Origin of the sequence: Sphingobium sp. R-21 (genome assembly GCF_049913335.1) — a bacterium.
Taxonomy (GTDB): domain Bacteria; phylum Pseudomonadota; class Alphaproteobacteria; order Sphingomonadales; family Sphingomonadaceae; genus Sphingobium.
This window is the reverse complement of record NZ_CP184374.1, coordinates 2,656,654-2,712,828: the sequence shown is the minus strand read 5'-3', so window position 1 is coordinate 2,712,828 and position 56,175 is coordinate 2,656,654. Positions and strand designations below refer to the sequence as shown.

Genomic DNA, 56,175 nt, shown 5'->3' with positions numbered 1-56,175 from the left:
AGGATTTCACCCTTGAAGATCCAGACCTTGATGCCGCAAACGCCATAAGCGGTGTGCGCTTCGGCTTCGGCATAGTCGACGTTCGCGCGCAGCGTGTGCAGCGGAACGCGGCCTTCGCGATACCATTCCACGCGGGCGATCTCCGCGCCGCCCAGACGGCCGCCGCAGGTGATCTTGATGCCTTCAGCGCCCAGGCGCAGGGCCGACTGCACCGCGCGCTTCATCGCACGGCGGAACGCCACGCGGCGCTCCAGCTGGTCGGCAATGCCCTGCGCAACAAGCTTGGAGTCGATTTCCGGCTTGCGGATCTCGACGATGTTCAGGCTGACGTCCGAAGAGGTCAGGCTGCCCAGCTTCTTGCGCAGCTTTTCGATGTCCGCGCCCTTCTTGCCGATGATGACACCGGGACGGGCAGCGTAGATCGATACGCGGCACAGCTTGGCGGGACGCTCGATCACGACCTTGGAGATCGCAGCCTGCGGCAGGTTCTTCATGATGTACTGGCGGATCTTCAGATCCTCCAGCAGCAGGCGGCCATAGTCGGCGCCTTCGGCGAACCAGCGGCTGTCCCAGGTACGGTTGATCTGCAGGCGCAGACCGATCGGATTGCTCTTGTGACCCATGTCTCTTACGCCTCCGCTTCTTCAGCTGCTTCGCGAACGACGATGCGCACGCGGCTGAAGGGCTTCAGGATCCGGGTCGACTTGCCGCGGCCGCGAGCGTGGAAGCGCTTCATGGTGAAGCTCTTGCCCACCGATGCTTCCGCGACGACCAAGCTGTCGACGTCCAGATTGTGGTTGTTTTCCGCATTGGCGATGGCCGAAGCCAGCACCTTGCGCACGTCGACCGCCATCGCCTTCTTCGAGAAGGCGAGGATGTTCAACGCATCCTCGACCTTCCGGCCGCGGATGAGCGTGGCGACCAGGTTCAGCTTCTGGGCCGAACCACGGATCTGCGTGCCAACGGCCAGCGCCTCATTCTCGGCGACGCGACGGGGAGCCTTTTCCTTGCTCATTAGCGCTTGCCCTTCTTGTCGGCAGCGTGGCCGGGGAAGTAGCGGGTCGGGGCGAATTCGCCCAGCTTGTGACCCACCATGTCCTCGTTCACCGAAACCGGCACATGCTTGCGGCCGTTATAGACGTTGAACGTCAGGCCGACGAACTGCGGCAGGATGGTGGAGCGGCGCGACCAGGTCTTGATCGGACCCGAACGGCCACCGGCGTCCTGCGCCACTTCCGCCTTCTTCAGAAGGCTGAGGTCCACGAACGGACCTTTCCAGACGGAACGAGCCATCTCGCTTACCTCTTCTTCTTCGCGTGGCGGCTACGGATGATGAACTTGTCCGTCGCCTTGTTGTGGCGGGTGCGCGCACCCTTGGTCGGCTTGCCCCAGGGCGTGACCGGATGACGGCCGCCCGAGGTCCGGCCTTCACCACCGCCATGCGGGTGATCGACCGGGTTCTTCGCCACACCGCGCGTCAGCGGGCGCTTGCCCAGCCAGCGGTTGCGGCCGGCCTTGGCGAGGTTGGTGTTGGCATTGTCCGGGTTCGACACGGCACCGACGGTGCCCATGCAATCCGAACGGATGTAGCGCTGCTCGCCCGAGGACAGGCGAACCATCACCATGCCACGATCGCGACCGACCAGCTGGGCGTAGGTGCCCGCCGAACGGCAGAGCTGACCGCCCTTGCCGGGCTTCATCTCGATATTGTGGATGATGGTGCCGACCGGCATCTGGCCCAGTTCCATCGCATTGCCCGGCTTCACGTCGGTCTTCTTGCCGGCGATGACCTTGTCACCGGGCGCCAGACGCTGCGGCGCCAGGATATAGGCCTGGGTACCGTCGGGATAGTTGACCAGTGCGATGAAGGCGGTGCGGTTGGGGTCATATTCCAGACGCTCGACCGTGCCTTCCACGTCCCAGAGGCGACGCTTGAAGTCGATGATGCGGTAACGCTGCTTATGCCCGCCGGCGATGCCGCGCGAGGTCACATGACCCTTGTTGTTGCGGCCACCGGTCTTGCGCTTGCCTTCGGTCAGCGCCTTGACGGGCTTACCCTTGTGCAGGCCGCTGCGGTCGACGAGGATCAGGCCGCGCTGGGCCGGGCTCGTCGGGTTGTAGCTCTTAAGCGCCATGGTCAGCGCACTCCTTCGGTGATGTCGATCGACTGGCCGTCAGCCAGACGAACGATCGCCTTCTTCACATCCGAACGGGTGTAGGGCTTGCCCTTCCACTTCTTCGTCTTGCCCTTGGCGACCAGCGTGTTGACGCTCTTGACGGTCACGCCCCAGAGCGCTTCGACGGCGGCCTTGATCTCCGGCTTGGTCGCGTCATTGGCGACCTCGAAGACCACGGCGTTGTTTTCGGAGAGAAGGGTCGACTTCTCGGTGATGACCGGGGCGACGACGACGTCATAATGACGGTTGTCGACCTTCGTGGCTTCTTTCTTAGCCATTGAAACGCGCCTCCAGCTTTTCGACCGCGGCGCGCGTCAGCACCAGCGAATCCGCCCTAAGGATGTCGTAGACATTGGCGCCGACGGCCGGCAGCAGGTCCACGCCGACGATGTTCGCCGAAGCCTTCGCGAAGCTGACGTTCACCGCGTCGCCGTCGATGAACAGCGCCTTGTTGAGGTTCAGCTTGGCGAGGTGCGCGACCAGAGCCTTGGTCTTGCCTTCCGCCACGTCGAGATTGTCGAGAACGATCAGCGAGCCGTTCTTCGCCTTCGTCGACAGGGCCATTTTCAGGCCGAGCGCACGAACCTTCTTGTTGAGGTCGTGGCCGAAGGTGCGGGCACGGGCACCGTGCGCCTTACCACCGCCGATGAACACGGGCGCCTTGCGATCGCCGTGACGGGCCGTGCCGCCGCCCTTCTGGCGACCGAACTTCTTGCCGGTGCGGGCGACATCCGAACGCTCGCGGGTAGCGCGAGCTGGCGCACGACGCTTTTCGAGCTGCCAGAGGACGACGCGGTGCAGAATGTCGGTGCGGGGCTCGACGCCGAACACGGCATCGTTGAGCTCCAGATCTCCGGCAGCCTGCGCGTCGAGGGTCTGTACATTGACCTTCATGATTAGCCCTCCTGGCCTTCGGTCGCTTCGGGAGCGGCCGCTGCTTCAGCGGGCGTCTCAGCCGGAGCGTTGTTGCTGTTGGCGGCAGCCTTGAGGCTCGCCGGATAAGGCGCGTCGGCGGGGCGCTTCACCTTGACGGCGTCGCTGACGGTCAGCCAGGTGCCCTTGGCGCCCGGAACCGAACCCTTGACGAACAGCAGGCCGCGCTCGACGTCGGTGCGGACGATCTCGAGGTTCTGCTGCGTGCGCTCGCGGTCACCCATGTGGCCCGCCATCTTCTTGTTCTTGAAGACGCGACCCGGATCCTGACGGTTACCGGTCGAACCATGGGCACGGTGGCTGATCGACACGCCGTGGGTAGCGCGCATACCGCCGAAGCCCCAGCGCTTCATGGCGCCGGCGAAACCCTTACCCTGGGTGTGACCGGCGACGTCGACCAGTTGGCCGGCAATGAAATGATCGGCCGCGATCTCGGCGCCGACATCGAGGAGCGCGTCCTCGGCGACACGGAATTCGACCAAGCGCGCCTTGGGCTCCACTTCCGCCTTGGCGAAGTGGCCGCGCTGCGGCTTGGCGACATTCTTGACCTTCGCGACGCCCGCGCCGAGCTGAACCGCGACATAACCGTCGCGATCGACTTCCTTGCGGGCCACGACCTGGTTGCCCTCAAGGGCCAGAACCGTAACCGGAATATGACGTCCGTCCTCCTGGAACAGACGGGTCATCCCGACCTTCTTAGCGATCACGCCTGTGCGCATCACTGATTACTCCCATAGAGGCCCGCCTTAGCAGCGGGCGTATCCAACGAAAAAACCGCTCAGGATCTCTCCCTCGCGGCCCAACCCAATAGCATGATCACCCCGTCCGGGTTGGATGCCGACCCCTGCTCGGGGAAGGCGACGGGGGACCAGGACCACGAGCCATTCCGGTTCACCGGAGAGGCCGTGCGGTATCCCTTGTGTCCTTTGAGCTTCCGGCAAGCCGGAATGCCCGATACCCTGCCCTCATAATCGAGAGCAGGGACTTGCCAGCTTACGCCAGCTTGATTTCGACGTTCACGCCGGCAGCCAGATCCAGCTTCATCAGCGCGTCGACCGTCTGGGGCGTCGGCTGCACAATGTCAAGCATGCGCTTGTAGGTGCGGACTTCGAACTGCTCGCGCGACTTCTTGTCGATGTGCGGGCCACGGTTGACCGTGAACTTTTCGATGCGCGTCGGAAGGGGAATCGGACCGCGAATGAGGGCGCCGGTGCGGCGGGCGGTGTCGGCGATGTCGCCGGTCGCCTGATCGAGCACGCGATGATCGAACGCCTTGAGGCGAATGCGGATGTTGCTGTCCATTGTTCCTGTACCGATGCGAAAGAGCCAAAAACCCGGAGCATTTTCAAAAATCAGCCGGAGCAGCCGATGATTTATGAAAATGCGCCAACCAAAAAATATCCGCCCCGTTTCTTGCCCTTCTAGCTCTATCGAGCCGGAGAAAGGCGATCCGGGGCGGTAAAAAACTCAGCGGCGCGAATCAGGCGATTCGCGCCGCTGCGGTCCTATATTACTTCGAGATCGTGCCGACAACCCCTGCGCCGACGGTCCGGCCGCCTTCGCGGATCGCGAAGCGCAGACCCTGGTCCATGGCGATCGGAGCGATCAGCTTGACGCCGAGCTTCACATTGTCGCCAGGCATGACCATCTCGGTACCCTCGGGGAGGATCACTTCGCCGGTCACGTCGGTGGTGCGGAAGTAGAACTGCGGACGATAGTTCGCGAAGAACGGCGTGTGACGGCCGCCTTCTTCCTTCGACAGGACGTAGACTTCTGCGTCGAACTCGGTGTGCGGGGTGATCGTGCCGGGCTTGGCCAGAACCTGGCCGCGCTCGACTTCTTCACGACCCACACCACGGATCAGCGCACCGATGTTGTCGCCCGCACGACCTTCGTCGAGCAGCTTGCGGAACATTTCGACGCCGGTGACGGTGGTCTTGCGGGTGTCCTTGATGCCGACGATCTCGACTTCTTCACCAACCTTGACGATACCGGTTTCGACACGGCCGGTCACGACGGTGCCGCGGCCCGAGATCGAGAACACGTCTTCGATCGGCATCAGGAAGGGCTTGTCGATCGGACGCTCCGGCTGCGGGATGAAGGTGTCGACCGCTTCCATCAGCTTCAGAACGGCGTTCTTGCCGATTTCGTCGTTCGAACCGTCCAGAGCCTTGACGGCCGAGCCGGGGATGACGGGGATGTTATCGCCGTCGAAGTCGTAGGACGACAGCAGCTCGCGGATTTCCAGCTCGACCAGCTCGAGGATTTCGGCGTCGTCGACGAGGTCAACCTTGTTCATGAACACGACGAGCTGCGGCACGCCGACCTGGCGGGCGAGCAGGATGTGCTCGCGGGTCTGCGGCATCGGGCCGTCGGTGGCCGAAACGACGAGGATCGCGCCGTCCATCTGGGCCGCACCGGTGATCATGTTCTTGACGTAGTCGGCGTGACCCGGGCAGTCGACGTGCGCGTAGTGACGGGCTTCGGTCTCATATTCGACGTGGGCGGTCGAGATGGTGATGCCGCGCTCGCGCTCTTCGGGAGCCTTGTCGATGTTGGCATAGTCGACGAAGGTCGCGCCGCCGGTTTCGGCAAGCACCTTGGTGATCGCCGCGGTCAGCGAGGTCTTGCCATGGTCGACGTGACCGATGGTGCCGATGTTGCAGTGCGGCTTGTTCCGCTCAAACTTAGCCTTAGCCATTTTATCCTACCTTCTAATCAAATCAGCTTTGGTCTGACCGCTCGGCCGCGCCTCGCGAAGGCGCGTCCATAGCAGCAAATTTACAGAATGCCAGCCCAAAACCGAGCCACTTGCGCGGCCCGGCCAGGGAAACTCATCAGGCCATCTTCGCCTTGACCTCGTCCGCCACATTCTGCGGCACTTCATCATAGTGCGAGAAGATCATCGAGTAGTTCGCGCGCCCCTGGGTGAAGGAACGCAACGAATTCACATAGCCAAACATGTTGGCCAGCGGCACCATGGCCTCGACCACCTGCGCGTTGCCGCGCGTGTCGGTGCCCTGGATCTGACCGCGACGGCTGTTCATGTCGCCAATGACGTCGCCCAGATATTCCTCCGGGGTGACGACCTCGACCTTCATGACCGGCTCAAGCAGGGTGATGCCCGACTTCTGCGCCGCTTCGCGCATCGCGGCGCGACCGGTGATTTCGAACGCCAGCGCCGACGAGTCGACGTCGTGATAGGCGCCGTCGTAGAGCAGGATTTCGAAGTCGATGATCGGGAAGCCGATGAGCGAACCGGTGGCCGCCGTCTCGCGCATGCCCTTTTCGATCGCGGGGATATATTCCTTGGGAATGTTACCGCCCTTGATCTCATCCTTGAAGATGATGCCCGCGCCACGTTCGCCCGGGGTCAGCTTGACCTTGATGCGACCGAACTGGCCGGTGCCGCCCGACTGCTTCTTGTGGGTGTAGTCGATATCGACCGGTTTCTTGAGATATTCGCGGTAAGCAACCTGCGGCGCACCGACATTCGCCTCGACCTTGAACTCGCGCTTCATGCGGTCGACCAGGATTTCGAGGTGAAGTTCGCCCATGCCCTTGATGATGGTCTGGCCCGATTCGTGATCGGTCGTGACACGGAAGGACGGATCCTCGGCGGCCAGACGATTGAGCGCGACGCCCATCTTTTCCTGGTCGGCCTTGGTCTTGGGCTCGACCGACAGCTCGATCACCGGCTCGGGGAATTCCATCCGCTCCAGGATGATCGGCTGGCGTTCGGCGCACAGCGTATCACCGGTGGTCGTTTCCTTCATGCCGGCCAGAGCGACGATGTCGCCGGCATAAGCCGCTTCGACGTCTTCACGGCTGTTGGCATGCATCAGCAGCATGCGGCCGATCTTTTCCTTCTTGTCCTTGACCGAGTTCAGATAGGTACCCTTGGTCAGGGTGCCCGAATAGACGCGCAGGAAGGTCAGCGAACCGACGAACGGATCGTTCATGATCTTGAACGCCAGGCCCGCGAAGGGCGCGTCGTCCGCCGTCTTGCGGCTGTCGGGCTCCTCGGTGTCGGGGTTGATACCCTGCACGTCGGGGATGTCGAGCGGCGAGGGCAGATAGTCGACGACCGCGTCGAGCAGCGGCTGCACGCCCTTGTTCTTGAATGCCGAGCCGCACAGGACCGGCGTGAACGCCTGGCCCAGCGTGCCCTTGCGGATCAGCTTCTTGAGCGTGGCGGTGTCAGGCAGGTTGCCTTCCAGATAGGCTTCCATCGCGTCGTCGTCCTGCTCGACGGCGAGTTCGATCAGCTTTTCGCGATATTCGGCGGCCTTGTCGGCGAGATCGGCCGGAATTTCCTCATAGGAGAATTCAGCGCCGAGATTCTCGTCCTTCCAGATGATCGCGCGGTTCTCGACCAGGTCGACCAGGCCCTTGAAGTCCGATTCCGTGCCGATGGGCAGATAGAGGACGGCCGGGGTCGCGCCGAGACGGTCGATGATCGTCTGCACGCAATAATAGAAATCGGCGCCGGTGCGGTCGAGCTTGTTGATGAAGCACATCCGCGGCACCTTGTACTTGTCCGCCTGGCGCCACACGGTTTCCGACTGCGGCTCAACGCCCGCGACACCGTCGAACGCGGCGACCGCGCCGTCGAGCACACGCAGCGAACGCTCGACTTCGATGGTGAAGTCGACGTGGCCGGGGGTGTCGATGATGTTCAGGCGGTGGTCGTTCCAGAAACAGGTCGTCGCAGCCGACGTGATGGTGATGCCACGCTCCTGCTCCTGCTCCATCCAGTCCATGGTAGCGGCGCCGTCATGGACTTCGCCGATCTTGTAGGACTTGCCGGTATAGTAAAGGATACGCTCCGTCGTGGTGGTCTTGCCGGCGTCGATATGCGCCATGATACCGAAATTGCGATAGCGTTCGAGCGGATGGCTGCGGGCCATGATGCTTCTCCGTTGCCGGTGCGCCGGCGGTTGGGGATTCGTTAAATCTGCGCGTGGCCCCTAAACCAATCCGTCCGCCATGGGTAGCCACCCGTGGCGAACGGACCGATTTTTTGAAACCATGAGAGGAAGCGAGCGATATGGGTGCCCGCTTCGCCTTTTTCCAGCGCCGGATTACCAGCGATAGTGCGAGAAGGCGCGGTTCGCTTCCGCCATGCGGTGCGTGTCTTCGCGCTTCTTGACGGCATTGCCGCGATTGTTGGCGGCATCCAGCAGCTCGCCCGACAGACGGGCAGCCATGGTGGTTTCGCTGCGGTTGCGCGAAGCCGTGATCAGCCAGCGGATCGCCAGCGCCTGGGCGCGCTCGGGGCGCACTTCGACGGGAACCTGGTAGGTCGCACCGCCGACGCGGCGGCTGCGGACTTCGATGCCGGGCTTCACATTGTTCAGCGCATCGTGGAACATCGCGATCGGATCCTTCTTTGACTTCGTCTCGACAGTGTCGAGAGCGCCGTACACGATGGATTCGGCGACGGCCTTCTTGCCGTCCTGCATGATGCTGTTCATGAACTTCGACAGCACGACATCACCGAACTTGGGATCCGGCAGGATGACGCGCTTTTCGGGGCGACGACGACGTGACATATTACTGGTCTCCCCTTACTTCGGACGCTTGGCGCCGTACTTCGAACGGCTCTGCTTGCGGTCCTTGACGCCCTGGGTATCCAGAACGCCGCGCAGCACGTGATAGCGCACACCGGGAAGGTCGCGCACGCGGCCGCCACGGATCAGCACAACGCTGTGCTCCTGAAGGTTGTGGCCTTCACCCGGAATATAGGTGATGACTTCGCGCTGGTTGACCAGGCGCACCTTCGCCACCTTACGGAGAGCCGAGTTCGGCTTCTTCGGGGTCGTCGTGTAAACACGGGTGCAAACGCCGCGCTTCTGCGGGTTCGCTTCCATGGCAGGGACCTTCGACTTGGTCTTCTGCAGCTCGCGGCCCTTGCGGACCAGCTGGTTGATTGTTGGCATGAAGCCCTTCACCTTTTTCAGTTACTTTACCGCATGCATTTCCCGCGTTCCTTGCGGTCTGGAAAGCAATCGCCTCCAAACAGCAAAGGCCCCGGCGGAAACCCGCCCGGAGCCGCAAGAGCACCGGCAATGTTCAGCTCTGACGCCCCCAGAACCGGGAACTGGCGCGAACGAATCCGTCCAGCCGGGCCTTTGGGCAGGCGCGCCTATATCCATGTGGGGGACGCGGGTCAAGAACCGGCCGAAAGATCGGGCGCTGCCCTCCGGCGCAGGCGGCCCGCCGATCAGTCATCGGTCATCAGGCAATCGCCCGGAAAAAATCCGGTGGATCGGAACCAATGGCACGGATCCACGTTTCACCCCGTTCATCCTTCGACTCGTCACGAGTCCGTTTTGGCGGATTCGCGCGACTCGGATTGTTTTGTTAGCGCCCCGTTCACTTAAAAAGAAATGCGGGGTCGCAATTGTCGCAACGGAGCAAGGTGAGGGTGCCTGCCCTCTGGGCCAGCATGGCTGCCCACTGTTCGAAGCTGTGCCCGGAACGGGAAATTTTCCTGCACTCGGGCGGCCAGATGAAGTTCATCCGCATTTCGCGCCGGACGCAGCTTGTCGCGCTCGGGCTGCTTTCCTGCGCCCTGGTCGGGGGCGCGGGGCTCACTTTGTCCATGATCTCCCGCAGCGCGGAGATCGAGCAGGAACGTGACTCCCTCACCGCAAGGGGCAAGGCCGTCGCGAGCACCGCCAGCCAGGTCGAGCGCTATCGCAAGTCGGTCGACCAACTCGCGCAGGAGCTGAAAGAGCGCCAGGATTTCATGGACGACCTCTACCGCACCCATTTCGGCCAGGAGGACGCCGTTTCCGCCAGCGATGTGGTCGGCAAGGCCGACGGCGGGGCCAAGCACGGCACGTCCAAACTGGACACGAAGATCAGCGTCGCGCCCGAAGCCGCCACGCTGTTCCAGATCGATGCGCGGCAGCGCCGTTTTGCCGCCTTGCTGACCAGCGCAGTCCAGCATCGCGCCGACAAGGCCGCCGCCGCTATCCGCAGCTTCGGCCTCAACCCCAATGGCCTCGCCCGCACCGCCGCGCGCGCGCAAGGCGGACCCTTCGTTCCCTGGGAAGGCCAGGACGCCCTGCCGGGCGAGTTCGAAAAGCTCGCCAGTGCGCTGTCGCGGATGGAATTTCTGGAAGCCAGCCTGCTCGCCATCCCCTCCGGCAAGCCCACGGCAACGCCGATGCTGAGCAGCAGCTATGGCTATCGCAGCGATCCGTTCAACGGCCATGCGGCCTTTCACGCGGGGCTGGATTTTCCCGGCAGCATGGGTCAGCCGATCCTGGCCGCCGCATCGGGCAAGGTCAGCTTCGTGGGCCAGCGCAGCGGCTATGGCAATGTGGTCGAGGTCACCCATGGCAACGGCATCCTGACCCGCTATGCCCATCTTTCCGGCTTCAACGCGCGGGTCGGCCAGCCGGTAGCCCGTGGCGACACCATTGCGCGCATGGGCTCGACCGGCCGCTCCACAGGTCCGCATCTCCATTTTGAAGTGCGGGTGAACGGCAACGCCATCAATCCCCGCCGCTTCCTGGAAGCCCGCAAGGACGTCCTCCAGATCCAGCAGATCGCGACGGCGCGCCTGGCTGATGTCGGCGATCGCGGCTAAGGCGGTTTCCACACGATCGGCCGTGATCGCCGGTTAGGAGATCGCGGCTTTTCCGTCCGATCGAACCGGTTCGGCCATTCCGGATCCCGTCAATGCCTCCCCGATTGCGAGGAAGACGGCGGACCCTTGACATGCCCGACCGCGAGGGTCCCATCTGCCCGAAAAGAAAAGGGGCCGGAAAACCGGCCCCTTTGCATTGCTGTCGATCGAACCGATCAGCGCTTCGAGAACTGGAAGCTCCGGCGGGCCTTGGCCTTGCCGTACTTCTTGCGCTCGACGGCGCGGCTGTCGCGGGTCAGGAAGCCTTCGGCCTTGACCGCGCTGCGCAGCGCCGGCTCATATTTGGCGAGTGCCTGGGCGATGCCGTGCTTGACCGCGCCGGCCTGGCCCGAGAGGCCGCCGCCCTTGACGGTGGCGATCACGTCATACTGACCTTCGCGCTCGGTGACGCCGAAGGGCTGGTTGATCACCAGACGCAGGGTCGGGCGAGCGAAGTAGATTTCCTGGTCGCGGCCATTGACCGTGATCTTGCCGGTGCCGGGCTTTACCCAGACGCGGGCGACGGCGTCCTTGCGGCGGCCGGTCGCATAGGCGCGGCCGAGGCTGTCGATTTCCTGGGCGCGCAGCGGAGCGGCAGGCTGAACCGGCGCGATCGGGGCGTCGGCGGCGGGCGCGGCAGCGGCAGCCGGCGCGTTGGCGGTCAGCGACGCGAGGTCGGACAGGGACTGGCGGTTATCGGTCATTATGCACCCACCTTGTTCTTGCGGTTGCGCGACGCGAAGTCGAGCACTTCGGGGTTCTGCGCGGCGTGCGGATGTTCGGCGCCGGCGAAGATGCGCAGGTTGCGCATCTGCTGACGGCCCAGCGGGCCGCGGGGGATCATGCGCTCAACGGCCTTTTCCAGGACGCGCTCGGGGAAACGGCCTTCCAGAACCTTCTGGGGGGTGGTTTCCTTGATGCCGCCGGCATAGCCGGTGTGCTTGTAATAGACCTTGTCGGTCAGCTTGCGGCCGGTGAACTTCACCTTTTCCGCGTTGATGATGATGACATTGTCACCGCAATCAACGTGGGGGGTGAAGCTCGGCTTGTGCTTGCCGCGCAGGATGTTCGCGACGGTCGAGGCGAGGCGGCCGACGACGAGGCCTTCCGCGTCGATCAGAACCCATTTCTTTTCGACCGTGGCCGGGGTTGCCGGCTTGGTGGTCTTCATCAGCGCCTTCATGGTGCCAATACTCCAAGAATGAAACAGTGAATTGAACGCTGTTGCCAGCTTTCAGAAGATGGCGGCTAATGACGGGTAGGGCCGCGCAAGTCAAGCGATTCGGCGGCTTTGCTGACGGGTAAAATAATACCCGTAAAGCCGACATGCGCGCGACCGCGCCTATCCCCGGCGTTCCCCCAGGGCATGGGCGCCCCAGGTGGCCGATGCGACCACCAGCGCGCCGACCGCCTGGTGCAGCACCGCCAGCGGCAGCGCGATGCCGCTGACGACCGTCGCGATGCCCAGCGCGATCTGCGTGCCGACGGCGGCATTGATCGCGATCGAGGGGCCGCGCTGTCCCGCCTGCTTCGCCATCCTGGCGAGCATGATCAGCATGAACGCCGCCACCCAGGCCCACCAGCGGTGGATGAAATGCACCAGATAGGGGTCGCTGGAGACGGTCGCCCAGAACGAGCCGAGCCATTCGATTCCCTGCGGCACGAGATGGTCGTTCATCAGCGGCCAGGTGTTGGAGACATAGCCTGCATCCAGCCCGGCCGTGAACGCGCCGAACAGCAATTGCACCATGAGCGCCAGCAGCGCGGCCACGGCGAAGGGGTGCAGCATGGCCGGCTTCGCGAAGGGCGTCCTGGCACGTGTCAGCAGGTCGAGGGCGGTCCAGATCAGGCCGCCCATGATGAACAGCGCCGTCAGCAGGTGCACCGCCAGCCGGTAATGGCTGACATCGGTACGGACCGACAGGCCCGATTCCACCATCCACCAGCCGATCGCGCCCTGAAGCCCGCCAAGCGCGAGCAACGCGACGAGGCGCGGGCCGTAGCCCTGGGGGATCGTCCGTTTCCACGCGAACCAGAGCAGCGGCAGCGCGAAGGCGACGCCGATCAGCCGCCCCAGCAGCCGATGCACCCATTCCCAGAAGAAGATGAACTGGAAATCGCCCAGCGTCATGTCCTGCCGCAATTGCCGATATTCGGGGATCTTCTGATAATCGCGGAAGGCGTCCATCCACTGGTCGTGGGTCAGCGGCGGAATGGCGCCGCTGATCGGTTTCCACTGGGTGATCGACAGGCCGGATTCGGTCAGGCGGGTGATCCCGCCGACCACGACCATGCAGAAGACGAGGGCGGCGACCGTCAGCAGCCAGCGCGCGATCGGCGCGGGGCGTGGGACGGCGTTGGCGGGTCGGCTCAAGGTCATCGCAGTCATGGACCCGATCCATGCGCGCTTGTCCCGCGGGTTGCAAGGATAACCCTGAACCATGAACAAAAGGTCATAACGCCTTGTGCATGAAGGGATACAAAGCGCGGGAGGGGCGTATCTCGTCCCATGAGCATATTGATCGAGGATAATCAATGAGCGGCGCGCGGGGCATAGGGGAGATGATCGCCGCCCAGGGCGCGCTGGGCGCGCTGACCGCGCGCATCGACGCCGGGTCGCCGCTGGGGCCGGTTGACGGCTGGTCCCCGGCGCTGGTGTCGGCGGTCCGGCTGATGCTGTCGTCGCAGGCGGAGATCGTGCTGTTCTGGGGTCCGGAGCTCTGCGCGCTCTATAATGAAGCCTATGCGCCCACGATCGGGGACAAGCATCCCCGCGTGCTCGGCCGCCCGGCGCGGGAGGGGTGGACGGAGCTTTGGGACGATCTGGAGCCGCTGCTGCGCTCCGTCGTCGAACAGGGGCAGCCGGTGCATGCCAAGGACCGGCCCTTCTATATCGAGCGGGCCGGCGGGCTGGGCGAACAGGTGTTCTTCGACATCAACTATTCGCCGGTCTACGAGGCGGACGGCTCCATCGGCGGCGCGCTCTGCATCGTCAGCGAGACCACCAAGAGGGTGATAGCGGAAAAGGAGATGCGCGCCGATCGCGCCCGTCTCTGGGCATTGGCGCGCGACCCCTTCCTGGTCGCTGACCGGGACGGCACGTGGCTGGCCGCCAGCCCGGCCTGGACCGACATATTGGGTTGGAGCGAGGCCGAGCTGATCGGCCGCACGTCCGAATGGATGGAGCATCCCGACGATCTGGCGAAGACCAGGGGCGAAATCGCCGCCCTGGCGCAAGGCATGCCGACGGCGCGGTTCGAGAACCGTTTCCGGGCAAAGGACGGCAGCTACCGCAATTTCAGCTGGACGGCGGTGCCCGAAAACAACCTCGTCTATTGCGTCGCCCGCGACGTGACCGAGCAGCGCGCCCGTGCGCGGGCCCTCGCGGACGCCGAGGATGCGCTGCGACAGGCGCAGAAGATGGAGACGCTGGGCCAGTTGACCGGCGGCGTGGCGCATGATTTCAACAATCTGCTGCAGATCGTCACCGGCAATCTGGAACTGCTGCAACGCGACCTTCCCGAGGATCAGGCGCGGCTGCGGCGCGCGGCGGACAATGCGATGGCGGGCGCGGAGCGCGCGGCGCTGCTGACGCAAAGGCTGCTCGCCTTCTCTCGCCGCCAGCCTCTGGCGCCCGAACGAATCGATCCCAATCGGCTGGTGAGCGGCATGTCCGACCTGCTCAACCGCACATTGGGCGAGACGATCGAGGTGGAGACGATCCAGAGCGCGCGGATCTGGCCGGTCGAGGTCGACGTCAACCAGATGGAGAATGCGTTGCTGAGCCTGGCGGTGAACGCGCGCGATGCCATGCCGGACGGCGGCAAGCTGACCATAGAGGTCGCCAACACCCATATCGACGAGGCTTACGCCGCGCAGGAGGCGGAAGTGTCGCCCGGCCAATATGTGCTGATCAGCGTATCCGACACGGGCCAGGGCATGGACGAGGACGTGCTGAGCCACGCGATCGAGCCCTTCTTCACCACCAAGGAGGTCGGGCGCGGCACCGGGCTGGGCCTGTCCATGGTCTATGGTTTCATCAAGCAGTCGGGCGGCCATATTCGCGTCTATTCCGAACGCGGCCATGGCACGACGGTCAAGATATACCTGCCGCGCTTCTACGGCCCCCTGCCCGACAATGACACGGGCACGGTCAGCCGGGCCACGCCGGTATGCGGCGGCGACGAGACGGTGCTGGTCTGCGAGGATGACGACAAGGTGCGCGCCTATACCGTCGATGTGCTGAAGGAACTGGGCTATCGGGTGATGGAGGCGGACAACGGCGCGGCGGCGCTGCAGGCGCTGGAAATGGCGTCGGAGCCCATCGACCTGCTGTTCACCGACGTCATCCTGCCCGGCGGCATGACCGGCGCCGACATGGCCCAGCAGGCGCGGGCGCAGCAGCCGGGGCTGAGGATATTGTTCGCCACCGGCTATGCGCGCAACGCCATCATTCATCACGGCCGGCTCGATCCGGGCGTGGAACTGCTGACCAAGCCCTTCACCTATGCCGAGCTGGCCGCCAAGGTTCGCGACATGCTGGACCGAGACGACGCGCGGCAGGCGGGATGAAGCCTCCCGGCGGTCAGAGCGACCGCCGCCAGGCGGCGACCAGTTCGACCGCCCGGTCCCGCACCGAGGCGCCGCCGTCGCCCGGCCGGTAGAGCGCACCGCCGACGCCGATGCCTTCGCAGCCGGCGGCCAGCCATTCCCCGATCGAATCCGCGCCGGTGCCGCCGACCGCCCAGATGCCGACATGGCCGGGCAGCACGTCCTTCAGCGCCCTTACATAAGCGGGGCCGAGACGGGCGGCGGGAAACAGCTTGATCCGGCGCGCGCCGGCCTGCACCGCGGCGAAGGCCTCGCTGGGCGTCATGAAGCCGGGGAGAAGCTCCAGTCCCAGTTCCGCCCCGCGCGCGATCACCTGCATGTCGCTATTGGGCGTCACCATGATCCGTCCGCCAGCGCCATGCAGTTCCTCCACCGCCGTCACGGACAGTACCGTGCCGCCGCCGATCAGCGCGCGATCGCCATATTCGGCCTGCATTGCAGCGATGCTGCGAAGCGGATCGGGGGAGTTGAAGGGCACTTCGAGAATGCGGATGCCGGATTCGATCAGGACGTCGCCGATCTCCAGCGCTTCTTCCGGCCGGAGACCGCGCAGGATCGCGCAAATAGGCGGCGCGCCGTCGGCCAGCAAATCATCGAGGGTCATGGTGGTACTCCGTTGGAATAGGGCAGATGCGCCGGGGACGCCGAATGCTCCCGCCAGCAGGAGGTGGGGGAATGAAATGGTCCCCATCCCTCATCAGGAAAGGCCGAGGCCGGCGAGCGCGCAGGCATCGCCCTCCAGCACCTGCGTCGCCAGCCCCCGCCTGCCCAGCGCCTGGACATAGAGCATCGAGAGGCGGCCGTCGCCGATCAGCAGGATATCGTCATCCTGTTCCAGCATGTCCGCGACTTCCGCGATCTCCGCCCCGATCAGCAGGCCGGACAGATAGCCCGCCGCCCACTGGGCCGATCGCCCCGCCCGCAGCCGCATGCTCCGCGCGGCGAACAGGGAGGAGAGCAGCCGCCCTCCCTCCGCACGCGCCAGGCCTTCGGCAAAGCCCTGCGCCTCCTGCGCGGGATCGGACTGGTCGGTCTGCGCGCCGAGGGTGGAATGGTCCCGCAGCAGCGCGAAAAGCTCTCCCGTCGGCATGGTGCGGAAGGTGGTGACATGGCCGTCCTCCACCACCGCCCATTTATTGTGCGTGCCGGGCAGGACGACCAGCCGGCGGCCCTGGCCCAGCGCGGGATCGCGCGCGATGGCGCCGAAGATCTGCGTCTCCTCCCCGCGCATCACGTCGGGCGCGCCGTTCGGGTTCGTGCAGGCAAGGCCGGCCATGATCGCGACGGGCACGCCACGCCATTCGAACCGGGCCGACGCCATGCGCCAGGCGACGGCGTCGGCCGGACAGTCCGCATAGGGCGCCTCCACCCAGCCGTCGCGGGCGCCGGCCATGCCGCACAGGCGGATCTGCGCGGGTGCGGCCTGGTCCAGCCAGGGGCCGATGGTGGCAGCGAAGGCCGCCTCCGCCTGTCCCCGCGCCGCGGCGATGCCGGGGCCGTCATGACGCGCCGTCACGCGGCCCTGCTCCACCCGGAACAGCCTCAGGCGGCTGGTGCCCCAGTCCCCGACAACCTCATAGCGGCCCATCAAATCCATCACTTTGTCCGAAGCATCCTTGATATTCTATTTGTATGAGTATATCGGAGAGGCAAGCGGGTCAACTTGCCCGGAATAAAATGGTCATTTTCTTCGACAGGTGCCTTTTCCATGAATGATTCGTCCAAGCCCGTTAACAAGCTTCGCAGCCGCGCCTGGTTCGACAATCCAGACAATATCGACATGACCGCGCTCTATCTGGAGCGTTACCTGAATTTCGGCCTCAGCCTGGAAGAACTGCGCAGCGGCAAGCCGATCATCGGCATCGCCCAGACCGGCAGCGACCTCAGCCCGTGCAATCGCCATCATATGGTGCTGGCCGAGCGCGTGCGCGAGGGCATTCGCGAAATGGGCGGCATTGCGCTGGAATTTCCCGTCCACCCGATCCAGGAAACCGGCAAGCGGCCGACGGCGGGGCTGGACCGCAACCTGGCCTATCTGGGACTGGTCGAGGCGATGTACGGCTATCCGCTGGACGGAGTAGTGCTGACCACGGGCTGCGACAAGACGACGCCCGCGCTGCTGATGGCGGCGGCGACGGTCAACATCCCCGCCATCGCGCTGTCGGTCGGGCCGATGCTGAACGGCTGGTTCAAGGGCGAGCGGACGGGTTCGGGCACGATCGTGTGGCATGCGCGGCAATTGCTGGCGGCGGGCAAGATCGACGATGAGGGCTTCATCAAGCTGGTGGCGTCGTCGGCACCCTCCACCGGCTATTGCAACACCATGGGCACGGCGACGACGATGAACTCGCTGGCCGAGGCGCTGGGCATGATGCTGCCGGGTTCGGCGGCGATCCCCGCGCCCTATCGCGACCGGCAGGAGGTCGCCTATCGGACCGGCAAGCGCATCGTCGAGATGGTGGCGGAGGACCTGAAGCCCTCCGACATCCTGACGCTGGACGCCTTCCACAACGCCATAGTGGTGAACTCGGCCATTGGCGGGTCGACCAATGCGCCGATCCACCTGACCGCGATCGCGCGCCATGTCGGTGTCGACCTGCCGCTCAAGGATTGGGAGACGGTGGGGCACAGGGTGCCGTTGCTGGTGAACCTCCAGCCCGCGGGCGAATATCTGGGCGAGGATTATTATCGCGCCGGCGGCGTTCCGGCCGTGGTCGGCCAGTTGATCGGGCAGGGACTGATCCGCGAGGGCGCCATGACCGTCAACGGCAAGACGATGGGCGAGAATTGCAGGGGCGCGGAGATCGAGGATGAAAAGGTCATCCGTCCCTTCGCCCAGCCGTTGAAGGAAGAAGCCGGCTTCCTCGTCCTGTCGGGCAATCTGTTCGACGCGGCGGTGATGAAGACCAGCGTGATTTCGGACGAGTTCCGCCAGCGCTATCTGTCCAATCCCGAAGATCCCAATGCCTTTGAAGGACCGGCGGTCGTGTTCGACGGACCGGAGGACTATCATGCGCGGATCGACGATCCCGCCGTCGGCATCACGCCCGACACGCTGCTGTTCATGCGCGGCGCGGGTCCGGTCGGCTATCCGGGCGCGGCGGAGGTGGTGAACATGCGGCCGCCCGCCTATCTCATCACCGAGGGCGTGTCCGCCCTGCCCTGCATCGGGGACGGGCGCCAGTCGGGCACGAGCGGGAGTCCCTCCATCCTCAACGCCTCGCCCGAAGCGGCGGCGATGGGCGGCCTTGCGCTGCTCCAGACCGGCGACCGGGTGCGGATGGACCTGAACAAGGGTGTGGTGAACGTCCTCATTTCCGACGAGGAACTGGCGAGCCGCCGGGCGAAGCTGGTGACCGAGGGCGGCTATCCCTATCCCGCCTCGCAGACGCCCTGGCAGGAAATCCAGCGCTCCGTGGTCGGCCAGCTCAATACCGGCGCGATCCTGGAGGGCGCGGAAAAATATCAGCGCATCGCCCAGACCATGGGTCTGCCGCGCGATAATCACTGATCCCCTTTTCGGCATTGATCCCCTTTCGGCACTGATCCCCTTTCGGCACTGATCCCCTTTTCGGAGTTTTCCCCATGTTCAACGGAGCCATCCTTGTCGGCGCGAGCGAGCGCCAGGGCGGCGCACCCTTCTTCGCCATCGACCCGTCGACCGGCGCGAAGGGCGAGGTCGCCTTCCACAACGCCTCGGCCGCCGATGTCGCGGACGCCTGCGCGCTGGCCGATGCCGCGTTCGAGAGCTTCTCGACCCTGACGCCAGACGCCCGCGCCGCCTTTCTGGAGGCGGTGGCGGACGGCATCATGGCGATTGGCGACCTGCTGATCACCACGGCCATGAGCGAAACCGGCCTGCCGCGCGGCCGGCTGGAGGGCGAACGGGGCCGCACCGTCGGCCAGCTTCGCCTGTTCGCCGGCTATGTGCGCCAGGGCGACTGGCTGGACGCGACCATCGACAAGGCCCTGCCGGAGCGCCAGCCGCTGCCGCGCAGCGACCTGCGTCGCGTCAACCAGTCGGTCGGCCCCGTCGCCGTGTTCGGCGCGTCCAACTTCCCGCTCGCCTTCTCCGTTGCGGGCGGCGACACGGCATCGGCGTTCGCGGCGGGTTGCCCAGTCGTGGTGAAGGGCCACCCGGCCCATCCCGGCACCGGCGAACTGGTCGCCCGCGCCATCGCGACGGCGGTCAGGGAAAGCGGCCTGCATGAAGGCGTATTTTCCTACCTGCCCGGCACGACCAACGACCTTGGCGGCGCGCTGGTGGCCGATCCGCGCATCAAGGCGGTGGGCTTTACCGGGTCGCGCGGCGGCGGCCTGGCCCTCATGAAGATCGCCGCCGAGCGCGCCGAACCGATCCCGGTCTATGCCGAAATGTCGAGCATCAATCCGGTCGTGCTGCTGCCCGGCGCACTGGCCGCCCACGCCGAGGCACTGGGGACTGCCTTCGTCGGATCGCTGACCCTGTTTTCGGGCCAGTTCTGCACCAATCCGGGCCTGGTGATCGCGCTCGACAGCCCCGACCTCGACCGCTTCGTCGCTTCGGCCGCAGAAGCGCTGTCGGGCAATGCGGCGCAGGTCATGCTGACGCCCGGCATCCATGCCGCCTATGAAAAGGGCGTCGCCGCCCTGTCCAGCGCGGAGGGCGTCACCACGGTCGCGCGCGGCGTCGCGGGAGACGGCGTCAATCGCGGGCAGCATGCGCTGTTCGCCACCAGCGGCGATCGCTTCCGCGCCAATCCCGCGCTGGCGCATGAGGTGTTCGGTTCCTCCTCCATCCTCGTCAAATGCGCGACCGTCGAGGAGATGATCGCCACCATCGCCGATCTGGAGGGCCAGTTGACCGCGACGCTGCAGATGGAGGAGAGCGATCAGGCCGATGCCGCCCGGCTGCTGCCCACGCTGTCGCGCAAGGTCGGCCGCGTGCTCGCCAATGGCTGGCCGACCGGCGTCGAGGTGACCCATGCCATGGTCCATGGCGGTCCCTTCCCGTCGACCTCCGACGGGCGCTCCACATCCGTGGGCACGCTCGCCATGATGCGCTTCCTGCGCCCGGTCTGCTATCAGGATGTGGCCGACGCCGTGCTGCCGCCCGCCCTGCAGGCCGCCAATCCCTGGCAGCTCAACCGCCGTGTCGAGGGCAGGCTGGAGATCGCCCGGTGACCCTGCCCCCCGATCAGTCCCCCGATCAGTCCGCCATCCGTTCGCTGGTGCAGTTCGAGGAAGGCGGCCGTCGCGGTGTCGCCGCCCTCGACGCCAGCGGCGCGGCCCGGCGCGTGGAGGGCGCAAGCTCCACCCGCGCGCTGGCGCTGGAGGCGATTGCGGCCGGAACGGCCCTCGCCGCCATGGCGCAAGCGCGCCTGGGCGGAGCGGTGGACCTTTCCACCGTCCGGCTGCTCTGCCCCATCGATCATGAGGATGCCGCGCATCTGCTGGTCGCGGGCACCGGCCTTACCCATCTTGGCTCGGCCGAAGGGCGCGACAAGATGCACAAGGCGGCCGCGGCGGGTGAACTGACCGACAGCATGCGCATGTTCCTGATGGGCGTGGAGGGCGGCAAGCCCGCCGACGGTGGCATCGGCGCGCAGCCCGAATGGTTCTACAAGGGCGACGGCCAGAGCCTGATCCATCCCGGCGAGGATTTCGCCATGCCCGCCTTCGCGGAGGATGGCGGGGAGGAGCCGGAGGTCGCCGGCATCTACCTGATCGACGCGGACGGCACGCCGGTCCGGCTGGGCTTTGCCCTGGGCAATGAATTTTCCGATCACGTCACCGAACGGGGCAATTATCTGTGGCTGGCGCACAGCAAGCTGCGTCAGGCGTCCCTGGGGCCGGAACTGCTGCTGGGCGACCTGCCCGACGATCTGCGCGGCACCAGCCGCATCGTCCGCAACGGCGAGACAGTCTGGGAAAGGCCGTTCCTATCGGGCGAAACCAACATGTCCCACCGCATCGACAATCTGGAACATCATCATTTCAAATATGGTCTGTTCCGTCGTCCGGGCGACATCCACGTCCACTTCTTCGGCACGGCCACCCTCTCCTTTTCGGACGGCTTCGCGACGCAGGAAGGCGACGTGTTCGAGGTGGAGGCCGCGCCCTTCATCCTGCCCGTGCGCAACGGCCTGCGCCGGGCGGCCGATGAAGGCCAGACAAGGGTGAAAGTCCTATGACCATCCGGGCAGGCCTTGTCGGCCTGGGCAAGATCGCCCGCGACCAGCATCTTCCCGCCATCGCGATGACCGAGGGCATAGAGCTGGTCGCGGTCGCCAGCCGCAATGCGCAGGCGGAGGGCGTGAACAACTATCCCGATCTGGACGCGATGCTGGCCGGGGAGCGGGACATGGACGCCGTCATCCTCTGCCAGCCGCCGCAGGTCCGATACCAGGCGGCGCGGCAGGCGCTGCTGGCGGGCAAGCATGTCTTCCTGGAAAAGCCGCCCGGCGCCACGGTGTCGGAAGTGGAGGCGCTGACCGCCCTTGCCCGCGCGCAGGGCGTCACCCTCTATGCAAGCTGGCACAGCCGCTATGCCGCGGCGGTCGCCCAGGCGAAGGCGTGGATGGCGTCGCGCACCATCAGGCGCATCGACATCCAATGGCGCGAGGATGTCCGCCATTGGCATCCGGGCCAGCCCTGGATCTGGGAAGCGGGCGGCTTTGGCGTGTTCGATCCGGGCATCAACGCCCTGTCGATCCTGACGGAAATCGTGCCGGAGCCGGTGACGATGCTGTCCGCCAGCCTGGAGGTGCCGGAAAACAAGGACGCGCCGATCGGCGCCGCGCTGCGCATGGCGACGGCTTCCGGTGCGGCGGTGGAGGCGGTGTTCGACTGGCGCCAGACGGGGCCGCAGACATGGGACATCGCGGTCGAGACCGCGAACGGCAGCCTGCTGCTGTCGGAAGGCGGCAACATGCTGCGCCTGGACGGGGAGATCCAGCTCAAGGCGCCGGACCAGGAATATCCCGCCATGTATCGCCGCTTCGTCGATCTGGTGGCACAACGGGCGATCGACGCCGACATCGCGCCGCTGCGGTTGGTGGCGGACGCCTTTCTTTGTGGCCGGCATTGTCCTACGACGGCATTTGAGGACTGAACAGGGGGAACAGGGCAGTGGGAAGCGAGCGCAAGGACGGACCGGAACGCAAATTTCCGACGGACGAGGGCTCGCTGCGCATCCACCAGGCGATCGCCCGGCAATTGGGCACCGCGATCCTGACGGGCGTCCACAAGCCCGGCGACCTGTTCGAGGGCGAGATCGAGGCGTCGGTGCGGCTGCACGTATCCCGCACCGCCTATCGCGAGGCGGTGCGCATCCTGATCGCCAAGGGCATGCTGGAAAGCCGGCCCAAGGCGGGCACCCGCGTGCTGCCACGCAGCCGCTGGAACGTGCTGGACCCGGAAATGCTGGCGTGGATGTTCGCGGGCGAGCCGGACCGCGATTTCGTGCGCGACCTGTTCGAACTGCGTGGCGTGATCGAGCCGGCGGCGGCCGAATTCGCGGCGCGGCGACGGACCGATGAGCAACTGGCCGTGATGGCGGCCGCGCTCGACGAGATGGAGAAGCATGGACTTTCCACGCCGGAGGGCCGGTCGGCGGACCAGCGTTTCCACCATGCGGTGCTGGCCGCGACGCATAATGACGCGCTGGCCGCGCTGGCAAGTTCGGTGGGGGCGGCGGTAAGCTGGACCACCACGTTCAAGCATCGCAAGAAGCTGCTGCCGCGCGACCCCCTGCCCGATCACAAGGCGGTCCACCAGGCGATCGCCGCCCGCGACACCGCCGCCGCGCGCAACAGCATGGTGGAACTGCTGCGGCTGGCCATGGCCGACATGGACGTGGTGATGGCGGAACCTCGCAGGCCCTGAGCCTGGCGCGGCGACGGGAAAGCCCCCGTCAGTTCAACTCCCTCAGTTTACGGGGGCGCGCCGCCGGTAGCTGAGCGCTTCGGCCACATGGACGCGCCCGACGCGCTCCGCGCCCGCCAGGTCGGCGATGGTGCGCGCCACGCGCAGCACGCGGGTATAGCCGCGGGCGGACAGCTTCATCGCCGCGGCCGCCTGCGCCAGCAATTCGCGCCCGGCCTGATCCGGCCCGGCAACCTCCTCCAGCCTTTCTCCATCCACCTCGGCATTGGTGCGAAGCCGCGTGCCGTCATAGCGCCGCGTCTGCACCGCCCGTGCCGCCGCGACCCGTGCGGCGACCTCCGCCGATCCCTCGGCGGGAGGCGGCAGGACCAGATCGGCCGCCGTCACCGCCTGCACCTCCACATGCAGGTCGATGCGGTCGAGCAGCGGTCCCGACACCTTGGCCTGATAGTCCGCCGCGCAGCGCGGGGCGCGGGAACAGGCCAAGGCGGGATCGCCCAGATGGCCGCAGCGGCAGGGATTCATCGCCGCCACCAGTTGCACCCGCGCCGGAAAGGTCACATGCGCATTGGCCCGCGCGACGGTGACTTCCCCCGTCTCCAGCGGCTGCCGCAGCGAGTCGAGGACGGTCCGCTGGAATTCGGGCAGTTCGTCGAGGAACAGCACGCCCAGATGCGCCATGCTGACCTCGCCGGGCCGTGCCTTGTGCCCGCCGCCGACCAGCGCCGCCATGGAGGCGCTGTGATGCGGATTGCGGAAGGGGCGGGCGCGGCTGATCCGGCCGCTCTCCAGCGTGCCGGCGACGCTCGCCACCATGGATGTTTCCAGCGCCTCGCCCGGCGTCAGTTCGGGCAGGATGCCGGGCAGGCAGCTCGCCATCAGCGACTTGCCCGCGCCGGGCGGGCCGACCATCAGCAGATTATGGCCGCCCGCCGCCGCGATCTCCAGCGCGCGCTTGGCGCTTTCCTGGCCCTTGACCTGGCGCAGGTCGGCGGTCCGCGCCGGCGGCTGCACTTCGCCGGGCTGCGGGGGCGACAGGGCGGCAGCGCCCTTGAAATGGTTGAGGATCGCCAACAGGTCCGGCGCGGCGATTACCTCCACCTGGCCGGCCCAGGCAGCTTCGGCGCCCTGCGCCACCGGGCAGACGAGGCCCAGTTCCCTCTCCCCGGCATGAAGCGCAGCGAGCAGCACGCCAGGCGTCGGGGCGATGCGGCCGTCCAGGCCCAGTTCGCCCACCACGACATAGCCCGCAAGCGTTTCGGCATCGATCACGCCCATGGCGCCCAGCAGCGCCAGCGCGATCGGCAGGTCGAAATGCGACCCCTCCTTGGGCAGGTCGGCGGGGGAAAGGTTCACGGTGATGCGCTTGGGCGGCAGCGACAGGCCGATGGCTGCGATGGCGTTGCGCACCCGCTCCCGGCTTTCCGCGACCGCCTTGTCAGGCAGGCCGACGACGATGAAATTGGGGAGGCCGGGCACGAGCTGGCACTGAACCTCCACGCCGCGCGCTTCCAGCCCCAGATAGGCGACCGTCGATACCGTCGAAACCAATGATGTTCCCCCAACGCCCCAAACGGCCTGCCTTCGCAGGAACAGGCAGGCATTTCAATCTCTTGGTAGAGATGAGCGGGATCAGCCTTCTTCGGCGCGCCCCTTGAAGCCCTGGGCCACGACATACCATTCGACGCTGCCCTTGCGGCTGGCCGGCGGCTTGGCGTGCTTGATCGTGGTGAAATGCCTTTTGAGGATGGCGAGCAGGTCGGCGTCCGTGCCGCCCGCGAACACCTTCGCCACGAAGGTGCCGCCCTTGCGCAGATTTTCGACGGCGAACATGGCTGCCGCCTCGACCAGTCCCATGGTGCGCAGATGGTCGGTCGCCGCATGCCCGACGGTGTTGGCTGCCATGTCGGAAATGACCAGGTCGGGCGCGTCGCCCAGCGCCTCGGCCAGAAGAACGGGCGCCTTGTCGTCCATGAAGTCCATCTGGAACAGCGTGACGCCCGGAATGGGATCGGTCGGCAGCAGGTCGATGCCCACCACCTTCGCCTTGGGGCAGAGTTTCCGCACCACCTGCGCCCAGCCGCCCGGCGCCACGCCCAGGTCGACCACGGCGCGGGAACCCTTCACGAAATGGAATTTCTCATCCAGTTCGATCAGCTTGAAGGCGGCGCGACTGCGCCACCCTTCCGCCTTGGCGCGGCGGACATAGGGGTCGTTCAACTGTCGTTCGAGCCAGCGGGTGGACTGTGCCGTCCGCCCCTTCGCCGTCTTGACCCGCACCTTGCCGGCACCAGTGCCTCTCACATCTTCACTCCGTCGCGGTCCATCAGGCCGCGCAATATGCCCTCGCGAATGCCGCGATCGGCCACGCCCAGTCGCAGGGCGGGCCAGATGTCGAGGATGGATTCCAATATGGCGCAGCCGGCCACGACCAGGTCGGCCCGCTCCGTCCCGATGCAGGGCAGCTTCTGCCGTTCCGCCAGCGGCATGGAGGACAGCCGCGCCGAAATCGCCCGCATCGACGTGGAAGGGACGATCAGCCCGTCAATCGCCTGCCGGTCGTAGCGCGGCAGGTCGAGATGCAGGCTGGCGAGCGTCGTCACCGTGCCCGATGTGCCCAGCAGGCGAATATCGGCCTGCGGCGAGGGCAGTCGGCGCGCCAGCGGCGCGAAGGCGTCCGCCACACGCGCGCGCATCCGGGCATAGGCCGACAGCCGGTCCATGGGATCGGCATGATCGAACGCCTCGCTCTCCGTCAGGGAGACGACGCCCCAGGGCGCGCTCACCCAGTCGACGATATGCGGCGCGCCCGCGCGATTGGCGTCCACCAGCACCAGTTCGGTCGACCCGCCGCCAATGTCGAAGATCAGCGCTGGCCCATCGCCCGGCTCCAGCAGCGCGTGGCAGCCCAGCACCGCCAGCCGTGCTTCCTCCTGCGCGCTGATGATGTCGAGGGCGATGCCGGTTTCCCGATAGACCCGCTGGATGAATTCAGCCCCGTTGGAGGCGCGGCGGCAGGCCTCTGTCGCGACCGAACGGGCCAGCGTGACATGCCGGCGGCGCAGCTTGTCGGCGCAGACCGAGAGGGCCGAAATCGCCCGCTCGATGGCTTCGTCGCTGATCCGGCCGGAAGCGGCAAGCCCCTCCCCCAATCGCACGATACGCGAAAAGGCGTCGATGACGATGAAGCCGTCCGCCGAGGGTTTGGCGATCAGCAGGCGGCAGTTGTTCGTGCCGAGGTCAATCGCCGCATAGGACCCCCGGCCCCGCAGCGCGTGAGGCAAGAGGCCCCGTGATTTCGACGGGGGAGTGAGGGCCGCAGCCTTGCTCCCATTGCCCGGACCGGAACGGACCCCCTTGCCCGAAATTCCGCCGGCCGGGCCGGAACTCTGCGGCGATGGGCGGCTGTGCTGCACCATGGCCGTATCTCTTTTCTTCTTCGCCAGCGCCGAGAGGCGCCGGAACTTGCCCCAAGAGTAGGCAAAGGAAGAGGAAAGCGCAAGGCGGGGCGGACAGCCCCCCTCAGACAAGCGGCATGAGGGCCGCGACGATCCACCGTTCCTCCGCGCGCAGCACGCCCCAGGCGCGGGCGGCGGCGCGGCTGTCCATCACCTCCACGCCGATCCCGCGGCCTTCCAGTTCGCGCACGAAGGCGCGCGGCGGCTGGCGCAGGGCCGCGCCGGTGCCGACCAGCAGGAATTCCGGCGGGACATCCAGGTCGAGCAGGTCGCCCAGATCCGCGACGGTCAGCGCATCGACGGCGGGGGCATGGCGCCAGGCGAGCGCCCGCACGGGAGACAGCAGCAGGCCGTCGGGAAAGACATCGTCCCTGACGCGAAAGCCGCGACCCTGAAAGCCGGTGACGATCGGCCCCTGCCCCGCATCATCGCGGCGCAGCTCTATCCCGGACCTGTTCCCGTTCAGGGCCGCGCCCCGTCGTCGCGCGGGCCCATGCGCTCCGCCTGGGCGGCGGGATTGGCCTTGCTCGCCTTCTTCTCCGCCGCGGCGGGGGACAGGCCAAGGCTGATCAGCAGTGAGGAGGAGACATAGACCGAGGAATAGGTGCCGACGATGATGCCCAGCATCATGGCCGCAGTGAAGCCGCGCAGCACATGGCCGCCCAGCAGCAGCAGCGCGCCCAGCGCCAGCAGCACGGTGAGGGAGGTCATGACGGTACGCGGCAGCGTCTCGTTGACCGACAGGTCGATCAGCGACTTCATGTCCATCTTGCGATATTTGCGCATGTTTTCGCGGATGCGGTCGTCGATCACCATCTTGTCGTTGATCGAATAGCCCACGATCGTCAGCACGGCGGCGACAATGTTGAGGTCGAATTCCAACTGGGTGATGGCGAAGAAGCCCAGCGTCATCAGCACGTCGTGCATGATCGCGACGAAGGTGGAGACGCCGAACTGCCATTCGTAACGGAACCAGGAGAAGATCGCGATGCCGATCACCGCCAGCATCACCGCCAGCACGCCGTTCTGGATCAGCTCGCCCGAAACCTTGCCCGACACCGTGTCGTAGCGGGAGAAGGTGACGCCGGGGAATTCCGCCGTCATCGCCTTGCGCGCCTTTTCGACGATGGCGTTGGCCGCGCCCGCGCCGCCCTGTTCCGGCAGCGGCAGGCGGATCTGCACTGTCCTGGGATCGCCGAACTGCTGGAGCGAACCGTCGCCCACGCCCAGCCGGTCGATCACGCCGCGCACCTTGTCGGTTTGCGGCGGCGTTTCGAACTTCGCCTCGATCATCAGTCCGCCGACGAAATCGACGCCGAGATTGAGGCCCTTGTAGAAGGTCGCGCCGACCGCGACCACGGTCAGCAGCGCCGTCAGGGCAAAGGCCCAGTGGCGCAGCTTCACAAAGCCGATATTGGTGTTGTCCGGGACGAGCTTAAGCAGTTTCATGTTTCTCTCCGCCCGTCAGATGTGGATTTCGGTCGGGCGCTTGGCGCGAACCCAACGCGACACCAGCAGGCGCGTGAAGGTGACGGCGGTGAACACGCTGGTCGCGATGCCGATCAGCAGCACGATCGCGAAGCCCTTGACCGGACCCGACCCCAGAGCGAGCATGATGCCGCCGGCGATGGCGTGGGTCACGTTCGCTTCGAAAATGGTGCGGCTGGCTTCCTTATAGCCATGTTCGATCGACTGGACCACATTGCGGCCCCGACGGCGTTCCTCGCGGATGCGTTCGTAGATCAGCACGTTGGCGTCGACCGCCGTACCGATGGTCAGCACGAAGCCGGCGATGCCCGGCAGCGTCAGCGTCGCGCCGAGAATACCCATCACGCCCAGGATCACCAGCACGTTGATGGCGACGGCCAAATTGGCGTACATGCCGAAGCGGCCGTAGCTCAGGAACATGAAGGCCGCGACGGCGACGACCGCGATGATCGAGGCGGTAAGGCCGGCCTTGATCGAGTCGGCGCCCAATTGCGGACCGACCGTGCGCTCCTCCACCACGGTCAGCGCGACGGGCAGCTTGCCCGACCGCAGCGCGATCGCGAGCTGGTTCGCGCTTTCCACCGTGAAGCTGCCGCTGATCTGCGCGCTGCCGCCCAGGATCGGTTCATTGATGTTCGGCGCCGACAGCACCTTGCCGTCCAGGATGATGGCGAAGGGACGGTTGACGTTCTGCGACGTCACCTGGCCGAATTTGCGCCCGCCCGCACCATTGAAGCGGATGTTGACGATCGGCTCGTTGCCCTGCTGGTTATAGCCCTGCTGCGCGTCGGTCAGGTCTTCGCCCGACACCATGACCTGCCGGTAGACGGCGATCATCGGCGGCCCGGCCGGATTGGTCGGATAGGGCAGCACTTCGCTGCCCACCGGGGCGCGGCCCTGCGCGACTTCGGCCGGGTTGGCGTTGACGTCGACCAGCTTGAATTCCAGCTTCGCGGTCTGGCCGAGCAGATCCTTCAGCGCCTTGGGATTCTGGAGGCCCGGCACCTGCACGACGATGCGGTTGTCGCCCTGCTGCTGGATGGTCGGTTCGCGCGTGCCCATCTCGTCGATGCGTTTGCGGATGACTTCGGTCGCAACTTCCATCGCGCCCTTGACCGCATTGTCGATGCCCGCCTGGGTCGGCGTGATGACGATGGTGGAGCTGTTCACCACCTCGACATTGAAATCGCGCTGGCCGGTGAGGCCCGCACCCTGCGTCAGCGGACGGATGCGCTCGATGGCGGCATCGACTTCCGACGGGTTGCGGACCATGAAGCTCAACTTCCCGTCGCGGCTGGAAATGTCGCCGATCGCGATCTTGGTGTCGCCGCGGCGCAGTTCCGTGCGGACCTGCTCCTCCATATTGGCGAGCCGCTGCTTGGCCACATCCTGCGTCGATGCTTCGAGCAGCAAATGGCTGCCGCCCGACAGGTCGAGGCCCAGATTGACGCGGGTCTGCATGAATTTGGGCAACTGCTCGACCACCCGGTCAGGCAGGAAGCTCGGCACGGCGCAGGCTATGCCGATCAGCAGCGGCGCCAGAATCGCAAAGACCGCCCAGCGGGGAAAGTTCAGCATGGACGTCTCAGTCGTTCGCGGGCTTGGCGGTGGCGGGATCGATCACGTCGGTCAGGGTGGACTTCACCGCCTTCACCTTCATGCCCGGCGCCAGTTCGACCTCGGCATAGAAATCGTCGACGCGGACCACCTTGCCGACCAGGCCGCCGCCGGTCACGACCTGATCGCCCTTCTTCACGGCGTCGATCTTGGCCTTGTGGTCCTTCATCTTCTTTTGCTGCGGACGGATCAGCAGGAAGTAGAAGACGACGAAGATCAGGACCAGCGGGGCCATCTGAACCAGCATGGAGGCGCCGGACGATTCCCCGCCCGCGGTTTGGGCAAAGGCTGGAGATATGAACATGCTTGGGACTTTCGCCTTCTTCTCTTGTCCTGTCGCGGGCGCAGACAAACGCCCACAGATCAAGGGCGCGCGGCTAACACAGATCGCACGGCTGAGGCAACATGATTAGGGTTTCCGACGAATGCGCAAAAAGCCTGCATCGAATGGCTTGCATATTCGCCAAACTGCTTCTAATTGCGCCGCTCCGGTCGGGACGTAGCGCAGCCTGGTAGCGCATCACACTGGGGGTGTGGGGGTCGGAGGTTCGAATCCTCTCGTCCCGACCAAATTTCCGGCAGGGCTTTTTTCAGCCTGCCTGGTTTCCTTCCCTCGCCGGATGACCTGCCTCAGCGCTTTTCCGCTGTCCTACAGCTAACCAAATGGGATAAATGATCCGCCTTTCGGAAACAGGAGGGCGGTTTTCATGGATATTGCGGCTATGATCGACGAGGTCATCGCGCGGGAGGGCGGCTACAGCAACCATCCGGCGGATCGCGGCGGTCCGACGAATTTCGGCATCACCCAAGGCGTGGCGCGGGAAAACGGCTATGGCGGCGACATGCGGGCGCTGCCCAGGTCGGTGGCCGAGATGATCTATCGCCGGCTTTATTGGGAGAAGCCGGGTTTCGCCTTTGTCGCCGAACTGGCTCCGGCGGTGGCGGAGGAACTGTTCGACACGGCCGTGAACATGGGGGCCACGGTCGCGGGCGGCTTTCTTCAGCGGGCGTTGAATGCCCTCAACCGCAACGGGCGGGATTATGCCGATGTGAAGGTGGATCGGGCCGTGGGCGCGAGGACGCTCGCCGCGCTGGGCGCATTCCTGGCCGTGCGCGGGCCCGCGGGAGAGAAGGTGTTGCTCAAGGCGCTGGAGGCGCTTCAGGGCGAGCGCTATCTGGCGCTGGCCGAGAGCAGGCCCGCCAACGAGGCCTTTCTTTACGGCTGGCTTGCCAATCGGATCGGTTAGGAGGGTCGGCATGACCTCTACGCGCAGGCGCATCGCGCGCGACCGGTGGACGCTGTCGGCGCGTCCCGCCTTTCTTTATGTGATGTACGGACTGCTGCTGTGGTCGGTGCCGCTGGGGCTGATCGGCGGGGTGCGCCCCGACGTGGCGGCGGGGATCATTCGGGCGATGCAGGCCTATTTCAGTGCCTTGCCCGAACCGCTCTATGCGCTCTTTGGCACCGGTTATCTCGGATATACGGCGGCGCGGGCCTGGGGGAAGGCAAAGGGGGTGGAGCGCTAGGACGGATCGATCGCGGGGTGAGGCAGGAGCGATCTTCGCGCGCCTATATCAGGCAAGACCGCGCCACATATGAGAGGGGCCGCTGGAGGGATAAGTCTCCAGCGGCCCATCATTGACATGGTCAGCGGCCGGAAGTGCCGCCCAAGGGAAACGTTGGTTCGCGCTATTCTGCGGATAGGGCGCTTCGCCTGCGGAACCGCAGTCGACAGTCACCGGATGTCTGCAAAACCGACGCTATGGCGTCGCTCAGCGGCGCGTTCCCCGAATGGACTTGACCGACCCCATTGCTGAACCATGAGACATCGGATCACCTCCTTTCGCTAGTTGAAGCCCCTATAGCCGTTCCCGGATACTGGTCCTTCGCCGTCTATGAAATGATATGTGAATCAGACGGGCCGCCAGTTCAAGGCTTGTAAAATTCTTTTTTCGAATCATACTTCTGCGTCCGCCGATCGCAGGTGATTTACCGTCACGTCGACGCAGTTCACCGGAAATCAAGGACTTAGGCGCGGCAGTCCTCGACGACGCGGCTCACCTCCGCCCAGCTTGGCAGCACCAGCATCTCCATGCCCTGCACCTCGACCGCGAAACGGCCCCGGCTATAGGCGATTTGGTCGAGCGTGGCGTCGCTCGCGGCGCGGATCGCCTGCGTCGCGGCGATGGTCCCGGCGGGGGCGCTTGCGGGCCAGTTGACCGCGCCATAGCTGGTCCGCACCGTCATTGCCGCCTGCGCCGGGCCGGGCCGCAAAAGCGCGATGCGGCGCGTCGCGCGGTCGCAGCGGATGATGAACTTGCTGCTTTGCGCGTCGGCGCCGAACAGGGCGACCGATCCGGCGCCGTCCACCTGATAGCGCCAGTCGCCCGCCGTGGTCGGCCGGTCCTGCCAGTTGGCCGGCGGGGGTGGAGGCGGCGCGGGCCTGGCGACGGGGGCCGGGCGCGGCGCGGGCACGGGCGCAGGTGCGCGCTGCGCAGGCGCGCCGACGCAGGAAGCCAGCACGGCCAGGGCGGCCACGGACAGGATGGAGGGCAGAGTGAAGCGCATCGCGCCTTCATGCCCCAGGGAACAGGATTGCATCAACCCGAAAAGGGCGCGACGATGCGTCGGACGGGTTGGAGATTCAGGGTCGCGGAAGCGCCGGATTTCACCGCTTTCGCGGCCGCCCGTCATTGACAGCCAAGGGCCGAATCGCTAAGGGCACCCCTTCCCGACACGCTCACGAGCGGCAGTGCTGTGGCGCTGGCCGTCTTTTTTGCGTCTTGGGGCCTATCGAATCGGCTGTCGTCTGCCTAAGGACTGCAGCCCTGACGCTTTGAGATGGGGTGGCGCCAACCGCCCCGTGGAGCAGGAGTACAGATTACCATGGCACGTATTGCGGGTGTCAACATCCCGACCAACAAGCGCGTGATCATCGCGCTCACCTACATCCACGGCATCGGCCGTCACACCGCCGTCGCGATCGCCGACAAGCTGGGCATCGACCACAGCCGTCGCGTCCAGGACCTGTCCGACGCCGAAGTCCTGCAGATCCGCGAAGCCATCGACGCCGATCACACGGTGGAAGGCGACCTGCGTCGCGAAACCGCGATGAACATCAAGCGCCTTATGGACCTCGCCTGCTATCGCGGCCTGCGTCACCGCAAGGGCCTGCCGGTTCGCGGTCAGCGCACGCACACCAATGCGCGCACCCGCAAGGGCAAGGCGAAGCCGATCGCTGGCAAGAAGAAGTAATCGTTGAGGGTCAGCCCCTTCGGCTCGGCCCTCCGGTCACTTCCGCTTTTAACGATTTCAGTAGGATTAGAGCAAAATGGCACGCGAACCCCAGCGCATCAAGCGCCGCGAACGCAAGAACATCTCGGCCGGCGTCGCGCACGTCAACGCCAGCTTCAACAACACCATGGTGACGATCACCGACGCCCAGGGCAATGCGATCAGCTGGTCCTCGGCCGGCATGATGGGCTTCAAGGGCAGCCGCAAATCGACCCCTTACGCCGCGCAGGTCTGCGCCGAAGACGCCGGCCGCAAGGCGGCCGAACATGGCGTGCGCACCCTGGAAGTCGAAGTGAAGGGTCCGGGATCGGGCCGTGAATCGGCCCTGCGCGCGCTGCAGGCCGTTGGCTTCCACATCACCTCGATCCGCGACGTGACGCCGATCCCGCACAACGGCGTGCGTCCTTCCAAGCGCCGCCGCGTCTGATAACGACGCGCGGCTTGTCGGCGGGCGGCGGACGCGTCGCCCGCTCACCCATCTGCATCGGTCGGAACGTCCTGTCGGGTCAGGATTTTGAACGTTTCGGCCACATCCCCAGGGGAAATACATGACTGTCAACATGAAGAACTGGCAGGAATTGAAGAAGCCCAACAGCCTTGAGATCAAGGTGGCGGGCGACGGCAGGCGCAAGGCGACCTTCGTCGCCGAACCGCTGGAGCGCGGCTTCGGCCTGACGCTCGGCAATGCGCTGCGCCGGGTTCTTCTCTCCTCGCTCCAGGGCGCGGCGGTCACCTCGATCAAGATCGAGAACGTCCTCCACGAATTCTCCTCGCTCGCGGGCGTGCGTGAGGACGTCACGGACATCGTCCTCAACATCAAGCAGGTCGCGCTCAAGATGGAAGGCGACGGTCCCCGCCGTCTCCAGCTGTCCGCCACCGGCCCTGCCGAAGTGCGCGCCGGCGACATCACCACCGTGGGCGACATCGAAGTGATGAACCCCGACCTGGTGATCTGCCATCTGGACCAGGGTGCGACCCTGAACATGGAGCTGACCGCCGACGTCGGCAAGGGCTATGTCCCCGCCGTCGCCAATCGCCCGGCCGATGCCCCGATCGGCCTGATCCCGATCGACGCGCTCTATTCGCCGGTGCGCCAGGTCGCCTACAAGGTCGACAACACCCGCGTCGGCCAGGAACTGGACTATGACAAGCTGTCGCTGACCGTCGAGACCGACGGCACCGTGACGCCCGAGGACGCGGTGGCCTATGCCGCGCGCATCCTTCAGGACCAGCTCCAGCTGTTCGTCCATTTCGAGGACGCCCTGCCCGCTTCCGCTCCGGCTACGGGCGCCGCCTCCGGCGCTTCGGCTGGCGAAGGCGAGAGCGACGCGAACCAGATCAACCGCTACCTGCTCAAGAAGGTGGACGAGCTGGAACTGTCGGTCCGCAGCGCCAACTGCCTCAAGAACGACAACATCATCTATATCGGCGATCTGGTCCAGAAGACCGAGGCAGAGATGCTGCGCACCCCGAATTTCGGTCGCAAGTCGCTGAACGAGATCAAGGAAGTGCTGTCGTCCATGGGCCTGCGCCTGGGGATGGACATCCCCGGCTGGCCGCCGGAAAATATCGAGGAAATGGCCAAGAAGCTCGAACAGGAGCTGCTGGGCTGAGACGAAGCGAGCCGCGCAGCGCAGCAGCGCGGCGGTTCGCAAAGCGAATGCGAACGACCGGCCAGCGACGCATGGCGTCGACTGACGTCACGGGATTTACTGCCGTGACGGTCCGCCGGACGATCGAAAGGGCATAGGGCGGCGGCCCTTGAACGCCGCCTGGTCTGGGGTACCAGAGGGCGCCCATCGAAATAGCATTTCGATGGGACCCGCTAGACGGCCCCTTAACGAACGAAGGAAGAAAAATGCGTCACAAGGTTGGTCATCGCAAGCTGCAGCGCAGCGCCGGGCATCGCAACTCGCTGCTCCGCAACCTCGCCGCCTCGCTCATCAAGCATGAGCAGATCCTGACGACCACGCCCAAGGCGAAGGAACTGCGTCCTTACGTCGAGAAGCTGATCACCCTCGCCAAGAAGGGTGGCCTGTCGAACCGTCGTCTGGCCCATTCCCGCCTGCAGGACGACGCGCAGCTCACCAAGCTGTTCGAAGTCCTGGCCGAGCGCTACAAGGACCGCAACGGCGGTTACACCCGCGTGATCAAGGCCGGCATCCGCGCTTCGGACGCGGCGCCGATCGCGATCATCGAACTGGTCGACCGCGACGTCGATGCCAAGGGGCAGGATTCCGGTCCGGTCCAGGGCGCCGATGCCGATGAGCTGGAAGCGGCGTGATCGGCTGATACCACTGCTTCGAAAGTGGTAATTTGATTTCGGAACAGGCCGTGGCTTGATAAGAGCCACGGCCTGTTTCGTTTGTTTTCATGGGGATGGAAGTTGGAGAGGATGCGCGCCCTTGGCTGCCTGGCTCTGGCGTCGCTGCTGCTGCTTGCCCTCCCCGCCGGAGCAGAGCCGGGCGCAGGTCCGATTGCGCCCGGAGACCAAGCAAACATAGCGCGCAACCTGGCCGCTGCGAGCGGTTCGGGAAGCAAGCTTCCGGAGACGGCATATCGTCCGCGCGGCAATGACGGCGATCTGCACGGCCATGGCCTGCGCTACCCCGAGGCGAGGCGGATTGACCTGATCGAGGATCATTTCGGGGTCAAGGTGAGCGATCCCTATCGCTGGCTGGAAAAGGAGCCGCGCGACGATCCTGCCGTCCGCGACTGGGTGGGACAGGAAAACCGCCTCACCCGCCGTTACATTGACGGCTTGCCGGGGCGCGAGATCCTCAAGAAACGAATGCAGGCGCTGTTCGCCCATGGCCGCTACATGATCCCGCGCAAGGCGGGGGGGCGCTACTTCTACGGCTATAACAAGGGGCTCCAGAACCAGACGCCGCTCTATGTGCGCGACGGACTGAACAGCGCGCAGCGATTGCTGATCGATCCCAATGCCTGGGCGGAGGACGGGTCGGACGCGCTGGCGGAATGGGCGCCCTCGCCCGACGGCCGCTTCCTGCTCTATGCCGTGCAGGAGGCGGGCAGCGACTGGCGCACGCTGAAGGTTCTGGACGTCGCCTCGGCCCGGCCGCTCGACGATGTCGTGCAATGGGTGAAATTTTCCCAGCTTGCCTGGGACGGGCAAGGGCAGGGTTTTTTCTATTCGCGCTTCGACGCGCCGCGGGATGGCGCCGGGTCGCAATCCGCAACGGTGGGGCAACAGCTCTATTATCACCGGCTCGGCACGGCACAGGCGCAGGACCAGCTGATCTACGCCACGCCCGATCAACCGCGCCTCAGCCATACGGCGCAAGTGACGCAGGACGGGCGCTGGCTGGTCATCAGCAGCTTCCAGGGCACGGACCCGCGCCGGGAGCTGCATCTGGCCGAACTGACGGGCGGCAGGGTGAAGATACGCCCGCTGGTGAAGGGCATCACCAATGACTGGCGACTGATCGGCAGCCGGGGGTCGACGCTCTACTTCATCACCGACCAATATGCGCCGCATTTGCGCGTGGTTTCGATCGACGCTCGCTTCCCCCGGCGCAGCAGCACACAGGTGGTGGCCGAACGCATGGATACGCTGGCGGGCGGGTCGCTGGTGGGGGACCGGCTGATCCTCGCCTATCTGTCCGATGCGGAAAGCGTGGCGGAACTGGTCGACCTCAGCGGGCGGAAGGTCAGCGACGTGCCGCTGCCGGGCACGGGCACAGCGGCGGGCTTCGGCGGGCGCGACGGCGACCCGGAAACCTTCTTCAGCTTCTCGGGCTTTGCCACGCCATCGAGCATCTACCGCTTCGACACGGCGACGCTGCGCTACGAGCTGTTCGCCCGGCCGGAACTGCCCTTCAATCCCGACGACTACGGCATTGAACAGATCAGCTATCCGTCGAAGGACGGCACGATGATCCCGATGACGGTCATCCGCAAGAAGGTGCTGGCCCTTTCCAGAACGCCCGCGCCGACGATCCTGTACGGCTATGGCGGCTTCAACATCGCGCTGACGCCTGGTTATTCGGCGACGCGCATGGCGTGGCTGGAGCAGGGCGGCGTCTATGCCATCGCCAATCTGCGCGGCGGCGGCGAGTTCGGCAAGGCATGGCATGATGCGGGCCGGCTGGCCAACAAGCAGAATGTGTTCGACGACTTCATCGCGGCAGGCGAATATCTGAAGGCCAATGGTTATACCACGAAGGACGGCCTCGCCATCGAGGGGCGGTCCAATGGCGGGTTGCTGGTCGGCGCGGTGGTGAACCAGCGGCCCGACCTGTTCGCCGCGGCACTGCCCGCGGTGGGCGTGATGGACATGCTGCGCTTCGACCGCTTCACCGCGGGCCGCTACTGGATCGACGATTATGGATCGCCGGACCGGGAAGAGGATTTCCACCTGCTTTACGCCTATTCGCCCTATCACAACATCATAAGCGGCAAGGACTATCCGGCGATCCTCGTCACCACGGGCGATACCGACGACCGGGTGGTGCCGGCGCACAGCTTCAAATATGCCGCGGCGCTGCAGGCGGCGGAGCTGGGGCCGAAGCCCCGCCTCATCCGGATCGACACCAGGGCGGGGCACGGCGCTGGCAAGCCTGTGGACAAGTTGATCGACGAATATGCCGACAGCTATGCCTTTGCCGCCTATTACACGGGGCTGAAACTGAGCGCACAGCCGCAATAGCCGCAACCGTCCGACGCGGCGCCTGGCGGTCCGGTGGACCGGGCCGGCGCTTAGCCATGGCGACACACCCGGCGTTCAGGCCCCCGACAGCCACAACCGCCTAGAGCGATTTCCAAGCGATCGGAACCGATCGCTGATTAAGAAATCGCGGCAAACAAGGAATTCGGAGCGGCTATCTGATTCAATCGGATCGAAACCCGCTCTAGCCATCGGCAAGATTTGCGTTGAGGGACGAGGGCCATGAACAAGATGAGGTGGATGACAGGGTCGCTGATCGCGCTGGGCCTGCTGACGGGCGGCATCGCATCGGCGCAGCCCTATCGACCGGGGCAAAGCGCGCCGCAGGAACAGGACGGGCTGTCGGACGAAGCGCAGCCGCCGGCCGATGACGCCGCCCCGGATGATCGCCCCGGCCAGGCGCGTGCCGACGATGATTTTTCCGACGTCGTGGCGGCGGATCAGGATCATGCCGACGCCGCATCCCCCGGCCGCGACGGCAGGCAGGACGATCTGGCCGAGGCGCGCCCCTCCGACCAGGAAGGGGAGGATGCGATCACCTATTGCGCCCTCGCCGCCCGCGACGAGGCCGAACGGGACGGCGGCTTTGCCGAGGTACGGCAGGTGCAGGAGCCCCGCGAGACGCGCAACGGCTATGATGTGGAGGGCGATGTCGAGGTCCGATCCGGCTGGCGGGCGCAGGACGGCCGGCCGCGCCACTTCACCTGCTCGGTGCAGAATGGCCGGATCGCGGACCTCTATTTCGGACGGGATCGCGCCGCCCGCTAAGCGCGCTCGGTTCGCCGCAGCGCCGCCACGCTTTGCCCTATCCCCTTTTTCGTCAATATATTAGCATTGACGCGAATCAGGGGAGACAGGGGTGGCCGCGTTTCTTTTCGCGACCGAGAATATCGTTTTCGTCTCGGCGATCGTGCTCATGCTGCTCATAGGGGCGGTGCAGGCCATCGGCATCGCGGGCGATTTCGATCTCGACATTCACGGCGACGCGGATCTGCTGGGCTGGCTGGGGCTGGGCTGGCTGGGGCTGGGCCGTCTGCCGCTGTTGATGCTGCTCGCGATCTTCCTGGCGCTGTTCGGCATGATCGGGCTGATCGGACAGCATCTGCTGCTTGACTTCGCCGGCGCCATGCTGTCGCCGCTGATCGCCGCGCCCGCCGCCTTCCTCGCCAGCCTGCCCTTGACCGGCTTTGCCGCGCGGTGGCTCCCCCCCTTGCTTCCCCGCGACCAGAGCAGCGCCGTTCCGCTGGACGCGCTGACCGGCAGCTTTGCCCGCATCGTCACCGGCGTGGCGCGCAGCGGCTCCCCCGCCCGCGCCCGGGTCGAGGATGCCTATGGCCAGGCGCATTATGTCATGGTCGAACCCGACAATGCCGGCCAGACGCTGGAAGAGGGCGAAACCATCCTGCTGGTCCGCCGGGAGGACCATGTCTTCCGCGCCATATCGCATGGCGACCATTATCTGCCCCGCCTTTAGGAGTATTCCATGAATTTGCCCGCCGTGCAGGAGAGCTTTTCGCTCATGCCCTACCTGATCATCTCCGGGACGGGGCTTCTCCTCCTGATCGTGCTCGGCGTCGTACTGGCGCGGCTCTACAAGCGGGCGTCGAAGGAAATCGGCTTCGTGCGAACCGGCTTTGGCGGAGAGAAGGTGGTGATGAACGGCGGTGCGCTGGTGCTGCCGATCTTTCATGAGACGATGCCGGTCAACATGAACACGGTGCGGCTGGCGGTGGAACGCAAGAACAGCGACGCGCTGATCACGCTGGACCGCCTGCGCATCGACGTGAAGGCGGAATTCTATGTCCGGGTGAAGCCCGATGCGCAGTCCATTGCCACCGCAGCGCAGACGCTGGGCGCGCGGACGATGAATCCGGAGGCGTTGAAGGAACTGGTCGAGGGCAAGTTCGTCGACGCGTTGCGTTCCGTCGCCGCGGGGATGACGATGAACCAGTTGCATGAGCAGCGCAGCGAGTTCGTGCAGAAGGTGCAGCAGGTGTCGTCCGTCGATCTCGCCATGAACGGGCTGGAGCTGGAGAGCGTGTCCCTCACGGGTCTGGACCAGACCTCGATCGAGCATTTCAACGCCAATAATGCGTTCGACGCAGAGGGCCTGACCAAGCTGACCGAGCAGATCGAACTGCGCAAGAAGTCGCGCAACGACATCGAGCAGGAAACCCGCGTCCAGATCGAGACCAAGAATCTGGAAGCGGAACGCCAGTCGCTGCTGATTTCTCGCGACACCGAATTCGCCCGGCTGGAGCAGGAACGCGAGGTCGAGATGCGCCGCGCCGTGCAGGCGGCGGAGGTGGCCCGCGAACAGTCGCTGCGCCAACAGGAGGCGGACCAGGCGCGCATCGAGGCGAAGAAGCTGGTCGACAGCCAGCAGATCGAGGCCGACCGCGCCGTGCAGCAGGCCCGCATCGCGCAGGAACAGGCGCTGGAGCTCGCCCGGCAGGAGCAGCAGATCGCCGTGCAGAACAAGAGCCGCGAGGAGAGCCAAGCCAAGGCGCAGGCCGACGAAGCCCGCGCCAAGGCGGTCGCCGCCGAGGAGCAGGTCCAGACCTCGCGCCAGACCGAGATTGCCGAACGCACCAAGCGCATCGAGTTGATCGACGCGGCGCGGGAAGCCGAGCGCGCCGCCATCCAGGTGCGGGTCGAGGCGGAAGCGGAGAAGCAGGCCGCGGCCGACCGTGCCGAGGCGCTGCGCCTGGCGGCCGAGGGCGAGGCGGAAGCCGCCAAGCTGCGCGCCGAGGCGGACCGGGTCCGTTTCGAGGTCGAGGCGGCGGGTCAGCGCGCGGTCAATGAGGCCGCGAATATATTGTCGTCGGACCAGATGTCGCTGCAGACGAAGATGGCCCTGCTCAAGGTGCTGCCCGATCTGGTGCGGGAGGCGGCCAAGCCGATGGAGGCGATCGATTCGATCAGGATCGTGCAGGTCGACGGGATTACCGGCTCACATGGGGACGGCGCGACGGTGATCGCCGGCGGCGAACAGAACCTGGCCAATGCCGCGGTTTCCGCTGCCCTGCGTTACCGGGCGCAGGCACCGGTGATCGACGGCCTGATGAAGGAATTGGGGCTGGATGGCTCCAGCCTTGATTCGCTGGTGAAGGGCGCGGTGGAGCCCGCTTCGGCGTCCTTCGCCCCGATCGTCGTCGAACCCGTGGACGGCGAGCGCGTGGCGCCACCCCGGCCCTGATCGAACGAGCCCGGACCATGCGTGGATATGATGCTTCCCGCCACATGCTGGCCATCGCGCTTGCGGCGCAGGCGGGGTTCATCGACGCATTGGGTTTCCTGAAGCTCGGTGGGCTGTTCGTCTCCTTCATGAGCGGCAATTCCACCCGGCTCGGCGTGGGGCTGGCCGCCGGCGCGGCGGTCTCGGGGATGGCGGCCGGATTGATCGGGGCCTTTGTCGGCGGCGTGCTGGCGGGCGCGCTGGTCGCGCGGCGAGCGGGGCGCTGGCGCAAACAGGCGGTGCTGGGCCTGGCGACCGCACTGCTGCTCTGCGCCGCGCTGCTCGCCCTGCCCGAGAGGCCGGGCACGGGGCTGACGCTGCTGATGGCGGCGGCGATGGGCGCGGTGAACAATGTCTTCCAGCGCGACGGGGAGGTCAGCATCGGCGTCACCTATATGACCGGCGCGCTGGTGAAGCTGGGACAGCAACTGGCGGTGGCGCTGAGCGGTGGGCCGCGATGGACTTGGCTGCCCTATCTAATGCTGTGGCTGGGGCTGGTGGCCGGCGCTATGACCGGGGGCGGGCTTTTCGCGATGATGGGCCTCCACGCACTGTGGATCGCCGTTGCATTTTCCGGACTGCTGCTGTGGTGGAGCGGTCATTTGGGTCCGGTCGACCTGGCATGACGGGCGCGGCGCCCAGGGCGGGTTCGGTCCAGCGAGATCGAAACGGGGCCCGGGATTTCTGCCTTCCGCGATTTCTTAGCCAGCGATCGCTTGGAAATCGCTGTAGAGCGTGTTGCAAGCAGAAGGAATCATCCGCCGGATCGAAAAACACGCCAAAAACAACTTTCTATGGCATTTGATCCGTTACGACCAGAAGCGGAACGGCACCAGGAGTCTATCATGCCCCCCCGCCCAACCCACCGCCGCAAGGCTGCGATCGCCTTCATATTGGTGACGGCGCTGCTCGACGTGATGTCGATGGGGATCATCATCCCGGTACTGCCGCAACTGATCGAGACGCTTTCGGGGTCCAGCAGGTCGGCGGGGATGTGGAACGGGCTGTTCGTGGCCTTGTGGGCCGGGATGCAGTTTCTCTGTTCGCCGGTCATCGGCTCGCTGTCCGATCGGTTCGGGCGGCGGCCGGTCATCCTGATCTCGGTCGCGGGACTGGCGCTCGATTTCCTGCTGATGGCGGTCGCGCCCAATCTCTGGTGGCTCGCGGCGGGGCGGCTATTGGGGGGCGTGACCTCGTCCAGCTTCACCTCCACCTTCGCCTATATGGCCGATATCACCCCGCCCGAAGGGAGGGCGCGGGGCTATGGGCTGATCGGCGCGGCGTTCAGCGGCGGTTTCGTGGCGGGGCCGCTGCTGGGCGGCGCGCTGGGAGAGGTTTCGCTGCGGGCCCCCTTCTGGGCGGCGGCCGGCCTGTCCGCCCTTGCCTTCTTCTACGGGCTGTTCGTGTTGCCGGAGTCCCTGCCCCGCGACAAGCGGATGGATTTTTCCTGGAAACGGGCCAATCCCTTCGGCGCCCTGCGACTGCTGCGGTCGCATCCGGAACTCTCCAGCCTGGCGATCGTCAATTTCCTGCTCTTTTTCGCGCATCACCTCTTCTCCGCCGTGTTCGTGCTCTATGCGGGCGACCGCTATGGCTGGGGGGCGTGGCAGGTCGGCGCGCTGCTTGCGCTGGCCGGCATTCTGGACATGGGCGTGCAGGCTTTGCTGGTCGGGCCGGTGGTGAAGCGGCTGGGCGACCGCACGACCATGGTGATCGGGCTTGCCTTCGGCGCGATCGGCCTGTCGGCGATGGGACTGGCGCCGACCGGCTGGCTGTTCGTCGCGGCGATGTTCCCCAACGCGCTCTGGGGGCTCGCCATGCCGACGATCCAGTCGCTGATGACGCAGCGCGTGTCGGAATCCGAACAAGGCCAGTTGCAGGGGGCGAACAACAGCGTGGGTTCCATCGCAGGCATAGTGTCGCCGCTGTTCTTCGGCACCCTCTATTCCCTGTCGGTGGGCCCGAAGCCGCTGCTGCCCTTCATCGGCAGCGCTTTCCTGATCGCTGCGGCGGTGCTGGCGAGCGGGGCCGCGCTGGGATGGGCGGCGGGGCGGCGCGACGACGCGGCTTCGCTGGACAAGGGGGCGCAAGCGCACTAACCGGGCGCGAATCCCTTCCTCTGGTCAAATAAAGGCGATTCGATGACGCTGCCCCTTCAGGATTCCATCCTCATCGTGGATTTCGGCAGCCAGGTGACGCAGCTGATCGCCCGCCGCGTGCGCGAGGCCGGCGTCTATTCCGAGATCGCCCCGTTCAACAGCGCCGCCGAAGCATTCGACCGGTTGAAGCCGAAGGGTATCATCCTTTCCGGCGGCCCGTCTTCGGTGATGTGGGAGGACAGCCCCCGCGCGCCGCAGCATTTCTTCGAGGCGGGCATTCCGATCCTGGGCATCTGCTATGGCCAGCAGACGATGATGCAGCAGCTGGGCGGCAATGTCGAAGGCGGTGAGAGCGGCGAATTCGGCCGGGCCTTCATCGAGGTGAAAAAGGGCTGCGCGCTGTTCGACGGCCTCTGGACGGAGGGCGAGCGCCACCAGGTGTGGATGAGCCACGGTGACAAGGTGACGAGCCTGGCGCCGGGTTTCGAAGTGGTCGCGGTCAGCGAAGGCGCACCCTACGCCATCACGGCCAATGAGGAAAAGCGCTTCTACGCGACGCAATTCCACCCGGAGGTCGTGCACACCCCGGACGGTGCGAAGCTGCTTGCCAATTTCGTGCGCCATGTCTGCGGCCTTGCCGGCGACTGGACCATGGCGGAGTTCCGCGCGACCAAGATTGCCGACATCCGCGCGCAGGTGGGCGAAGGCCGGGTGATCTGTGGTCTGTCGGGCGGGGTCGACAGCGCCGTTGCCGCCGTGCTGATCCATGAGGCGATCGGCGATCAGCTGACCTGCGTGTTCGTCGACCATGGGCTGATGCGCCTGGGCGAGGCGGAGCAGGTGGTGAGCCTGTTCCGCGAGCATTACGGCATCAAGCTGGTCCATGCGAATGCAGAGGAGCGCTTCCTGGGCGGGCTGGCGGGCCTGACCGATCCGGAGAAGAAGCGGAAGTTCATCGGCGGCGAGTTCATCGCCCTGTTCGAGGAAGAAGCGAAGAAGATCGGCGGCGCGGACTTCCTGGCGCAGGGGACGCTCTATCCCGACGTGATCGAATCGGTGAGCTTCACCGGTGGGCCTTCGGTGACGATCAAGTCGCACCATAATGTGGGCGGCCTGCCCGAGCGCATGAACATGAAGCTGGTCGAGCCGCTGCGCGAGCTGTTCAAGGACGAAGTGCGCGCGCTTGGCCGCGAACTCGGCCTGCCGGAGATTTTCGTCGGGCGGCATCCCTTCCCCGGCCCCGGCCTTGCCATCCGCATTCCGGGCGAAGTGTCGAAGGAACGCTGCGATATCCTGCGCAAGGCCGACGCCATCTATCTGGAAGAAATCCGCAATGCCGGGCTGTACGACGCGATCTGGCAGGCCTTTGCAGTGCTGCTGCCGGTCCGCACCGTGGGCGTGATGGGCGACCACCGTACCTATGACAGCGTCTGCGCGCTGCGGGCGGTGACCTCCACCGACGGCATGACGGCGGACATCTATCCCTTCGACGCCGCCTTCCTCAGCCGGGTGGCGACGCGGATCATCAATGAGGTGAAGGGCATCAACCGGGTGGTCTACGACTACACCTCGAAGCCTCCGGGTACGATCGAGTGGGAATGATTTTCGCCAGTACCGATTGACGGCGGCCCGCTGAACATCTGTTCCAGCGCGGCACAAGCCGTCGACTATGCTGATTGATATATTTACCGAAACTTGCCGGAATATTATGGTCCAGGCACAAGATATAGGTCGCATGATTTAGCGTCAGCTTTCGAGAAACGGGGGCGGTATGTTGCTTGATCTGCATGAACCGGCAGCCCCCATGAAAGCCGCACTATCTTCGTGCAGGCGACATTTCCTGTCTTCGCTGATCTTCAGCGCCTTGATGAACCTGCTCTACATCGGGCCTGTTCTGTACATGTTGCAGGTCTATGACCGTGTCGTGGCAGGACAGGGCAGGCTGACGCTGCTTTTCCTGACAATCATCATCGCGGTGGTCATCGGCACCCTGTCGCTGCTGGAACTGGTCCGGTCGCGCCTGTTGGTACGGGCGAGCATCCGGCTGGACCGGCAATTGGCGGGCCTGCTGCTCGACACGACGCTGAGGGCGCGCGGATCGACCGGCGAGACGATGAACAAGCAGGTCCTGCGGGAATTCGACACGCTGAGGCAGGCGCTGACCGGCCCGACCATCCTGTCGATCTTCGATTTTCCCTGGAGCCCGGTCTATGTCCTCGTCTGCTTCCTGATCCACCCTGCCATTGCCGCTCTGGCCGTGGTGGGCGGCGCCGCCTTGCTGTTCATCGCGCGACGTAATGAAAAGGGCACCAACGCGCCCTTGAAGCAAGCGAACGAAGCCGCCAATAAGGCCTATGTCAGCCAGGAACAGACGCTTGCGGGCGCGGAGGTGATTCGGGCGCTCGGCATGCGGAATGCGCTGGTGCGGCGCCATCTGCTGGAACGGCAGACGATGCTCGACCTTCAGGCGAGCGCCAGTTTCGCAGGTGGCCATTATGTTGCGATCAGCAAGTTCATCCGCCTGATCCTGCAGTCGCTGGCGCTGGGCCTCGGCGCCTGGCTGGCGATCAACAACCAGATTTCGGCAGGTGCCATCTTTGCCTCGTCCTTCCTTGTCGGACGCGCCCTCTCCCCCATCGACCAGTTGCTCGGCGCCTGGCGTAGCGTCGTCCATGCGCGGGCGAGCTATGCGACGCTCAATGACCTGCTGGCGACGCGGGAAGCAGATATCGCCCTGACCCAGCTCCCGCCGCCCAGCGGCCATATCGCGGTCGAACATCTCACCCATTTCATTCCCGGCCAGGAACACCCCCTGTTGGCCGATATCAGCTTTGCCGTCGAACCGGGCGAAGTCGTTGCCATTGTCGGTCCCAGTGGCGCGGGCAAATCGACGCTGCTGCGCATGCTGTCCGGCGCGGCGCGGCCCCTGCGCGGATCGATCCGCTATGACGGCGCGAATGTGCAGGATTGGGATACGGAAAGGCTGGCGGCCTTCATCGGCTATCTGCCGCAGGACACCGCACTGTTCGCCGGCACGATCAAGGAGAATATCGCTCGATTCCGGAATTTCCTGTCCGACGATGGCGAAGCCATCGACAATGCGGTGATCGAGGCGGCCCGATTGAGCGGTGCGCACGACCTGATCCTGCAAATGCCGGGCGGATATAATCGGACGCTGGGCTGGGGAGGACGCGGACTTTCGGCCGGCCAGGCCCAGCGCGTGGGATTGGCGCGCGCGCTTTATGGCAAGCCGCCCCTGGTCTTCCTGGACGAACCCAATGCGCATCTCGATGCCGAGGGAGAGGTGCGGTTGGTCGCCACGCTGGACGACCTCAAGAAGAAAAAGGCCTCCGTCATCATCGTCGCCCACCGGATGGGGATATTGGGAGTCGTCGACAAGATCATGGTGATGCGCGACGGAAGGCTGGAGACTTTCGGCCCGCGCGATGAGGTGCTGGGACGGCTGAAGGCCATCCAATCGGAAGAAAAACCCGAGGCACAGAGGGCGGAGGGATAGGCACCATGGGGGACATCGAACTCAGCGACGCCAGCGGCGCCATCCGCCTGACCTATCCAGCCAGCCATGAGACGCCGGTGATCGACGACCGGCCCGACCGGGACATGCGGACCGGCATCATCATCGCGTTCCTGTTTTTCGTCGTCTTCCTGGGCTGGGCCGCCTTTGCCCGGCTGGACGCCGCCGCCTATGCGCAGGGACGGCTGACCGTGGAGGGTCAGCGCCAGTCCGTCCAGCATCGCGACGGCGGCGTGATCGGCGCCATCTTCGTCAAGGAAGGGCAGCATGTCCGTCAGGGCCAGCCGCTGATGGAACTGGCGGCCGCGGATGTGCGGGCGCAGGCGCGCATGTACAGCGCGCAATATATCGGATTCCAGGCACAGCGCGCGCGGCTGATGGCCGAGCAGCTTGGTGCCGGTCATGTCGAATGGCCCGCCGAATTCGCGACGCTTCAGGGACAGGAAAAGGAGGATGCGCAGGAGGCGATCAAGCTTCAGACGACCCAGTTCGACAGCCGCGCCTCCGTGCTGACGGCGCAGACCGGCGTCCTGCACGAACAGGCCGGCCAGGTGCAGGAAACAGCGCGCGGATACAGGTCGCAACTGGCAGCATCGGCGGAGCAGGCCCGGCTGATCGGCGAGGAACTGGACAGCCTGCGCGACGTGGCGGAGAAGGGTTTTGTTTCCAAATCCCGTATCCGGGCACTGGAACGCGCGCGCGCCGACCTTCATGGGCAAGAGGGGCAATATTCGGCCAGCATTGCTCGGTCTGGCGCGGAGGCCGGCGAAAACCGCCTGAAGGCTCTGGAAGCGGAAAAGGCCTATAGGGAGCGGGCCGCGTCCGAACTGCGCGACGTCGAATTTTCGCTGAACGAGATCGCCCCCAAATTTCGCGCGGCCAAGGATCAACTGGCGCGGCTGGCGATCCGCGCGCCCGCGACCGGCATCGTCGTCGGTCTGAGCGTTTTCACCGTGGGCGGCGTGATCGCACCGGGCCAGAAGCTGATGGACATCGTACCCGACCATGCGGGCCTGGTCATAGAGGCTCGCATTTCGCCGGAAGATATTGACGACCTGAAGGTGGGCCAGGACGCCCAGATACGCTTCAACAGCCTGCATGAGCGCGACCTGCCGATCATGGACGGCCGGATCACCCGGCTGTCGGCGGACAGTTTCCAGGACGAGAAGACCGGCCAATCCTTCTACACCGGGGAAATCACGGTCCCGTCGAAGGAACTCGACATCATCCGCAGCAGGCGCGGAGAGGATTTCAATCTGAAGGCCGGAATGCCGGTCCAGGTGCTGGTGCCGCTTCGTGCCCGGACCGCCCTGCAATATGCGCTGGAGCCGCTTACCCAATCGCTGTGGCTCTCCTTCCGGGAACATTGATCATTGCAGTTCCGAAAAACGGGCCTGGGCGCCCAGCATGCTGTAGATATGCCGATATTCCGCGATGATGGCGCGCCTGTCATAGTCCTTGACCACGCGATCGCGTAGCGCTTCGCCCATGGCGCGGCGCAGCGACGGCGCGCGCAACAGGCGGAGGATGGCGGCCGCCGTTCCTTCCGGATTGACCAGTTCGGTGACGATGCCGCCGGGCCGATCCACGTCGGGCGAGCGCCCTTCGATCATCTCTCGGCAACTGCCTACATCGGGTGCGACCACCGGCACGCCACATGCCCCCCCTTCCAATATGACCAGCGGCTGGGCTTCCGACAGGCTGGTGAGGACAAGCAGGTCTATGCGCGGCAACCATTCGGCAACCTGGACGCGCCCGGCAAATTGTACCGCATTGCCGATGCCAAGTTCCTTGACGAGCGCCTTGCAATCGGCGGCATAGTCGGGATCCTCGTCCATCGGGCCCAATATGGCGAAGCGCACTTCAGGCATTTCCGCCAGGACGAAGCCGGCCGCCCGGACGAAGGTCTTCACATCCTTGATCGGTACCACGCGTCCGATCAGCGCCACCAGGGGGCGCGCCGGATCGCCCATGCGCTCGATATGGCAGAAGCGGTCGGCCTCGATACCGTTGGGAATGACCCTCAATCGCTCTTGCCGGGCGCCCAACCGCCGCTGCGTCTGGTTGTTGGCGCCATAGAGCGCGATGATCGGATCGCAGGCATCATAGCAGGCGCGCGTATAGGTCTGGAACACCGCCAGCCACAGATCGCGCAGGTCATGCCCTTCCCGGTCGAGCGTCAGTCCGGTTTCGATCTGGTCGCCGATCCAGTCCGCCATCATGATCTCTATCTGGCGCTCCAGCATGTAGATGCCATGTTCGGTGATGAAGGCGGGCTTGCCGGTTTCATAGGCGGCACGCGCCGCCAGGAGGCCCGCAAAGCCGGTGGAAATGGTGTGATAGACCCTGGCCCGGGGCAATGGCGCCAGCAGCATCTTGAGCAAGCCGCCCAGCAGCACCCGCATTGCCCAGAAGAAATGATGAAAGGATGCGGAACGGAAGGCCTTTTCATAATAATGGGTGAAGAGGTCAAATATCTCCGGATTGGACAACAGATCGCCCGCGGCCGGCGGCGGATTCAGTTTCCCGATCTCCTGCCGCAGCCTTATCAGGTCATCCTTTCCTCCCGTCGACAGGAAGGCGAGCAGCAACCGGCCGATGCGCTTCACCTGCGGCGCCGGATAGCGGCGCGGCAGGCACGGTTCGATCAGCAACGGGACTTCGATCACCTCGACGACATTGGGCGGCGGCGTCATTCGCCAGGGCTGTTCCATCGACCCGGCCTTGATCGCGACCAGGGAAAATCGCAGGTCGGGCATGGACAGGACCAGATCCTGCAACCAGTTCGATACGCCGCCGATGACGAAAGGATAGGCGCCCTCAACGATCAGGCATACATCGCTGTCCGCACGGTCGGGCATCAGGGCGACAGCTCCATCCGGAAGCTGCGAATGGGCCTGGACTGCGCTTCCCTGTCCTGTTCCATCGTCCGCCGGACATGGGCCCGCGCCGTGCGCAGCGCCCGGCGGCGAATGTCCGTGGCGGACAGTTGTTCGGTGATTTCATCCAACTTCCGGCAGGCATCCTGACAGAGGCGCGCCCGCTGAGACTGGGGCAAAAGCTGGTTGAAACAGCCATGGTCGGCGAGCAGCATCGCCAGCGCATAGCGGTCGTCCGGATCCTGCGCCGGCGCGATGCGCGCCTGCAATTCGCTGATCTGCAGGGTCAGATTATAGCTGACCTGCGCCGCGGCGGCCGCAGCCAGGGCGCGGATGGTCTGATCCTCATCGGACAGGGCCATGACGATCAGCGGGGAAAGCCGCGGTTCGAACGAGGTCACGGCCGTTTCCAACGCTCTGTAGCGCGCCTGCAGGCTGCCGTGGCGCAGGATCGTAGCCAATGATCCGATTTCATCGCAATCGGGATAGCGTACCCGCTCGTCGAGTATCCGTCCCAGCCGCTCGACCGGCGAAAGGGCATTGCCGATCCGATAGCGGCCGATGCGGATATTGCTGTAGACGATCTGCTTCCTGCGCCTGGAACTGCCCGCCAGCGGCGCCATCAACAGGCACAGCAACATGCCCGGCGCGCCCAGCGCCGCGCCGACCGGCAAGGCGAAGGATTGCAACGCGCTCATTCCGTGCAGCCTTCGCACCACGATCAGCAGCGTGGCGATGGCGAGCGCCATATGCATCGGCGCGAACCAGTAAATGGATGTGGCCCCCGCCAACAGCGCCTGGGCCAGCAGGAGAAGATCGATGATCGAACCAAGGGCGAGCAGCGCGATCACGCCACCTTCTCTTCGGGCATCTGCCATTTGGCATGGAAAGCAGGCTCCCGCCCGAAGAGCGCGCAGCTCTTGCCGAGCAGATCGGTGACCTGCAGCAATTGCGCCCTGTAGGCTGCGGTGACCCTGCTCACATTGTGAATGATGATGATCCCGACCAGTTGATCCCTTGCCCCCATGATCGGCAAGGCGATGGCGCCGACCTGTGCCAGAATGGCTTGATCCGCCGGATCGTCATTCTGCAACACCCTGGGTTTTGCGAACATGGCCTCGGCCAGCATCGACCTGCTGAGGTCGCGTGCCTGGCCCGAAGTCGCCCTGCCGCAAAAGCGGGCGACGACCTGGCTCCCGCGCACGTCGTAGAAGGTGAAGTCCTCGGTCCGGGCGACCAGTGCGATCATGCGGGCGACGGCATCGATCTGATGTTCGGAATCGGATCCCGACAGGTCGAGACCGGCCGCAATCGCCTCGACAACCGTCCGCTGTTCGGTTGCGATCCGCACCTGGAGCCTGCGGTTGGTGTCCGCCAGGCGCGCCATCACCTTGGCCAGCTTCTCCCGGTCGCGCAGCATGGCCTGGTGCTGCCGCTTTTGATCGGCGATCCGGTTGCGTCTGCTGGCCGTCACCTCGCCGACGATGAGCGCCGCCACCATCCAGAGCATCGGCTGGATGGACAGGCGCAGTTGCTGCTCCAGATGATCTGCCGATCCGGACCAGATGTTCGCCTGGCAGAGCCAGATCGCCGAAGCGATTGCCCCCGCCACCAATCCCATACCCGTCCCATAGGCAATCGCCATGACCAGCACCGGCAACCAATAGGGATTGGGGTTCAGACCGGAATAAGCGTCACCATGCGACAGCCCGTGGTCGATCGCGATCAATATCGCGAACAGGACCAGCATTTCTGCGCCTTGCAAAAGGATGGGCTGCCTCTTCAGCATCAATGTCTCCCCAGATAGCGCGTCAGCGCAATGCGCAGATAAAGCTGCCGTCCCGAAATGCCGGGCCGGCTGATGGAACTCACGCCACCGCTCGCCTGCAGGCGCCAGCCGTCACTGAGCCGCCCTGTGGCGCTGATATTGGCGGTCGGGCCGTTGGTCTTGCCCTTCCGGTCGAAGGTCCAGCCGGCGGCACCCGTCAACTGCCACCGGGTCCAGGACATGCCGGACACCAGTTGGAAGCTGTGATTCTCCCGGTCGCTCAGCGGAATATAGGCGAGGCCGTTCGGCCTTATGCCGGTGTGATCGACATATTCGGCGTCCAGCCGATAGCTGAACGCCAGCGACGGCTTGCCCCGCCGCAGCAGATAGTCGAAGCCGCCCGCCGCGGTGAAGCTGCGCGTCCGCGCACCGGTGCCTCTCAGCCCATAGCCGTTCCAGGCGCCGTCCGCCTGCACCACCAGTTCCGGCGTCAGGCGGATCGTGCCGCCGAGCCCGGCGCGGCTGATGTGGCCGCCGAAGGTCGACTGTTCAGGCGTGGCGAGATCGGGCAGATGATAAGCCAGCACCAGCCGCCCCTGCCTTTCGGGCGGCCCCGCGAACAGGCGCAAACCGGCGCCGGCGACCTTTTCGTCAAGCTGGGCGCTGCCCTGCAGTTCCAGCCGCGAGACAGGCCCGAGGTTGATCGTGGCAAACAGGTCGCCGATGGTGGAGCGGGATGTGCGGTTGCTGAGAATGCCGGTGGGTCCATAGACCGTGTCGGCTTCCGAGCGGAACCAGCGCAGACCTGCCCCGGCGGAGATTTGGGCGTCGAGCGGTATCATGCCGTTGAGACCGCCCTCCGCCTGCCAGAAGACCTTGCCCCCGCGCAACGTCAGCGCCGCTGCGACATTGCCACCCGCTTCCGCCAGGGTCTGCCGTGCGAAGGGGTCGTCCGCCGCCAGATTGCGGTAGCGCCCCGCCCCCAGCGCCAGCGCGCCTTCGGCAATTTCCATATCGGCCAGCAGGCGCTGAATCCGCTTGTCGTCGGGATGCGCGGCCGCCAGCGGCGCAAGCCGCCGCCGCGCCAGATCGGAATAGCCGGCGGCTGCATCGGCCTGCGCCCTGGCTATGGCGAGTTCGACGTCCATGTCGGGCGAGGGGGACGGGCTGGCGACGGTGGGCGCGGCTGGGGACTGCGATTCCGGAACGAAGCGGACGCGCAGCTTTCGCGCTTCGGCGACGGCCTCCAGCCGACGTCCGGCTGCGGCGCGCAACAACAGGCTGTTGTCGTTCCAGCGCAGATCGGCGAGGTCGTCGCCCGCCATGCTGGCGAAATCCTTCAGCCTCTCATCCGCTATCGGCCGATCGAAGCGGACAACCAGTTCATAGCCATTATTTTCCAGTTGCAGATGCACGTCCCCGCTCCATTGCAGGTCGACCGTTCGCACCTCGGCCGAAGCCGAAACGCCGGTATCGGGCGGCAGCGCCGCGACGAGCAAGGGCAGCGGCGGCGCTGGCAGCAGAAGGGCGGCGACAAGTGGCGTCACGACCGCAGCACCTTTCTTGCCCGTCCAGGATCACCGGAGGCAATCAGCAGCCGCGACAGCATGATGTCCAGCCTGCGGTTGCCGGGCGATACCCGACGCAACATTTCCACCAGCGCCATGGCGTCGGCCGTGCGCCCCAGCCGGTTCAGCAGATCTGCCCGATCGATCGATGGCGGCGTGATGGCCAGAAGCCGTTCCAGCCAGGGCCGGGCGGCGACATCTCCCTTCAACTTCGCCTGCGCGTCCGCCATCAGGCGCAGCGCGGCCCGGTCATCGGGTCGATCCCGCAAATAACCCTGTAAATAGCCCACGGCTTCCTCCGCATTTCCCCTGTCCCAGCCATCCCAGGCCAGGCTCAGGCGGTCGGACGGCTCCCCCTGCCCCGCCGCGATCCGGGCGCGGGCCAGGGCAAGCGCATAGTGCCCGGCCCTGTCCGCCGGAACGGTGGCCGTGGCGGCGGCCTTGAGCTGCCTGGCGGTCAATGGGCGGCCGTCAAGCAACCCGTCCAGCGCCCGCGCCGCCGCCACACGATCCCGCGCTGCATTGGCAAGCGCGATGCGCTGCACGAGCATGTCGCTGCTATCCGCCGCCGGGCGGGATTCGACGAAGGCCAGCGCCTTGGCGGGCTGTTCCCGCTCGATATAGGCAGCCAGCCAGCGCGGGTCGGCCGACGCGCGGGACCGCAACCAGTCCAGATCCTCCCCCGTCGGGCGCGGCCCCATCAGATAAAGCATGCGCGCCGAAGCACCCCCGTCACCCGCTTCCCGGGCCGATTGCTGCCTGAGCAGCGCAATGGCGTCGGGGCGGAAACCCTTTTCCAGCAGCCGCTGGGCGATGGCGGGACGATCGGCGCCCCTGGCGGAGGCCTGAGCGAGCAGATATTGCCGAATGCCCTGCGGATTGCCCGACGCCATGACGATGCTCTCCCGCGCGGCATCGCGGCCGGACGGCAGCAGGGCTGCGTAGCGCAGCGCCGATCCGGTATCGCCGGACCGTTGCGCCAATGTCATGGCCAGCCAGGGATTGTCGGCGCGCCAGCCGGGCGTACCCACCCGGTCGATGCGGGATATCAGGTCATAGCGCTGCGCCGTGTTCGCCCATGATGCCAGATCGAGTGACTGCGCCTGGCTGAGCGGCGGGATCGCCCCATGTTCGGCGGCGGTGATCAACAGCTCGGGCGTGGCAAGGGCATAGGCCGCCTCCACGAGATCCTGTGGCGGCGCGTTTCCGGGCGTCATGACGGCAGACCGCAACAGGTCGGCGGCACCCGCCATGTCGCCGGTCTTGCGATGCAGGTCGAAGCGCAGGCGCCAGAGAGCAGGAGCAGCGCGATCCGGGCGGCTTTCCAGAAAGGTGAGGGCGACGTCCGGCCGGCCGGCGGCCATGATGTCATAGCTGACCCGGTCGGTCGCGACAGGGGCGCCGTTCTTTGCCAATGCGTCGGCGATCGCCGAAAGCGTGGAGGCGCTGCCCGTGGCGGACGATGCCGCCATCAGGCGCTGAAGATCGGGCGATGCCAGCCGCCTGCCTTCGGAAAAGCGCTGCATCAACTGGGCGACACCGGGCGGCGGCAGGGGAATGGCGGCGGGCGGCGGCGAGAATGTGCCCCGGCGTATGGCGTCTGCGATCTGCCAGCGATTGGGCATCAGCACGAGCGTGGCGGCAAGCAGCACGCCTCCCCCCAGGATCGGTCCGAGGAAAACCATGTTCGGCTTGCGTAGCGCCTGAATATTGATGGCTCTGAGATTCATGGTCGGGGCTCCGGAATGAGCCGGTCGAGGGCCAGGGTGGATACATAGGGCTGGAACCCGGCGGCGCGTTCACGCGCATAGAGGCTGGCGACGGTCGCCTCGTCCTGAGGATCCCAATAATCGAGCGTGGCGAGGACCAGGCGCGGGTTGAGCTGGCGCGCGGCGAGCAGATGCCCGGCCTGCCACGCCCAATCGTCCGCGGATGTCATTTCATAGCGCCCATCCGCGAAGTTCCAGCGGGATGCCATGGCCTCCCCCAGCACCAGGTCGATCCGGGTCGCAACCGCGGGCAGTAACGCATAGCCGCGGTTCATCATGATGGTGATGCCCGGAAACCGCTCCCGAATGGCCGCCACCAGCCGGGCGGCGGCGGCGGTCATGCCTTTGTTCCGGTCGGCGTCCTGCCGTTCCAACGCCTCCGCATTGTCGAGCGTGTCCATGAAGATGCCATCATAGCCCTTCTCCAGGATTGCCGGCACCAGCCGGTCGAGCACCAGCTTCGTCCAGGTGGGATCGCGCAGGTCGACAAGGCGTGCATCGGGCCAGTTGGGATTGGGTTGGCGCAGCGCTCCCGCCCTTTCCAGTTCAGGGACGAAGGGACGCCCCCCATGGACTTCACCCATGCTGATATAACCGAGCAAGCGGCTCCCCTCGGCCCGCAGCGGGGTCACGGGGCGCGGGAAATCGGGTTCGAGCACGAGCAGCCTGAACCGGCGGGCAACAGCCGGATCGGTGACGTGGCCATAGTCCACGCCCCAGGCCCCGGCATGGTCGGTGTTGGGGACCGCTCGCGCCGACAGGCCGAATACCATCAGCGACAGGGCGAACAGGTCGCGGCGGCGAAGAGAGGCCGGGCTCATGGCCAGAACCTCGCATTGCCGACCACCGCCGGATTGTTGCCGACGAATAGGAGATAGGTGAGGTTGCCGGTGGCCTGCGCCACCAGCGCCACCGCCAGCGATGCGCCGGTGACGGCCCCCGCCAGATAGCCGAAGCCGAAACCGGCAAAGCCCAGATCGCGCAACAGCCACGTTCCGATGGCGCTGGCGATCAGGAAACTGCCCCAGACGACGACGATCCGGCCGGTGAGGTCATAATAGGAAAGGATGATGCTCATCTGGATGACGACGAGGTGAAAGACCACCCCCACCGCGGTCAGGCGAAAACCGAATATGGCCCGCGCATTAAGGTCCAGCAGCCGAACGATCTCCGGCGCGAAGACCCAGCAGAAACTGGCCAATATCGCCTGTTCGACCACCAGCAGGCGCAGATCCAGCCGGATCGTGCTGCCCACCTTCCGTCGGGCTTTTTCGATCCGGCGCCAGTTGGCCGTGCCCGTGCAATGCGCCATCAGTTCGGCAAAGGCGCGGTCGAACCGCGTTTCCGTCGTCACCAGGATGAGCGTCAGGCCCGGGATCATCGTCAACAGGCCAAGGAAGCTGGCCTGGTCGTTGATCGGATTGACCCTGAGCGCGCCGACTGCCTGGATGCTTCCCGGCGCCCACCAGAGCAGCCATTTGTCGATCCAGATGGCCAGCGCATTGGCGAGGCCCGCCACCCCCAGCGCCACCACGCCGGGCGTAC

The 56,175-nt window shown here is 65.6% G+C and carries 54 protein-coding genes and 1 tRNA gene (2 of these 55 cut by a window edge); 23 read left to right on the top strand and 32 right to left on the bottom strand.

Features of this window, described 5'->3' with window-relative positions; all coding sequences use genetic code 11:
* The 12 genes from rpsC to rpsL all read right to left on the bottom strand — a co-directional run.
* Positions 1–623: the 5' portion of a 30S ribosomal protein S3 gene (gene rpsC / locus ACN9MX_RS13000; RefSeq protein ID WP_021239758.1), read on the bottom strand. Its footprint begins 73 nt before the window's first position; 623 of the gene's 696 nt are visible here — the first part of the coding sequence; its start codon is at positions 621–623; its stop codon lies off the left edge, out of view.
* 5 nt (positions 624–628) lie between these two features.
* Positions 629–1,015, bottom strand: a complete 387-nt coding sequence (rplV, locus tag ACN9MX_RS12995; protein ID WP_363738609.1) for a 50S ribosomal protein L22 — start codon at positions 1,013–1,015, stop codon at positions 629–631.
* Positions 1,015–1,293, bottom strand: coding sequence for a 30S ribosomal protein S19 (rpsS, locus tag ACN9MX_RS12990; protein ID WP_007686576.1), 279 nt, complete (start codon positions 1,291–1,293; stop codon positions 1,015–1,017). Before rpsS ends, rplV begins: the two co-directional genes overlap by 1 nt.
* Before the next feature lie 5 nt (positions 1,294–1,298).
* On the bottom strand, positions 1,299–2,135 hold the full coding sequence (rplB, locus tag ACN9MX_RS12985) for a 50S ribosomal protein L2 (RefSeq protein WP_022682112.1): 837 nt from the start codon (positions 2,133–2,135) through the stop codon (positions 1,299–1,301).
* A gap of 2 nt (positions 2,136–2,137) precedes the next feature.
* Positions 2,138–2,455 (bottom strand): 50S ribosomal protein L23, encoded by a 318-nt coding sequence (locus ACN9MX_RS12980; RefSeq protein ID WP_363830637.1) that lies wholly within the window; start codon positions 2,453–2,455, stop codon positions 2,138–2,140.
* Positions 2,448–3,071, bottom strand: coding sequence for a 50S ribosomal protein L4 (gene rplD, locus ACN9MX_RS12975; RefSeq protein ID WP_133652658.1), 624 nt, complete (start codon positions 3,069–3,071; stop codon positions 2,448–2,450). The genes ACN9MX_RS12980 and rplD overlap by 8 nt, the downstream gene beginning before the upstream one ends.
* 2 nt (positions 3,072–3,073) lie before the next feature.
* Entirely contained in the window at positions 3,074–3,829 is a 756-nt protein-coding gene (gene rplC / locus ACN9MX_RS12970; protein ID WP_133652657.1) for a 50S ribosomal protein L3, read from the bottom strand.
* 274 nt (positions 3,830–4,103) lie between these two features.
* On the bottom strand, positions 4,104–4,412 hold the full coding sequence (gene rpsJ, locus ACN9MX_RS12965; protein WP_007686587.1) for a 30S ribosomal protein S10: 309 nt from the start codon (positions 4,410–4,412) through the stop codon (positions 4,104–4,106).
* 208 nt (positions 4,413–4,620) lie between these two features.
* The gene (gene tuf, locus ACN9MX_RS12960) at positions 4,621–5,811 is read right to left on the bottom strand and encodes an elongation factor Tu (RefSeq protein ID WP_133652656.1); all 1,191 of its coding nucleotides are present in this window, start codon (positions 5,809–5,811) and stop codon (positions 4,621–4,623) included.
* A 136-nt stretch (positions 5,812–5,947) separates the two neighbouring features.
* Complete coding sequence (fusA, locus tag ACN9MX_RS12955; RefSeq protein WP_133652655.1) at positions 5,948–8,020, bottom strand: elongation factor G; 2,073 nt, start codon at positions 8,018–8,020, stop codon at positions 5,948–5,950.
* 174 nt (positions 8,021–8,194) lie between these two features.
* Positions 8,195–8,665, bottom strand: a complete 471-nt coding sequence (gene rpsG / locus ACN9MX_RS12950; protein ID WP_363738602.1) for a 30S ribosomal protein S7 — start codon at positions 8,663–8,665, stop codon at positions 8,195–8,197.
* A 15-nt stretch (positions 8,666–8,680) separates the two neighbouring features.
* On the bottom strand, positions 8,681–9,052 hold the full coding sequence (gene rpsL / locus ACN9MX_RS12945) for a 30S ribosomal protein S12 (RefSeq protein WP_007686591.1): 372 nt from the start codon (positions 9,050–9,052) through the stop codon (positions 8,681–8,683).
* A 482-nt stretch (positions 9,053–9,534) separates the two neighbouring features.
* On the opposite strand from rpsL, the gene ACN9MX_RS12940 reads away from it, so the two are divergent.
* Positions 9,535–10,713, top strand: a complete 1,179-nt coding sequence (locus ACN9MX_RS12940; protein ID WP_363830634.1) for a M23 family metallopeptidase — start codon at positions 9,535–9,537, stop codon at positions 10,711–10,713.
* Positions 10,714–10,928: 215 nt separating this feature from the next.
* On the opposite strand, the gene rpsI is transcribed toward ACN9MX_RS12940, so the two are convergent.
* The 3 genes from rpsI to ACN9MX_RS12925 all read right to left on the bottom strand — a co-directional run bounded on the left by rpsI (position 10,929) and on the right by ACN9MX_RS12925 (position 13,141).
* The gene (gene rpsI, locus ACN9MX_RS12935) at positions 10,929–11,456 is read right to left on the bottom strand and encodes a 30S ribosomal protein S9 (protein WP_363738599.1); all 528 of its coding nucleotides are present in this window, start codon (positions 11,454–11,456) and stop codon (positions 10,929–10,931) included.
* A complete protein-coding gene (rplM, locus tag ACN9MX_RS12930) occupies positions 11,456–11,935 on the bottom strand; it encodes a 50S ribosomal protein L13 (RefSeq protein WP_007686594.1) in 480 nt (159 codons plus the stop codon). The genes rpsI and rplM overlap by 1 nt, the downstream gene beginning before the upstream one ends.
* A gap of 159 nt (positions 11,936–12,094) precedes the next feature.
* On the bottom strand, positions 12,095–13,141 hold the full coding sequence (locus tag ACN9MX_RS12925; RefSeq protein WP_363830631.1) for a COX15/CtaA family protein: 1,047 nt from the start codon (positions 13,139–13,141) through the stop codon (positions 12,095–12,097).
* A 146-nt stretch (positions 13,142–13,287) separates the two neighbouring features.
* On the opposite strand from ACN9MX_RS12925, the gene ACN9MX_RS12920 reads away from it, so the two are divergent.
* Positions 13,288–15,324 carry a hybrid sensor histidine kinase/response regulator gene (locus tag ACN9MX_RS12920; protein WP_363830628.1) on the top strand — a complete coding sequence of 679 codons (2,037 nt, stop codon included), beginning with the start codon at positions 13,288–13,290 and terminating at the stop codon, positions 15,322–15,324.
* A gap of 13 nt (positions 15,325–15,337) precedes the next feature.
* Here ACN9MX_RS12920 and ACN9MX_RS12915 read toward each other — a convergent pair whose 3' ends face one another.
* Both ACN9MX_RS12915 and ACN9MX_RS12910 read right to left on the bottom strand, forming a co-directional pair.
* Positions 15,338–15,967 (bottom strand): 2-dehydro-3-deoxy-6-phosphogalactonate aldolase, encoded by a 630-nt coding sequence (locus ACN9MX_RS12915; RefSeq protein ID WP_363830625.1) that lies wholly within the window; start codon positions 15,965–15,967, stop codon positions 15,338–15,340.
* Between the two features lie 93 nt (positions 15,968–16,060).
* Entirely contained in the window at positions 16,061–16,960 is a 900-nt protein-coding gene (locus ACN9MX_RS12910; protein ID WP_363830622.1) for a 2-dehydro-3-deoxygalactonokinase, read from the bottom strand.
* A gap of 111 nt (positions 16,961–17,071) precedes the next feature.
* On the opposite strand from ACN9MX_RS12910, the gene ACN9MX_RS12905 reads away from it, so the two are divergent.
* The 5 genes from ACN9MX_RS12905 to ACN9MX_RS12885 all read left to right on the top strand — a co-directional run bounded on the left by ACN9MX_RS12905 (position 17,072) and on the right by ACN9MX_RS12885 (position 23,229).
* Positions 17,072–18,874, top strand: coding sequence for an IlvD/Edd family dehydratase (locus ACN9MX_RS12905; RefSeq protein ID WP_363830619.1), 1,803 nt, complete (start codon positions 17,072–17,074; stop codon positions 18,872–18,874).
* Between the two features lie 74 nt (positions 18,875–18,948).
* Positions 18,949–20,526, top strand: a complete 1,578-nt coding sequence (locus tag ACN9MX_RS12900; RefSeq protein ID WP_426387045.1) for an aldehyde dehydrogenase (NADP(+)) — start codon at positions 18,949–18,951, stop codon at positions 20,524–20,526.
* On the top strand, positions 20,523–21,536 hold the full coding sequence (araD1, locus tag ACN9MX_RS12895; RefSeq protein WP_363830614.1) for an AraD1 family protein: 1,014 nt from the start codon (positions 20,523–20,525) through the stop codon (positions 21,534–21,536). Before ACN9MX_RS12900 ends, araD1 begins: the two co-directional genes overlap by 4 nt.
* Positions 21,533–22,456, top strand: coding sequence for a Gfo/Idh/MocA family protein (locus ACN9MX_RS12890; protein ID WP_363830612.1), 924 nt, complete (start codon positions 21,533–21,535; stop codon positions 22,454–22,456). Before araD1 ends, ACN9MX_RS12890 begins: the two co-directional genes overlap by 4 nt.
* A gap of 17 nt (positions 22,457–22,473) precedes the next feature.
* Positions 22,474–23,229 (top strand): FadR/GntR family transcriptional regulator, encoded by a 756-nt coding sequence (locus ACN9MX_RS12885; protein ID WP_133652647.1) that lies wholly within the window; start codon positions 22,474–22,476, stop codon positions 23,227–23,229.
* A gap of 42 nt (positions 23,230–23,271) precedes the next feature.
* Here ACN9MX_RS12885 and ACN9MX_RS12880 read toward each other — a convergent pair whose 3' ends face one another.
* The 7 genes from ACN9MX_RS12880 to yajC all read right to left on the bottom strand — a co-directional run bounded on the left by ACN9MX_RS12880 (position 23,272) and on the right by yajC (position 30,096).
* Positions 23,272–24,780 (bottom strand): YifB family Mg chelatase-like AAA ATPase, encoded by a 1,509-nt coding sequence (locus ACN9MX_RS12880; protein ID WP_363830609.1) that lies wholly within the window; start codon positions 24,778–24,780, stop codon positions 23,272–23,274.
* An 81-nt stretch (positions 24,781–24,861) separates the two neighbouring features.
* Positions 24,862–25,533, bottom strand: a complete 672-nt coding sequence (locus tag ACN9MX_RS12875; protein ID WP_363738581.1) for an RlmE family RNA methyltransferase — start codon at positions 25,531–25,533, stop codon at positions 24,862–24,864.
* Positions 25,530–26,648, bottom strand: coding sequence for a Ppx/GppA phosphatase family protein (locus ACN9MX_RS12870; protein ID WP_363738579.1), 1,119 nt, complete (start codon positions 26,646–26,648; stop codon positions 25,530–25,532). Before ACN9MX_RS12870 ends, ACN9MX_RS12875 begins: the two co-directional genes overlap by 4 nt.
* A gap of 103 nt (positions 26,649–26,751) precedes the next feature.
* Positions 26,752–27,036, bottom strand: coding sequence for an MTH938/NDUFAF3 family protein (locus ACN9MX_RS12865; RefSeq protein ID WP_414714660.1), 285 nt, complete (start codon positions 27,034–27,036; stop codon positions 26,752–26,754).
* A 113-nt stretch (positions 27,037–27,149) separates the two neighbouring features.
* On the bottom strand, positions 27,150–28,136 hold the full coding sequence (secF, locus tag ACN9MX_RS12860) for a protein translocase subunit SecF (protein ID WP_363738577.1): 987 nt from the start codon (positions 28,134–28,136) through the stop codon (positions 27,150–27,152).
* Between the two features lie 15 nt (positions 28,137–28,151).
* Positions 28,152–29,753, bottom strand: coding sequence for a protein translocase subunit SecD (gene secD / locus ACN9MX_RS12855; protein ID WP_426387044.1), 1,602 nt, complete (start codon positions 29,751–29,753; stop codon positions 28,152–28,154).
* Positions 29,754–29,760: 7 nt separating this feature from the next.
* Positions 29,761–30,096: a preprotein translocase subunit YajC gene (yajC, locus tag ACN9MX_RS12850; RefSeq protein ID WP_363738575.1), complete on the bottom strand. Its 336-nt coding sequence runs from the start codon at positions 30,094–30,096 to the stop codon at positions 29,761–29,763.
* 189 nt (positions 30,097–30,285) lie between these two features.
* Between yajC and ACN9MX_RS12845 the strand changes: the two genes are divergently transcribed.
* The 3 genes from ACN9MX_RS12845 (at position 30,286) to ACN9MX_RS12835 (ending at position 31,319) form a co-directional block, all read left to right on the top strand.
* Positions 30,286–30,362: transfer RNA gene (locus tag ACN9MX_RS12845), tRNA-Pro, on the top strand.
* A gap of 137 nt (positions 30,363–30,499) precedes the next feature.
* Entirely contained in the window at positions 30,500–31,039 is a 540-nt protein-coding gene (locus ACN9MX_RS12840) for a glycoside hydrolase family 108 protein (protein ID WP_363830606.1), read from the top strand.
* Between the two features lie 10 nt (positions 31,040–31,049).
* Positions 31,050–31,319 carry a 3TM-type holin gene (locus ACN9MX_RS12835; protein ID WP_363755454.1) on the top strand — a complete coding sequence of 90 codons (270 nt, stop codon included), beginning with the start codon at positions 31,050–31,052 and terminating at the stop codon, positions 31,317–31,319.
* Between the two features lie 502 nt (positions 31,320–31,821).
* Here ACN9MX_RS12835 and ACN9MX_RS12830 read toward each other — a convergent pair.
* Positions 31,822–32,361, bottom strand: a complete 540-nt coding sequence (locus ACN9MX_RS12830; protein ID WP_363830604.1) for a hypothetical protein — start codon at positions 32,359–32,361, stop codon at positions 31,822–31,824.
* A gap of 318 nt (positions 32,362–32,679) precedes the next feature.
* Here ACN9MX_RS12830 and rpsM point away from each other — a divergent pair, with 318 nt between their 5' ends.
* The 13 genes from rpsM (at position 32,680) to ACN9MX_RS12765 (ending at position 48,016) form a co-directional block, all read left to right on the top strand.
* Positions 32,680–33,048, top strand: a complete 369-nt coding sequence (gene rpsM, locus ACN9MX_RS12825; protein ID WP_097090689.1) for a 30S ribosomal protein S13 — start codon at positions 32,680–32,682, stop codon at positions 33,046–33,048.
* 76 nt (positions 33,049–33,124) lie between these two features.
* Positions 33,125–33,514, top strand: coding sequence for a 30S ribosomal protein S11 (gene rpsK / locus ACN9MX_RS12820; RefSeq protein WP_004208752.1), 390 nt, complete (start codon positions 33,125–33,127; stop codon positions 33,512–33,514).
* A gap of 121 nt (positions 33,515–33,635) precedes the next feature.
* Complete coding sequence (locus ACN9MX_RS12815; protein ID WP_363830601.1) at positions 33,636–34,700, top strand: DNA-directed RNA polymerase subunit alpha; 1,065 nt, start codon at positions 33,636–33,638, stop codon at positions 34,698–34,700.
* Between the two features lie 245 nt (positions 34,701–34,945).
* Complete coding sequence (rplQ, locus tag ACN9MX_RS12810; RefSeq protein ID WP_133652635.1) at positions 34,946–35,371, top strand: 50S ribosomal protein L17; 426 nt, start codon at positions 34,946–34,948, stop codon at positions 35,369–35,371.
* A gap of 111 nt (positions 35,372–35,482) precedes the next feature.
* Positions 35,483–37,756 carry a prolyl oligopeptidase family serine peptidase gene (locus ACN9MX_RS12805; protein ID WP_363830598.1) on the top strand — a complete coding sequence of 758 codons (2,274 nt, stop codon included), beginning with the start codon at positions 35,483–35,485 and terminating at the stop codon, positions 37,754–37,756.
* A 240-nt stretch (positions 37,757–37,996) separates the two neighbouring features.
* A complete protein-coding gene (locus ACN9MX_RS12800; RefSeq protein WP_363755450.1) occupies positions 37,997–38,542 on the top strand; it encodes a hypothetical protein in 546 nt (181 codons plus the stop codon).
* Positions 38,543–38,633: 91 nt separating this feature from the next.
* A complete protein-coding gene (locus ACN9MX_RS12795; RefSeq protein WP_363830596.1) occupies positions 38,634–39,248 on the top strand; it encodes an OB-fold-containig protein in 615 nt (204 codons plus the stop codon).
* 9 nt (positions 39,249–39,257) lie between these two features.
* On the top strand, positions 39,258–40,973 hold the full coding sequence (locus ACN9MX_RS12790) for a flotillin family protein (RefSeq protein ID WP_363830594.1): 1,716 nt from the start codon (positions 39,258–39,260) through the stop codon (positions 40,971–40,973).
* A gap of 17 nt (positions 40,974–40,990) precedes the next feature.
* The gene (locus ACN9MX_RS12785; RefSeq protein ID WP_363830592.1) at positions 40,991–41,638 is read left to right on the top strand and encodes a YoaK family protein; all 648 of its coding nucleotides are present in this window, start codon (positions 40,991–40,993) and stop codon (positions 41,636–41,638) included.
* Positions 41,639–41,857: 219 nt separating this feature from the next.
* Complete coding sequence (locus ACN9MX_RS12780) at positions 41,858–43,111, top strand: TCR/Tet family MFS transporter (protein ID WP_363738554.1); 1,254 nt, start codon at positions 41,858–41,860, stop codon at positions 43,109–43,111.
* A 42-nt stretch (positions 43,112–43,153) separates the two neighbouring features.
* Positions 43,154–44,713 carry a glutamine-hydrolyzing GMP synthase gene (guaA, locus tag ACN9MX_RS12775; RefSeq protein WP_133652629.1) on the top strand — a complete coding sequence of 520 codons (1,560 nt, stop codon included), beginning with the start codon at positions 43,154–43,156 and terminating at the stop codon, positions 44,711–44,713.
* Between the two features lie 202 nt (positions 44,714–44,915).
* On the top strand, positions 44,916–46,628 hold the full coding sequence (locus tag ACN9MX_RS12770) for a type I secretion system permease/ATPase (RefSeq protein ID WP_363830590.1): 1,713 nt from the start codon (positions 44,916–44,918) through the stop codon (positions 46,626–46,628).
* A gap of 5 nt (positions 46,629–46,633) precedes the next feature.
* Positions 46,634–48,016 carry an HlyD family type I secretion periplasmic adaptor subunit gene (locus ACN9MX_RS12765; RefSeq protein ID WP_363738419.1) on the top strand — a complete coding sequence of 461 codons (1,383 nt, stop codon included), beginning with the start codon at positions 46,634–46,636 and terminating at the stop codon, positions 48,014–48,016.
* Here the strand turns inward: ACN9MX_RS12765 and pelF are convergent, their stop codons facing one another.
* The 7 genes in view from pelF to pelG are tightly spaced (each overlapping or abutting the next) and all read right to left on the bottom strand, a layout consistent with a single transcriptional unit that may run on beyond the window.
* Positions 48,017–49,507 carry a GT4 family glycosyltransferase PelF gene (gene pelF / locus ACN9MX_RS12760; RefSeq protein WP_363738417.1) on the bottom strand — a complete coding sequence of 497 codons (1,491 nt, stop codon included), beginning with the start codon at positions 49,505–49,507 and terminating at the stop codon, positions 48,017–48,019.
* Positions 49,507–50,376: a hypothetical protein gene (locus ACN9MX_RS12755; RefSeq protein WP_363738415.1), complete on the bottom strand. Its 870-nt coding sequence runs from the start codon at positions 50,374–50,376 to the stop codon at positions 49,507–49,509. The genes pelF and ACN9MX_RS12755 overlap by 1 nt, the downstream gene beginning before the upstream one ends.
* Positions 50,373–51,314: a hypothetical protein gene (locus ACN9MX_RS12750; RefSeq protein WP_363830589.1), complete on the bottom strand. Its 942-nt coding sequence runs from the start codon at positions 51,312–51,314 to the stop codon at positions 50,373–50,375. Before ACN9MX_RS12750 ends, ACN9MX_RS12755 begins: the two co-directional genes overlap by 4 nt.
* Positions 51,314–52,840: a hypothetical protein gene (locus ACN9MX_RS12745; protein WP_363830587.1), complete on the bottom strand. Its 1,527-nt coding sequence runs from the start codon at positions 52,838–52,840 to the stop codon at positions 51,314–51,316. Before ACN9MX_RS12745 ends, ACN9MX_RS12750 begins: the two co-directional genes overlap by 1 nt.
* On the bottom strand, positions 52,837–54,591 hold the full coding sequence (locus ACN9MX_RS12740; RefSeq protein WP_363830585.1) for a tetratricopeptide repeat protein: 1,755 nt from the start codon (positions 54,589–54,591) through the stop codon (positions 52,837–52,839). Before ACN9MX_RS12740 ends, ACN9MX_RS12745 begins: the two co-directional genes overlap by 4 nt.
* Entirely contained in the window at positions 54,588–55,451 is an 864-nt protein-coding gene (locus tag ACN9MX_RS12735) for an endo alpha-1,4 polygalactosaminidase (RefSeq protein WP_363830583.1), read from the bottom strand. The genes ACN9MX_RS12740 and ACN9MX_RS12735 overlap by 4 nt, the downstream gene beginning before the upstream one ends.
* Positions 55,448–56,175: the 3' portion of an exopolysaccharide Pel transporter PelG gene (gene pelG / locus ACN9MX_RS12730; protein WP_363830581.1), read on the bottom strand. The gene runs 670 nt beyond the window's last position; only the last 728 of its 1,398 coding nucleotides appear in the window; its start codon lies off the right edge, out of view — the gene reads right to left on this strand; its stop codon occupies positions 55,448–55,450. The genes ACN9MX_RS12735 and pelG overlap by 4 nt, the downstream gene beginning before the upstream one ends.

Bases quoted from the DNA above. Each gene is read 5' to 3' on its own strand.
- ACN9MX_RS12920 (WP_363830628.1), top strand. From the start codon at position 13,288: ATGAGCGGCGCGCGGGGCATAGGGGAGATGATCGCCGCCCAGGGCGCG.
- rplM (WP_007686594.1), bottom strand. From the start codon at position 11,935: ATGAAGGCGCTGATGAAGACCACCAAGCCGGCAACCCCGGCCACGGTC.
- rpsG (WP_363738602.1), bottom strand. From the start codon at position 8,665: ATGTCACGTCGTCGTCGCCCCGAAAAGCGCGTCATCCTGCCGGATCCC.
- ACN9MX_RS12790 (WP_363830594.1), top strand. From the start codon at position 39,258: ATGAATTTGCCCGCCGTGCAGGAGAGCTTTTCGCTCATGCCCTACCTG.
- ACN9MX_RS12840 (WP_363830606.1), top strand. From the start codon at position 30,500: ATGGATATTGCGGCTATGATCGACGAGGTCATCGCGCGGGAGGGCGGC.
- ACN9MX_RS12740 (WP_363830585.1), bottom strand. From the start codon at position 54,591: ATGAATCTCAGAGCCATCAATATTCAGGCGCTACGCAAGCCGAACATG.
- rpsK (WP_004208752.1), top strand. From the start codon at position 33,125: ATGGCACGCGAACCCCAGCGCATCAAGCGCCGCGAACGCAAGAACATC.
- rplQ (WP_133652635.1), top strand. From the start codon at position 34,946: ATGCGTCACAAGGTTGGTCATCGCAAGCTGCAGCGCAGCGCCGGGCAT.
- ACN9MX_RS12900 (WP_426387045.1), top strand. From the start codon at position 18,949: ATGTTCAACGGAGCCATCCTTGTCGGCGCGAGCGAGCGCCAGGGCGGC.
- rpsJ (WP_007686587.1), bottom strand. From the start codon at position 4,412: ATGGACAGCAACATCCGCATTCGCCTCAAGGCGTTCGATCATCGCGTG.
- ACN9MX_RS12780 (WP_363738554.1), top strand. From the start codon at position 41,858: ATGCCCCCCCGCCCAACCCACCGCCGCAAGGCTGCGATCGCCTTCATA.
- secF (WP_363738577.1), bottom strand. From the start codon at position 28,136: ATGAAACTGCTTAAGCTCGTCCCGGACAACACCAATATCGGCTTTGTG.
- ACN9MX_RS12785 (WP_363830592.1), top strand. From the start codon at position 40,991: ATGCGTGGATATGATGCTTCCCGCCACATGCTGGCCATCGCGCTTGCG.
- rpsL (WP_007686591.1), bottom strand. From the start codon at position 9,052: ATGCCAACAATCAACCAGCTGGTCCGCAAGGGCCGCGAGCTGCAGAAG.
- ACN9MX_RS12805 (WP_363830598.1), top strand. From the start codon at position 35,483: ATGCGCGCCCTTGGCTGCCTGGCTCTGGCGTCGCTGCTGCTGCTTGCC.
- guaA (WP_133652629.1), top strand. From the start codon at position 43,154: ATGACGCTGCCCCTTCAGGATTCCATCCTCATCGTGGATTTCGGCAGC.
- ACN9MX_RS12750 (WP_363830589.1), bottom strand. From the start codon at position 51,314: ATGCTGAAGAGGCAGCCCATCCTTTTGCAAGGCGCAGAAATGCTGGTC.
- ACN9MX_RS12915 (WP_363830625.1), bottom strand. From the start codon at position 15,967: ATGACCCTCGATGATTTGCTGGCCGACGGCGCGCCGCCTATTTGCGCG.
- ACN9MX_RS12910 (WP_363830622.1), bottom strand. From the start codon at position 16,960: ATGGATTTGATGGGCCGCTATGAGGTTGTCGGGGACTGGGGCACCAGC.
- rpsI (WP_363738599.1), bottom strand. From the start codon at position 11,456: ATGACCGATAACCGCCAGTCCCTGTCCGACCTCGCGTCGCTGACCGCC.
- ACN9MX_RS12890 (WP_363830612.1), top strand. From the start codon at position 21,533: ATGACCATCCGGGCAGGCCTTGTCGGCCTGGGCAAGATCGCCCGCGAC.
- ACN9MX_RS12770 (WP_363830590.1), top strand. From the start codon at position 44,916: ATGAAAGCCGCACTATCTTCGTGCAGGCGACATTTCCTGTCTTCGCTG.
- ACN9MX_RS12925 (WP_363830631.1), bottom strand. From the start codon at position 13,141: ATGACTGCGATGACCTTGAGCCGACCCGCCAACGCCGTCCCACGCCCC.
- ACN9MX_RS12830 (WP_363830604.1), bottom strand. From the start codon at position 32,361: ATGCGCTTCACTCTGCCCTCCATCCTGTCCGTGGCCGCCCTGGCCGTG.
- ACN9MX_RS12905 (WP_363830619.1), top strand. From the start codon at position 17,072: ATGAATGATTCGTCCAAGCCCGTTAACAAGCTTCGCAGCCGCGCCTGG.
- ACN9MX_RS12835 (WP_363755454.1), top strand. From the start codon at position 31,050: ATGACCTCTACGCGCAGGCGCATCGCGCGCGACCGGTGGACGCTGTCG.
- ACN9MX_RS12765 (WP_363738419.1), top strand. From the start codon at position 46,634: ATGGGGGACATCGAACTCAGCGACGCCAGCGGCGCCATCCGCCTGACC.
- fusA (WP_133652655.1), bottom strand. From the start codon at position 8,020: ATGGCCCGCAGCCATCCGCTCGAACGCTATCGCAATTTCGGTATCATG.
- yajC (WP_363738575.1), bottom strand. From the start codon at position 30,096: ATGTTCATATCTCCAGCCTTTGCCCAAACCGCGGGCGGGGAATCGTCC.
- rplC (WP_133652657.1), bottom strand. From the start codon at position 3,829: ATGCGCACAGGCGTGATCGCTAAGAAGGTCGGGATGACCCGTCTGTTC.
- ACN9MX_RS12800 (WP_363755450.1), top strand. From the start codon at position 37,997: ATGAACAAGATGAGGTGGATGACAGGGTCGCTGATCGCGCTGGGCCTG.
- rplD (WP_133652658.1), bottom strand. From the start codon at position 3,071: ATGAAGGTCAATGTACAGACCCTCGACGCGCAGGCTGCCGGAGATCTG.
- pelF (WP_363738417.1), bottom strand. From the start codon at position 49,507: ATGCCCGACCGTGCGGACAGCGATGTATGCCTGATCGTTGAGGGCGCC.
- ACN9MX_RS12870 (WP_363738579.1), bottom strand. From the start codon at position 26,648: ATGGTGCAGCACAGCCGCCCATCGCCGCAGAGTTCCGGCCCGGCCGGC.
- ACN9MX_RS12735 (WP_363830583.1), bottom strand. From the start codon at position 55,451: ATGAGCCCGGCCTCTCTTCGCCGCCGCGACCTGTTCGCCCTGTCGCTG.
- secD (WP_426387044.1), bottom strand. From the start codon at position 29,753: ATGCTGAACTTTCCCCGCTGGGCGGTCTTTGCGATTCTGGCGCCGCTG.
- rplB (WP_022682112.1), bottom strand. From the start codon at position 2,135: ATGGCGCTTAAGAGCTACAACCCGACGAGCCCGGCCCAGCGCGGCCTG.
- ACN9MX_RS12980 (WP_363830637.1), bottom strand. From the start codon at position 2,455: ATGGCTAAGAAAGAAGCCACGAAGGTCGACAACCGTCATTATGACGTC.
- ACN9MX_RS12815 (WP_363830601.1), top strand. From the start codon at position 33,636: ATGACTGTCAACATGAAGAACTGGCAGGAATTGAAGAAGCCCAACAGC.
- rpsM (WP_097090689.1), top strand. From the start codon at position 32,680: ATGGCACGTATTGCGGGTGTCAACATCCCGACCAACAAGCGCGTGATC.
- rpsS (WP_007686576.1), bottom strand. From the start codon at position 1,293: ATGGCTCGTTCCGTCTGGAAAGGTCCGTTCGTGGACCTCAGCCTTCTG.
- tuf (WP_133652656.1), bottom strand. From the start codon at position 5,811: ATGGCTAAGGCTAAGTTTGAGCGGAACAAGCCGCACTGCAACATCGGC.
- rplV (WP_363738609.1), bottom strand. From the start codon at position 1,015: ATGAGCAAGGAAAAGGCTCCCCGTCGCGTCGCCGAGAATGAGGCGCTG.